The 56,561-nt window shown below is 69.7% G+C and carries 52 protein-coding genes and 1 riboswitch (1 of these 53 cut by a window edge); of the genes, 20 read left to right on the top strand and 32 right to left on the bottom strand.

Features of this window, described 5'->3' with window-relative positions; translation table 11 throughout:
- On the bottom strand, window positions 1-291 hold the 5' portion of the coding sequence (locus tag O1R50_RS06580) for a molybdopterin oxidoreductase family protein (protein WP_270109107.1). 1,758 nt of this gene lie to the left of the window's left edge; 291 of the gene's 2,049 nt are visible here — the first part of the coding sequence; it begins with the start codon at window positions 289-291; its stop codon lies beyond the left edge, outside the window.
- Window positions 292-426: 135 nt separating this feature from the next.
- On the bottom strand, window positions 427-1,842 hold the full coding sequence (locus tag O1R50_RS06575) for an MFS transporter (protein ID WP_270109106.1): 1,416 nt from the start codon (window positions 1,840-1,842) through the stop codon (window positions 427-429).
- Window positions 1,843-2,033: 191 nt separating this feature from the next.
- On the opposite strand from O1R50_RS06575, the gene O1R50_RS06570 reads away from it, so the two are divergent.
- On the top strand, window positions 2,034-2,951 hold the full coding sequence (locus O1R50_RS06570; RefSeq protein WP_270109104.1) for an ABC transporter ATP-binding protein: 918 nt from the start codon (window positions 2,034-2,036) through the stop codon (window positions 2,949-2,951).
- On the top strand, window positions 2,948-4,051 hold the full coding sequence (locus tag O1R50_RS06565) for an ABC transporter permease (protein WP_270109103.1): 1,104 nt from the start codon (window positions 2,948-2,950) through the stop codon (window positions 4,049-4,051). Before O1R50_RS06570 ends, O1R50_RS06565 begins: the two co-directional genes overlap by 4 nt.
- Here O1R50_RS06565 and rsmI read toward each other — a convergent pair.
- Complete coding sequence (gene rsmI / locus O1R50_RS06560) at window positions 4,032-4,889, bottom strand: 16S rRNA (cytidine(1402)-2'-O)-methyltransferase (RefSeq protein ID WP_270109102.1); 858 nt, start codon at window positions 4,887-4,889, stop codon at window positions 4,032-4,034. The two genes, O1R50_RS06565 and rsmI, sit on opposite strands and share 20 nt — an antisense overlap.
- A 299-nt stretch (window positions 4,890-5,188) precedes the next feature.
- Here rsmI and O1R50_RS06555 point away from each other — a divergent pair, with 299 nt between their 5' ends.
- Window positions 5,189-5,848 (top strand): restriction endonuclease, encoded by a 660-nt coding sequence (locus O1R50_RS06555; RefSeq protein ID WP_270109101.1) that lies wholly within the window; start codon window positions 5,189-5,191, stop codon window positions 5,846-5,848.
- Window positions 5,849-5,982: 134 nt separating this feature from the next.
- On the opposite strand, the gene O1R50_RS06550 is transcribed toward O1R50_RS06555, so the two are convergent.
- The 3 genes from O1R50_RS06550 to O1R50_RS06540 all read right to left on the bottom strand — a co-directional run bounded on the left by O1R50_RS06550 (window position 5,983) and on the right by O1R50_RS06540 (window position 9,783).
- On the bottom strand, window positions 5,983-7,407 hold the full coding sequence (locus tag O1R50_RS06550) for a S1C family serine protease (protein ID WP_270109100.1): 1,425 nt from the start codon (window positions 7,405-7,407) through the stop codon (window positions 5,983-5,985).
- A 163-nt stretch (window positions 7,408-7,570) separates the two neighbouring features.
- Window positions 7,571-9,067, bottom strand: a complete 1,497-nt coding sequence (locus O1R50_RS06545) for a sensor histidine kinase (protein WP_270109098.1) — start codon at window positions 9,065-9,067, stop codon at window positions 7,571-7,573.
- Complete coding sequence (locus O1R50_RS06540; protein ID WP_270109096.1) at window positions 9,064-9,783, bottom strand: response regulator transcription factor; 720 nt, start codon at window positions 9,781-9,783, stop codon at window positions 9,064-9,066. The genes O1R50_RS06545 and O1R50_RS06540 overlap by 4 nt, the downstream gene beginning before the upstream one ends.
- A gap of 284 nt (window positions 9,784-10,067) precedes the next feature.
- Between O1R50_RS06540 and O1R50_RS06535 the strand changes: the two genes are divergently transcribed.
- From O1R50_RS06535 to O1R50_RS06515, 5 genes are all read left to right on the top strand, one after another.
- Window positions 10,068-10,421, top strand: coding sequence for an STAS domain-containing protein (locus O1R50_RS06535; protein WP_270109095.1), 354 nt, complete (start codon window positions 10,068-10,070; stop codon window positions 10,419-10,421).
- Between the two features lie 305 nt (window positions 10,422-10,726).
- Complete coding sequence (locus O1R50_RS06530; RefSeq protein WP_270109094.1) at window positions 10,727-14,458, top strand: multifunctional oxoglutarate decarboxylase/oxoglutarate dehydrogenase thiamine pyrophosphate-binding subunit/dihydrolipoyllysine-residue succinyltransferase subunit; 3,732 nt, start codon at window positions 10,727-10,729, stop codon at window positions 14,456-14,458.
- Window positions 14,459-14,687: 229 nt separating this feature from the next.
- Entirely contained in the window at window positions 14,688-16,025 is a 1,338-nt protein-coding gene (locus O1R50_RS06525) for an extracellular solute-binding protein (RefSeq protein WP_270109092.1), read from the top strand.
- A gap of 20 nt (window positions 16,026-16,045) precedes the next feature.
- Window positions 16,046-16,990, top strand: coding sequence for a carbohydrate ABC transporter permease (locus tag O1R50_RS06520; protein WP_270109091.1), 945 nt, complete (start codon window positions 16,046-16,048; stop codon window positions 16,988-16,990).
- Window position 16,991: 1 nt separating this feature from the next.
- Window positions 16,992-17,882, top strand: a complete 891-nt coding sequence (locus tag O1R50_RS06515; RefSeq protein WP_270109089.1) for a carbohydrate ABC transporter permease — start codon at window positions 16,992-16,994, stop codon at window positions 17,880-17,882.
- Between the two features lie 116 nt (window positions 17,883-17,998).
- On the opposite strand, the gene O1R50_RS06510 is transcribed toward O1R50_RS06515, so the two are convergent.
- Together O1R50_RS06510 and O1R50_RS06505 are read right to left on the bottom strand one after the other, a co-directional pair.
- Window positions 17,999-18,493, bottom strand: coding sequence for a hypothetical protein (locus tag O1R50_RS06510; protein WP_270109088.1), 495 nt, complete (start codon window positions 18,491-18,493; stop codon window positions 17,999-18,001).
- A 133-nt stretch (window positions 18,494-18,626) separates the two neighbouring features.
- Entirely contained in the window at window positions 18,627-19,589 is a 963-nt protein-coding gene (locus tag O1R50_RS06505; protein WP_270109087.1) for a zinc-binding dehydrogenase, read from the bottom strand.
- 188 nt (window positions 19,590-19,777) lie between these two features.
- Between O1R50_RS06505 and sodN the strand changes: the two genes are divergently transcribed.
- Window positions 19,778-20,188, top strand: a complete 411-nt coding sequence (gene sodN, locus O1R50_RS06500; protein WP_270109086.1) for a superoxide dismutase, Ni — start codon at window positions 19,778-19,780, stop codon at window positions 20,186-20,188.
- Window positions 20,189-20,254: 66 nt separating this feature from the next.
- Here the strand turns inward: sodN and O1R50_RS06495 are convergent, their stop codons facing one another.
- On the bottom strand, window positions 20,255-21,961 hold the full coding sequence (locus tag O1R50_RS06495; RefSeq protein ID WP_270109085.1) for a D-glucuronyl C5-epimerase family protein: 1,707 nt from the start codon (window positions 21,959-21,961) through the stop codon (window positions 20,255-20,257).
- 224 nt (window positions 21,962-22,185) lie between these two features.
- Between O1R50_RS06495 and O1R50_RS06490 the strand changes: the two genes are divergently transcribed.
- The gene (locus tag O1R50_RS06490; RefSeq protein WP_270109084.1) at window positions 22,186-22,641 is read left to right on the top strand and encodes an ATP-binding protein; all 456 of its coding nucleotides are present in this window, start codon (window positions 22,186-22,188) and stop codon (window positions 22,639-22,641) included.
- A gap of 181 nt (window positions 22,642-22,822) precedes the next feature.
- On the opposite strand, the gene O1R50_RS06485 is transcribed toward O1R50_RS06490, so the two are convergent.
- Window positions 22,823-23,086 (bottom strand): WhiB family transcriptional regulator, encoded by a 264-nt coding sequence (locus tag O1R50_RS06485; RefSeq protein WP_208496337.1) that lies wholly within the window; start codon window positions 23,084-23,086, stop codon window positions 22,823-22,825.
- Window positions 23,087-23,898: 812 nt separating this feature from the next.
- The gene (locus tag O1R50_RS06480) at window positions 23,899-24,852 is read right to left on the bottom strand and encodes a diacylglycerol/lipid kinase family protein (protein WP_270109083.1); all 954 of its coding nucleotides are present in this window, start codon (window positions 24,850-24,852) and stop codon (window positions 23,899-23,901) included.
- A gap of 32 nt (window positions 24,853-24,884) precedes the next feature.
- On the opposite strand from O1R50_RS06480, the gene O1R50_RS06475 reads away from it, so the two are divergent.
- The gene (locus tag O1R50_RS06475) at window positions 24,885-25,334 is read left to right on the top strand and encodes a hypothetical protein (RefSeq protein ID WP_270109081.1); all 450 of its coding nucleotides are present in this window, start codon (window positions 24,885-24,887) and stop codon (window positions 25,332-25,334) included.
- A 120-nt stretch (window positions 25,335-25,454) separates the two neighbouring features.
- Here O1R50_RS06475 and O1R50_RS06470 read toward each other — a convergent pair whose 3' ends face one another.
- From O1R50_RS06470 to proS, 15 genes are all read right to left on the bottom strand, one after another.
- On the bottom strand, window positions 25,455-26,198 hold the full coding sequence (locus O1R50_RS06470) for a sirohydrochlorin chelatase (protein WP_270109080.1): 744 nt from the start codon (window positions 26,196-26,198) through the stop codon (window positions 25,455-25,457).
- Window positions 26,191-26,901, bottom strand: a complete 711-nt coding sequence (locus O1R50_RS06465; RefSeq protein ID WP_270109079.1) for a phosphoadenylyl-sulfate reductase — start codon at window positions 26,899-26,901, stop codon at window positions 26,191-26,193. Before O1R50_RS06465 ends, O1R50_RS06470 begins: the two co-directional genes overlap by 8 nt.
- Before the next feature lie 24 nt (window positions 26,902-26,925).
- Window positions 26,926-27,129, bottom strand: a complete 204-nt coding sequence (locus O1R50_RS06460) for a hypothetical protein (RefSeq protein WP_270109078.1) — start codon at window positions 27,127-27,129, stop codon at window positions 26,926-26,928.
- Window positions 27,126-28,802, bottom strand: a complete 1,677-nt coding sequence (locus O1R50_RS06455; protein WP_408612618.1) for a nitrite/sulfite reductase — start codon at window positions 28,800-28,802, stop codon at window positions 27,126-27,128. The genes O1R50_RS06460 and O1R50_RS06455 overlap by 4 nt, the downstream gene beginning before the upstream one ends.
- Before the next feature lie 219 nt (window positions 28,803-29,021).
- Window positions 29,022-30,500, bottom strand: coding sequence for a sensor histidine kinase (locus tag O1R50_RS06450; protein WP_270109075.1), 1,479 nt, complete (start codon window positions 30,498-30,500; stop codon window positions 29,022-29,024).
- A 172-nt stretch (window positions 30,501-30,672) separates the two neighbouring features.
- Window positions 30,673-30,975 carry a DUF2469 domain-containing protein gene (locus O1R50_RS06445; protein WP_091040324.1) on the bottom strand — a complete coding sequence of 101 codons (303 nt, stop codon included), beginning with the start codon at window positions 30,973-30,975 and terminating at the stop codon, window positions 30,673-30,675.
- A gap of 145 nt (window positions 30,976-31,120) precedes the next feature.
- Window positions 31,121-31,774, bottom strand: coding sequence for a ribonuclease HII (locus O1R50_RS06440; RefSeq protein WP_270109073.1), 654 nt, complete (start codon window positions 31,772-31,774; stop codon window positions 31,121-31,123).
- 4 nt (window positions 31,775-31,778) lie between these two features.
- Complete coding sequence (lepB, locus tag O1R50_RS06435) at window positions 31,779-32,474, bottom strand: signal peptidase I (RefSeq protein WP_270109072.1); 696 nt, start codon at window positions 32,472-32,474, stop codon at window positions 31,779-31,781.
- A complete protein-coding gene (lepB, locus tag O1R50_RS06430) occupies window positions 32,471-33,688 on the bottom strand; it encodes a signal peptidase I (RefSeq protein ID WP_270109071.1) in 1,218 nt (405 codons plus the stop codon). Before lepB (O1R50_RS06430) ends, lepB (O1R50_RS06435) begins: the two co-directional genes overlap by 4 nt.
- Window positions 33,689-33,769: 81 nt before the next feature.
- Complete coding sequence (rplS, locus tag O1R50_RS06425; protein ID WP_030155016.1) at window positions 33,770-34,117, bottom strand: 50S ribosomal protein L19; 348 nt, start codon at window positions 34,115-34,117, stop codon at window positions 33,770-33,772.
- Between the two features lie 85 nt (window positions 34,118-34,202).
- The gene (gene trmD / locus O1R50_RS06420) at window positions 34,203-34,973 is read right to left on the bottom strand and encodes a tRNA (guanosine(37)-N1)-methyltransferase TrmD (protein WP_270109070.1); all 771 of its coding nucleotides are present in this window, start codon (window positions 34,971-34,973) and stop codon (window positions 34,203-34,205) included.
- Window positions 34,973-35,491, bottom strand: coding sequence for a ribosome maturation factor RimM (gene rimM / locus O1R50_RS06415; RefSeq protein ID WP_408612617.1), 519 nt, complete (start codon window positions 35,489-35,491; stop codon window positions 34,973-34,975). The genes trmD and rimM overlap by 1 nt, the downstream gene beginning before the upstream one ends.
- A gap of 64 nt (window positions 35,492-35,555) precedes the next feature.
- Window positions 35,556-35,789 carry an RNA-binding protein gene (locus tag O1R50_RS06410; protein WP_344473217.1) on the bottom strand — a complete coding sequence of 78 codons (234 nt, stop codon included), beginning with the start codon at window positions 35,787-35,789 and terminating at the stop codon, window positions 35,556-35,558.
- Window positions 35,789-36,274, bottom strand: coding sequence for a 30S ribosomal protein S16 (rpsP, locus tag O1R50_RS06405; RefSeq protein WP_270109069.1), 486 nt, complete (start codon window positions 36,272-36,274; stop codon window positions 35,789-35,791). The genes O1R50_RS06410 and rpsP overlap by 1 nt, the downstream gene beginning before the upstream one ends.
- A gap of 161 nt (window positions 36,275-36,435) precedes the next feature.
- Window positions 36,436-37,842, bottom strand: coding sequence for a proline--tRNA ligase (proS, locus tag O1R50_RS06400; RefSeq protein ID WP_270109068.1), 1,407 nt, complete (start codon window positions 37,840-37,842; stop codon window positions 36,436-36,438).
- 154 nt (window positions 37,843-37,996) lie between these two features.
- On the opposite strand from proS, the gene O1R50_RS06395 reads away from it, so the two are divergent.
- The 3 genes from O1R50_RS06395 to O1R50_RS06385 all read left to right on the top strand — a co-directional run bounded on the left by O1R50_RS06395 (window position 37,997) and on the right by O1R50_RS06385 (window position 42,347).
- Entirely contained in the window at window positions 37,997-40,399 is a 2,403-nt protein-coding gene (locus tag O1R50_RS06395) for an HAD-IC family P-type ATPase (protein WP_270109067.1), read from the top strand.
- Window positions 40,400-40,500: 101 nt separating this feature from the next.
- Window positions 40,501-41,460 (top strand): ATP-binding cassette domain-containing protein, encoded by a 960-nt coding sequence (locus O1R50_RS06390; RefSeq protein WP_270109066.1) that lies wholly within the window; start codon window positions 40,501-40,503, stop codon window positions 41,458-41,460.
- A 29-nt stretch (window positions 41,461-41,489) separates the two neighbouring features.
- Complete coding sequence (locus tag O1R50_RS06385; protein WP_270109065.1) at window positions 41,490-42,347, top strand: ABC transporter permease; 858 nt, start codon at window positions 41,490-41,492, stop codon at window positions 42,345-42,347.
- 34 nt (window positions 42,348-42,381) lie between these two features.
- Here the strand turns inward: O1R50_RS06385 and O1R50_RS06380 are convergent, their stop codons facing one another.
- On the bottom strand, window positions 42,382-45,390 hold the full coding sequence (locus O1R50_RS06380) for an ATP-binding protein (RefSeq protein WP_270109064.1): 3,009 nt from the start codon (window positions 45,388-45,390) through the stop codon (window positions 42,382-42,384).
- A gap of 326 nt (window positions 45,391-45,716) precedes the next feature.
- Between O1R50_RS06380 and O1R50_RS06375 the strand changes: the two genes are divergently transcribed.
- Window positions 45,717-46,229 (top strand): hypothetical protein, encoded by a 513-nt coding sequence (locus O1R50_RS06375; RefSeq protein WP_270109063.1) that lies wholly within the window; start codon window positions 45,717-45,719, stop codon window positions 46,227-46,229.
- A gap of 76 nt (window positions 46,230-46,305) precedes the next feature.
- On the opposite strand, the gene dapC is transcribed toward O1R50_RS06375, so the two are convergent.
- Both dapC and fdxA read right to left on the bottom strand, forming a co-directional pair.
- On the bottom strand, window positions 46,306-47,421 hold the full coding sequence (gene dapC / locus O1R50_RS06370) for a succinyldiaminopimelate transaminase (RefSeq protein ID WP_270109061.1): 1,116 nt from the start codon (window positions 47,419-47,421) through the stop codon (window positions 46,306-46,308).
- Window positions 47,422-47,426: 5 nt separating this feature from the next.
- Complete coding sequence (gene fdxA, locus O1R50_RS06365) at window positions 47,427-47,747, bottom strand: ferredoxin (protein WP_270109060.1); 321 nt, start codon at window positions 47,745-47,747, stop codon at window positions 47,427-47,429.
- Window positions 47,748-47,844: 97 nt separating this feature from the next.
- On the opposite strand from fdxA, the gene O1R50_RS06360 reads away from it, so the two are divergent.
- On the top strand, window positions 47,845-48,762 hold the full coding sequence (locus O1R50_RS06360) for a GNAT family N-acetyltransferase (protein ID WP_270109059.1): 918 nt from the start codon (window positions 47,845-47,847) through the stop codon (window positions 48,760-48,762).
- Here O1R50_RS06360 and O1R50_RS06355 read toward each other — a convergent pair.
- Both O1R50_RS06355 and O1R50_RS06350 read right to left on the bottom strand, forming a co-directional pair.
- Window positions 48,759-49,232, bottom strand: a complete 474-nt coding sequence (locus tag O1R50_RS06355; RefSeq protein ID WP_270109057.1) for a hypothetical protein — start codon at window positions 49,230-49,232, stop codon at window positions 48,759-48,761. The two genes, O1R50_RS06360 and O1R50_RS06355, sit on opposite strands and share 4 nt — an antisense overlap.
- On the bottom strand, window positions 49,229-49,681 hold the full coding sequence (locus tag O1R50_RS06350; protein WP_270109056.1) for a hypothetical protein: 453 nt from the start codon (window positions 49,679-49,681) through the stop codon (window positions 49,229-49,231). Before O1R50_RS06350 ends, O1R50_RS06355 begins: the two co-directional genes overlap by 4 nt.
- Before the next feature lie 217 nt (window positions 49,682-49,898).
- Here O1R50_RS06350 and O1R50_RS06345 point away from each other — a divergent pair, with 217 nt between their 5' ends.
- Window positions 49,899-51,623, top strand: coding sequence for a SulP family inorganic anion transporter (locus O1R50_RS06345; protein ID WP_270109054.1), 1,725 nt, complete (start codon window positions 49,899-49,901; stop codon window positions 51,621-51,623).
- On the opposite strand, the gene O1R50_RS06340 is transcribed toward O1R50_RS06345, so the two are convergent.
- A complete protein-coding gene (locus O1R50_RS06340) occupies window positions 51,570-53,111 on the bottom strand; it encodes a heparinase II/III domain-containing protein (RefSeq protein WP_270109053.1) in 1,542 nt (513 codons plus the stop codon). The genes O1R50_RS06345 and O1R50_RS06340 overlap by 54 nt on opposite strands.
- Window positions 53,112-53,328: 217 nt before the next feature.
- Here O1R50_RS06340 and O1R50_RS06335 point away from each other — a divergent pair, with 217 nt between their 5' ends.
- From O1R50_RS06335 to O1R50_RS06325, 3 genes are all read left to right on the top strand, one after another.
- Window positions 53,329-53,973: a MerR family transcriptional regulator gene (locus O1R50_RS06335; protein ID WP_270109051.1), complete on the top strand. Its 645-nt coding sequence runs from the start codon at window positions 53,329-53,331 to the stop codon at window positions 53,971-53,973.
- 61 nt (window positions 53,974-54,034) lie between these two features.
- Window positions 54,035-54,862 (top strand): spermidine synthase, encoded by an 828-nt coding sequence (locus tag O1R50_RS06330; RefSeq protein ID WP_270109050.1) that lies wholly within the window; start codon window positions 54,035-54,037, stop codon window positions 54,860-54,862.
- Between the two features lie 424 nt (window positions 54,863-55,286).
- Window positions 55,287-55,451, top strand: a riboswitch (cyclic di-AMP (ydaO/yuaA leader).
- 109 nt (window positions 55,452-55,560) lie between these two features.
- Window positions 55,561-56,457, top strand: coding sequence for a C40 family peptidase (locus O1R50_RS06325; protein WP_270109049.1), 897 nt, complete (start codon window positions 55,561-55,563; stop codon window positions 56,455-56,457).
- The last annotated feature ends 104 nt before the right edge of the window (window positions 56,458-56,561 follow it).

Raw genomic sequence — 56,561 nt, 5'->3', positions numbered from 1 at the left:
GACGGCGTCCTTCCCGTGCTCGGCCTGGATCGTCCGGATGCGGTCGGCGACGTGGTCGAGGGCGGTCTCCCAGGAGACGGGCTCGCCGTGCAGGAGGGGGGTGGTGAGCCGTTCGGGGTGGTCGAGGAGCTCGGGCGAGGTCCAGCCCTTCTTGCACATGCCGCCGCCGCGGGGGGAGGCGGTGACCTTGCCGTCGGTGTCCTCCTCGAGCCGCATGCCGCACTGGAGCGCGCAGTACGGGCAGTGGGTGTCGGCGGTGCGGAGGACGGGGAGGGCGGCGCGAACGGTCATGCGGCGAGTGTGACCGGGAGTCGTTTCGACGTCACGTGAGCAATGTTTCCGGAATGCTAAGTGGCCCGCAATCGTCGCTGAGTGACGATTGCGGGCCAGGGGCTCGACGGCGACTCTGCCGCGGTTGGATTCGGGTCAGACCTTGGCGTGGGCGAGGCTCGGGGCCTTCTCCACGAAGACGGTGCGCTGGTAGCACCACCAGTTCAGGACCAGGAAGACGGCGTAGCCGCCGACGAAGACCCACATGGCGGTGACGACCGAGCCGGTCTGCTCGTTGGCGATGCGGAAGCCCTGGTTGATGAGGAACCCGCCGAAGGCGCCGATGGCGGAGATCCAGCCGAGCGCGGCGGCGGTGAGCTTCTTGGCCTTCACGATATCGGTCTCGCTGGCCTCGCCTCCGGCCGCGGCGGCGGCCTCGGCCTGGAAGATCGCCGGGATCGACCGGTAGGTCGAGCCGTTGGCGATGCCGCTCATGAGGAACAGCACCATGAAGGAGGTGAAGAACAGCGCGAACGAACCGATGTTGACGCCCCAGATCGCGCCCATCGCCCCGACGCCCATGAGGATGAACCCGGTGCTCGTGATGGGGGCGCCGCCCAGCTTGTCGGCGAGCCAGCCGCCGAAGGGGCGCACGACCGAGCCGACGAGCGGGCCGAGCGCGGCGATCCACAGCGACTGGAACTCGGGGAATTCGATCTTGATGACCAGCGGGAACGCGAAGGAGTAGCCGATGAAGGAACCGAACGTGCCGATGTAGAGGACGCTCATGATCCAGGTGTGGCGGCGCGTCAGCGCGGGCAGCTGCTCCTTGATGGGGGTGCGGGCGACCGACAGGTTGTCCATGAATCGCCAGGCCATGACCGCGGCGAAGACGCCGAGGACCAGCCACAGCAGCGGCACGTTGTGCAGCCAGATCTGCTGGCCCGCGGGGTTGACGCCCTGGGAGGCGCCGAAGACGCCGAGGGCGATCACGAACGGGCCGATGAACTGGACGGCCGGGACGCCGATGTTGCCGCCCGCGGCGTTGATGCCGAGGGCGGAGCCGCGGTGGCGCTCCGGGTAGAAGTAGGAGATGTTCGCCATCGAGGAGGCGAAGTTGCCGCCGCCGAAACCGGCGGTGACGCCCGCGGCGATGAACAGCCAGTACGGGGTGCCCGGCGTCATCAGGCAGTAGGCCAGCAGCGCGGTCGGGATGATGAGCAGGGCCGCGGAGATGATGGTCCAGTTGCGTCCGCCGAAGACGGCCACGGCGGCCGTGTAGGGGATGCGCAGGAACGAGCCGACGAGGTTCGGCACGGCCGTGAGCCAGAACAGCTGGCTGACGGTGAAGTCGTAGCCGGCGGCGGCCAGGTACGGGGTGATGATGCTGAACATCACCCAGACCGAGAAGCCCAGGTGCTCGGCGAGGACGGACCAGACCAGGTTGCGCCTGGCGATCTTGCGCCCCGTCGACTGCCAGAAGGCCTCGTCGTCGGGACGCCAGTCGCTGATCCAGCCCTTGCGGGCACCGGTCGGCTTCTCAGCCGTCGTTTGCGTCAGAGTCGTTGTCATGCGCACTACATTCACGGAGCGTCATTGCCTGGACGTGCGACGACTGTTCCTCGGTGATGAAGTTCGGCTCACGGTTCTGTTACGGAGGGTGTGAAAGGTCGGGGTGCGCCCGGGGGCGTAGGTGCGCGGTTCGCATACTCCCGTAAGGCGAGAACCCGGTCACAAAGGCCGATGGCATAGCGTTAACGACCATGGACGCCGCCATCGAGGTCGCCGACCTCCGCAAGACCTACCGCGGCCGCAGGACCGGAGCGATCCGGGCGGTCGACGGCGTGAGCTTCCGCGTCGAGCGCGGCGAGTTCTTCGGCATCCTCGGCCCCAACGGGGCCGGGAAGACCACGACCCTCGAGATCGTCGAGGGCCTGCGCAAGCCCGATTCGGGGACCGTGCGCCTGCTCGGCCGCTCGCCGTGGCCGCACTCCCCCGAGCTGACCGGCCGCCTCGGTGTGCAGCTCCAGGCCTCCGCGTTCTTCGAGTTCCTGACCGCGCGCGAGCAGATCGAGACGTTCGCGGAGCTGTACGGGGCCTCGAAGGCCCGCGCGGCCGAGATGCTCGACCTGGTGGGCCTCGCCGAGCACGCGAACGTGCGCTGCGAGAAGCTCTCGGGCGGCCAGCAGCAGCGCCTCTCCATCGCCTGCGCGCTCGTGGGCGACCCCGAGCTGGTGTTCCTCGACGAGCCGACCGCGGCCCTCGACCCGCAGGCGCGCCGCAACCTGTGGGACCTCATGCGCTCCATCAACGCCGAAGGCCGCACCGTGGTGCTCACGACGCACTACATGGAGGAGGCCGAGGCGCTCTGCGACCGGGTCGCGATCATGGACGCGGGCAGGATCCGGGCAGTCGACTCCCCCGCCGGTTTCGTGAAGGGCCTCGACGCACCCACCAAGGTCACGGTCGCCGCCGGGCAGCTCAGCGGCGAGCGCGTCCAGGAGCTCGCGGCGGGAGAGCCCGTGGCAGCGGACGAGGCCGCGGTCGTCTTCGAGACCCGCGACCCGCGCAAGCTCTTGACCGCGCTGGCCTCCGACGGGGCCCTTGAGGGCCTGTCGGTGCGCACGGCGAACCTCGAAGACGTCTTCTTGCACGTGACCGGACGGGAGTGGCGCGGATGAGCCTCGATACGGCCGAAGTGCGCACCGAGCGCACCGAACGCTCGGGGGGCCGGGCGTACCTGAGCCTGTTCAAGGCGCTCGGGCGCGGCTGGATCCGCGACCGCAGCCAGATCTTCTTCACGATCCTGCTCCCGCTGATGTTCATGGTGCTGCTGGCGAGCGTGTTCGGTTCCGGCGACACCGCGGCCTCCCGGATCGTCGCGGTCGGCGACGTGGCCGTGCTCGACGGCGCCGACCCGGACGCGTTCACGGTCACCGAGGCCGGCGATCTCGACGAAGCGCTGGCGATGCTGCGCGACGGCGACGCCGACGCGGCGGTGGTCCAGGACGGCGCGACCGTGCGGATCTACCCGTCGGCGACGAACTCGACCTCCGGCGCGATCGCCGAGGGCAGGCTCGCCTCGCTCATCGACGACGTGAACGTCGAGGTCCTCTCGGCGGCGGCCCCGGGCGAGCCGGTGCTGGAGACCGAGGTCGAGGAGGCCGACGGCGGGTCGCTGCGGCCGATCCAGTACCTCGCGCCGGGCATCCTGGCCTGGGGCGTCGCGATCTCGGGCGTGTTCGGCGCGGCCGGCACGATCGTGGACTGGAAGCGCGACAAGCTGCTGCGGCGCCTGCGGCTCACGCCTGCGTCGGTGCGCACGTTCCTGGGCGCGAAGATCTCGGTGAACCTCGTGGTCGCGGTCGGGCAGACCGCGATCTTCCTCGCGGTGGCGGCCCTGGGCTTCGGGCTGCGGCTCTCGGCGTGGACGTGGTTCGCGGTGCCGCTGGTGCTGCTCGGGACGCTCGCGTTCCTGGCGATCGGCGTGGTCATCGGCGGTATCGCGCAGACGAGCCCGGCCGCGGCGGGGCTGAGCAACCTGGTGACGATGCCGATGGCGTTCGTGTCGGGCGCGTTCTACCCGCTGGCGCTCTCGCCCGAGTGGGTCCAGGCGATCTCGTACCTCTCGCCGATGCGGTACCTGAACGAGGCGCTGCAGTCGGTCGTGGTCTACGGCGAGCCCCCGTCGGCGGTCCTGCCGCAGATCGGCTTCCTCGCAGCGTTCGCGGCGATCGTCGCCCTGGTCTCGTGGAAGACCTTCAAATTCGACGAACTGTGAGGCACGCGTCGTAGACGTCCCTTCGGCTCACGCCGAAGCGGGTCGCGACCTGCTTCATGGCGAGTTTGCGGTCGGTGCCCGCGGCTTCGAGAGCGGCGACCGCTTCGGCCATCGCCTCCGGCGTGGCCTCGCTCGCGTCCGGCCCGGTCCAGCCCGAGATGACGAGGGTGATCTCGCCGCGCGGCGGATCGGCTTCGGCGCCTTCGGCGAGTTCGGCGAGGCCTCCGCGGCGGATCTCCTCGTGGGTCTTGGTGAGTTCGCGGCAGAGCGCTGCGGGGCGGTCGTCGCCGAAGGCGGACGCCATGGCACGCAAGGTCTCCTGGACGCGGCGCGGGGACTCGAAGAAGACCATGGTGCGCTTCTCTTCTGAAAGTTCGGTGAACAGCCGCCGCCGCTCGCCGTCCTTGCGCGGCGCGAAACCCTCGAAGCAGAAGCGGTCGCAGGGCATCCCCGAGAGCGCCAGCGCGGTCGTCACCGCGCTCGCGCCTGGCGCGCAGGTCACCGCGATGCCGGCGTCGATCGCGGCCTTGACCAGGCGGAATCCGGGGTCCGAGACGGAGGGCATGCCGCCGTCGGTGATGACGGCGACCCGCTTTCCGTCGTACAATTGTTCGATAAGGGCCGTCGTTCGGCCCGCCTCGTTCGCCTCGAAATACGACGTGATCGATGCGGTGGGAATGACATCCAGTTCGCTGAGGAGCCGCCGAAGCCGCCGGGTATCCTCTGCGGCGATGACGTCGGCGCGGGCCAGCTCGGCCCGGAGCCGAGACGAGGCGTCCTCTGGATTTCCCAGGGGCGCACCGAGAAGCACCAAAACGCCCGTTGAAGATGTCGACATCCGGCCAGTATCCCCCACCGCCTGCGGCGGGGCACCGGCTCGGTGAGCGCGTGGCGACGGGCCGCACATGCAGGATGCCGCGCCAAGCTGTCGGGTACCGGACATAGACCTTACGCGTGAGCGAACGGTAACGGATACTCATAGTCATGGCGAAGCTTGCGAGCCATACGTAGCAGTCTTGGCGACGCTTGCGAGCCATATTGCACGGCCACATCACAGGCGACATAACGCCGGTCCGCCTCGCGGCGACGCCGGCGAGCCGTTCATTCGTCGAGCCCTCTAACCCAGTGGAGGCCGCCATGTCCGTGATCCTCAGAGCCGGAGCGGGAATCGCCGCTCTCATCGCCGGTTATTTCGTTCTCGGATTCATAGCGGACCACTGGGCCTGGTTCGCGTCCATCGCGATCCTGTTGGGCGGCACCGCACTCGCGGGCTGGATCCTGTTCCGCAGCCGCGGGCACGAGCACCGCGACCGCGCGGTCGCCGCCGAGCGCCACACCCTCATGCGCAGCGTCGACAAGATGAACATCCCGGCCTTCGACGCCATGGCGGGCCAGCTCCTCGTCGGCCTGGACGCCAAGCGCGTCAAGAAGTTCGGCCACCGCAAGAACGACCTCGGCTGCAACTTCGTCGTCACCTTCAACAACGGCCAGCGCATCATCGTGCGCGCCAAGAAGGACGACAAGACGATGCGGCGGCGCAACGGCAACCGCCACGTCCAGATCCTCGGGGGCGAGATCAAGGCCCGCTGGGACTGCGACGCGGGCGTCCTCATCACGAACGCGAACCTGCACTGGATGCACCACGCGGCCCGGAACGAGGCCGTCGCCGCGCAGCTGGGCGTCCTCATCGTCGACCGCGACCGCCTCGCGGAGTGGATCGACACCGGCGTGGCCCCGCCGCAGCTGCGCCCGGTCCCCGCCGCGCTCGAGTCCAGCGGGAGCACCGCGACGCAGTGAGCACGGCCCCTTGAGCGTCGTGGCGCTGTGATCGCGACACGGCGCCATGGCACCTGGAGACGCGTGCTCAGCGGCCCCTGAGCACGTTCACGGCCCCGAGCCTCAGGCTCGGGGCCGCGTTCGCGGCGGTGCGCTTATGAGGCTTCCAGGGTGGCCGTGGTCTCGGCCTCCTGCTGGTCGCGCGTGTAGGTGATGGTGATCTCGGTGCCCGCCGACGTGCCCTGGACGGCGGCGACCACTTCGGACGCGCTGGCGACGGGGTTCCCGTCGATCGCGGTGATCACGTCGCCCTCCTGCAGCCCGGCCTTCGCGGCCGGGGAGTCGGGCTCGACGCTGAGGACCATGGCCCCGTTGCCGTCGGTGTCGGCCACCGAGACGCCGAGGTAGCCCTGCTCGACCGAGCCGTTCTTGATCAGCTGCTCGACCGTGTCCTTCACGGTGGTCGAGGGGATCGAGAAGCCGAGGCCGATCGAGCCGGAGTCGGTGGTGGCGATGGCGGTGTTGATGCCGATGAGCTCGCCGTCGCCGTTGACGAGGGCGCCGCCGGAATTGCCGGAGTTGATGGCCGCGTCGGTCTGGATGAGGCCGCTCAGGGTCGAGCTCGGCTGCTGTCCCATACCGCCGTCCTGCTCGCCGGAGACGGTCATCGACCGGTCGAGCGCCGAGACGATGCCGGTGGTCACGGTGCCTTCGAGGCCGAGCGGCGAGCCGATCGCGACCGCCACGTCGCCGACCTGCACGGCGCTGGAGTCGGCGAAGGTGACGGGTGTCAGGTCGTCCACGCCGGAGACCTGGATGACGGCGAGGTCCTGAGTGGAGTCGGTGGCGACGATGGAGGCGTCGGCGGTGGTGCCGTCCGAGAAGCGGACCTCCACGCTCTGCGCACCGTCCACGACGTGGTTGTTGGTGACGATGTAGCCGTCCTTGGAGTAGACGACGCCCGAGCCTTCGGCGGCGTCGGTCACGATGGTGACGACCGAGGGCCTGACCTTGGCCACGATCTCCGTGTAGGTCATGCCCGTGCCGGCGTCCATGGAGACGGACTGCACGTGGGTGGTGGCGCCGTCGCCGCTGCCGATGACCCATCCGGCGATGCCGCCGGCGCCGCCCGCGATCAAAGCGAGCGCGATCGCTCCGGCCACGAGCTTCCCGCGGCCGCGGGGCCGCTGCGGCGGGCCCATGGGCGCGCCGGGGTGCTGGTACATCGGAGGGACGGGCGCTCCGGGGTGCCAGCCGGGCGCGGTCATGTGCGGGGCCCCGGCCGGTGCCGGAGCGGGCGCGCCGTGGAGGACCTGGGTGTGCTCCGTCGGCCGCGGCGCGGCGTCGGCCGGGTGCTGCCCGTAAGCCGATTGCGGGGCCGCGGGGGCCGGGTTCCCGGCCGTGGCGCCGGTGCCGTCCGCGGCGGGCGCGGTGTTCGGCGGCAGGCTCGCGGCCTGCTGCTCGGCGGCCGGGGCGGCAGGCGCTGCCGCCGGCTCGGATGCGGCGTCGGGGGTGCGAGGCCCGTCGGGGCCCTGCGGTTCGGTCCCCTCGGGGCCCTTCGTGCTCTCAGTGCTGCTCATGTAAGGCAGCATGCCGGGCCCAGCTCTCGGCCCGCTGGTAAAACGCCTTAAAACCCTTTAATGATCCGCGGCCCGCCCGGTTGCGGGCGCGCTGGTCAGAGGGGTCGGGGCCGCTGCGGCGGACGGGCGGGACATCGACGTGCTTTAAAGCTTTCCAAGCTTCCTACTGGGCGGCCTGGGGCTCGGCCGTGAGGATCACAGTGAACGCCGTGCCCTCGCCGGGCTCCGAGGCGACCTGGACGGTCCCGCCGTGGGCCTTCACGATCGCGGCCACGATCGCCAGCCCGAGCCCCGAGCCGGGGTGGCTGACCGAGTCGGAGCGGAAGAACCGCTCGAAGACGCGCTCGGCGGTCTCGGAGGTCATGCCGGGGCCGTCGTCGGCGACGGTGAGCCGCACGGTCGCGTCCTCAGCGGCCACTTCGACGTGGATGTTCGTGCCCGCCGGGGTGTGCCGCACCGCGTTCGACAGGAGGTTGTCGAGCACCTGCCGCATCCTGGCGCGGTCCGCTGCGACCACAGTGGAGGTGCCGGGGACGCAGGAGAAGCGGAACTCGTGGTCCTCGGCCATCACGGCGTGCGCGGCGACGGCCTCGTGGCCGAGCACGGCCAGGTCCACGGGCTCGGTCTCGACCGGCCGCTCCTGCCCGAGCCGGGCGAGGTGCAGCAGGTCGCCCACGAGCAGGCCCATGCGCTTGGCGGCCTCCTCGATCTGGCCGATGTACTGCTGCCGGTCGGCTTCGGGCATCTGCGGGTTGGTGCGCACCAGCTCCGCGTACCCGCGCACGCTCGTCAAGGGCGTGCGCAGCTCGTGGGAGGCGTCCGCGATGAACTCGCGCATCCGCTCCTCGGAGTCGTGCGCGCGCTGCTCGGACCATTCGCGGGCGCGGATCGCACCCTCCACTTTGGTGAGCATCGAGTTGATGGCCCGCCCCACCCGCCCGACCTCGGTGCTCGGGTCGTGGTCGGGCACCCGCCGCGAGTAGTTCCCGGCGGCGATCATCGCCGCGGTGTTCTCGATCTGCCGCAGCGGCGAGAGGCTCGCCCGCACCAGGCCCACGCCGATCGCGGCCAGCCCGGCGAGCACGCCCGCGCCGATGAGCAGGTCGACCCACACCAGCCCGGCCACGGTCTTGTCGAAGTGCGAGAGCTTGTACGACAGCACGTAGTACGTGTCCGGGTCGAGGTTGTGCTCCTCGGGCTCGTAGTCGTCGTGCTTGCTGCCCACTTCGGAGCCCAGCAGGCCCAGCACCCGCCACCGGGTGACGCCGTCGGGGCTCAGCGCCGTGAACGCCTCGCCGCCGGCCTCGCTGAGCTGGTCGTAGTCGAACACGGGGTAGTCGTCGCGGTCGTCCGGCTGGTCGAGCCGGTTCCCGGTCGCGGACACCATGCTGAAGAGGTACTGCTGGGGCCGCAGGCCCGGCGTGTCCTCGTCGTCCTCCTGCGCGGGGGGCCACGTCTCTGGGCTCCAGCTGGTCAGCTGGGTCTTGAGCTCGTCGTCGACGGTGCCGAGGAAGTAGGAGTGCAGCGCGAGGATCGTGGAGACGCTGATGAGGATGAGGGAGCCCGCCACGAGGACGAGCACGGCCGCGGTGAGCCGGACCCTCAGCGGCGTCCGGTCCCACTTGTCACGGACGCCCTCGAGTACGCGAGGTGCGCTCAACGATGCTGCTCCCGCAGGACGTAGCCGATGCCCCGGAGGGTCTGGATGAGTTTGGGCTCGCCGGTGTCGATCTTGCGGCGCAGGTAGGAGACGTAGGACTCGACGATGCCGTCGTCGCCGCGGAAGTCGTAGCGCCACACGTGGTCGAGGATCTGGGCCTTGGAGAGCACCCGCCCGGCGTTGATCATGAAGTACCGCAGCAGCTTGAACTCGGTGGGCGAGAGCTGCACGGCCTTCCCGGAGCGCCAGACCTCGTGGGTCTCCTCGTCAAGTTCGAGGTCGGCGTACTGGAGGCGCGAGGGCCGGGGCAGTTCGCCGGAGGAGCGGCGCAGGACCGCGCGGATGCGGGCGACGACCTCTTCGAGCGCGAAGGGCTTGGTGATGTAGTCGTCGCCGCCCACGGAGAGGCCGGTGACGGTGTCGGCGGTGTCGTCGCGGGCGGTGAGGAAGAGGACGGGGGTGTGATCCGAGCCGGAGCGCATCCGGCGCACCACCTCGAAGCCGTCGAAGTCGGGGAGGTTGACGTCGAGGACGACCAGGTCGGGGCGGTGCCGCGCGATGGAGCGGAGGGCTTCGTCACCGGTGCCGACGGCGTGTACGGCGAAGCCCGCATAGCGCAGTGACGTGGCCAGGAGCTCGCAGATGTTCTCCTCGTCCTCGACGACGAGCAGGGTGGCCTCGGTCTCGGCGTTCGGCTGGCTGGTCGGCAGCGGCATGGGCCTCTCACAGGGTCGGCGCGGTCAGCGGTCCGCAGGTCACGGGTGGTTGTGAAGCATACGCCGGGACCTGAGGCGTGCCAAGCGGTCCGCGGCCGGCCGCACCGCCGCCGGTGACGCTGCGCGCCCGAGTGAAACACGTTCGAGTGACCTTTATCCGAAGTGTGTGCGGCTATGCGGAAAACCGGCGCGCGCGAACTGTTCTCCGTCGTACCGGTCGGATAGACTTTGTGTCGCAGCCGAGCACGTGACGTGCTCGGGACCCTACCGAATCAGGTGAGTTCATGACGCTGTCAATCGAGACCGCCACGACCGACGCCGGGGTCGTCACCGTCGAGCTGGCGGGCGAAGTCGACTACGCGACCGCTCCGCAGATCCGCGAGACGATCACCAACGCCCTCGAGGCCGGCGGGGCCACCGCCATCCGGGTCGACGTCGCCAAGGTGACGGTCCTCGACTCCACCGGTATCGGCACGATCGTGGTGGCCTACCGCATCGCCCGCGAGATGGGCGTCGTGCTGGCCGTCGTCAACCCCAACCGCTTCATCACCCGCCTGTTCACCGTCGTCGGCGCCGAGGAGCTCCTCGAGGAGCCCACCGAGACGTTCTCGGGCAAGGAGCGCAGCGCGGCCGGCTAGACCCGTCCGGGAGATCCCAGTGCTTCAGTCGCGCCCCCGCCCGGCCGGGGCGCGACTGCGCTCTCCAACCGCGTTCCGAGACCGGTTTCCCCGCACATCGGGGGCCTCGCGAAAGTGCGGACCGCCGTTGTGGCGAACGAGACTTCCACGTGTATCCACCTGCTGCGCAGCACATTCGCAACGGTCTGAGTGACCGGCCCCGCAACAGCGTTACCGGTACTACACTTTCTCCTCCCCCCGGTTACCCTTGATTCCGGGGACTGCCGTCTCCGTCCACGCAGCGTCAAAGAAGAGGCGATTCAGTCGTGTCGAGTGCGACTCCGGGCAATCCGTTGACCGATTTCGGTGCCAATGAATGGCTGGTCAACGAGATGTATGAGCGTTACCGCGAAAACCCCGACAGTGTCAGCGCCGGTTGGCGCGAGTTCTTCGGCGGCGATCCGACGGGCGCATCGTTCGCCGTAGACGGCGAGCGCAAGGCCGCGGCCGAGGCCGCTCCTGTCGCTGCGCCGGTGAAGCCCGCGCCGGTACCGGCTGCCGAGACGAAGCCGGAGCCGAAGACGGCGCCGGTCGAGTCCGTCACCGACGCGCCCCCGACCGAAGTCCCCGCTGCGGCCCCCGAGTCAAAGGCCGAAGAGGCCGAACCCGCGAAGAAGGCGACCCCGACTGTGATCGAACCCGGCACCACCAAGCCGCTCAAAGGCGTCGCGGCCAAGGTGGCCCAGAACATGGACGCGTCCCTGGAGATCCCCACGGCCACTTCGGTGCGCGCGGTCCCGGCGAAGCTCCTGTTCGACAACCGGATCGTCATCAACAACCACCTCAAGCGCGGCCAGGGCGGGAAGGTCTCCTTCACCCACCTGATCGGCTACGCGCTCGTGCAGGCCGTCAAGGCCCACCCGGGCATGAACGCGTCCTACAAGATCGTGGACGGCAAGCCGCAGCTCGTCACGCCCGAGCACATCAACCTCGGCCTCGCGATCGACCTCGCCAAGCCCGACGGGACCCGCACCCTCGTGGTGCCGTCGATCAAGAACACCGAGTCGATGGACTTCCGCGAGTTCTGGCAGGCGTACGAGGACCTGGTCCGCAAGGCCCGCAACAACAAGCTCACGATGGAGGACCACGCCGGGGCGACGCTGACGCTCACCAACCCCGGCGGGATCGGCACCGTCCACTCCGTGCCGCGCCTGATGAAGGGCCAGGGCCTCATCGTCGGCGTCGGCGCCATGGAGGTGCCCGCCGAGTTCGCCGGAGCCTCCGACGAGACCCTCTCCGACCTGGGCGTCTCCCGGATCATGACGGTCACCTCGACCTACGACCACCGGATCATCCAGGGCGCCGAGTCCGGCCAGTTCCTGGCGACGCTGCACCAGCTGCTGCTCGGCGACGGCTTCTTCGACGAGGTCTTCCGCTCGCTGCTCATCCCCTACGAGCCGGTGCGCTGGGTCCGCGACGTGTCGAAGACCCACGAGGGCCAGATCGACAAGAACGCCCGCGTCATCGAGCTCATCCACGCGTACCGGGTCCGCGGCCACCTCATGGCCGACACGAACCCGCTGCACTACGAGATCCGCCGCCACCCCGACCTCGACATCCTGTCGCACGGCCTCACCCTGTGGGACCTCGACCGGACCTTCCCGGTCGGCGGCTTCGCGGGCCAGCAGCGCATGAAGCTGCGCGACATCCTCGGCGTGCTCCGCGACTCCTACTGCCGCCGCGTCGGCATCGAGTACATGCACATCCAGGACCCCGAGGAGCGCGCGTGGATCCAGCGCCGCATCGAGGTCCCGTTCGAGAAGCCGAAGGTCGAGGAGCAGAAGCACATCCTCGGGCGCCTCAACGCCGCCGAGGCGTTCGAGACGTTCCTGCAGACGAAGTTCGTGGGCCAGAAGCGCTTCAGCCTCGAAGGCGGCGAGTCGCTCATCCCGCTGCTCGACCGCGTCCTCAACGAGGCGGCCTCGGCCGACATCGACGAGGTCGTCATCGGCATGCCGCACCGCGGCCGCCTCAACGTGCTCGCCAACATCGTCGGCAAGAAGCTCTCCAAGATCTTCACCGAGTTCGAGGGGCACATCGACCCCAAGAGCATCGGCGGCTCCGGTGACGTCAAGTACCACCTGGGCCTCACCGGCAAGTTCACCTCCCCCGACGGGCGCTCCGAGACCGTCGTGTCGGTCGCGGCGAACCCGTCGCACCTGGAGGCCGTGAACCCGGTGCTCGAAGGCGTCGTCCGCGCCAAGCAGGACCGCCTCAACCTGGGCGAGGACGGCTTCACCGTCATGGCCGTGGCGATCCACGGCGACGCGGCCTTCGCGGGCCAGGGCGTCGTGGCCGAGACGCTGAACCTCTCGCAGCTGCGGGGCTACCGCACCGGCGGCACCGTGCACGTGGTCGTGAACAACCAGGTCGGCTTCACCACCGCCCCGTCGCACTCGCGCTCCAGTCTGTACTGCACCGACGTCGCCCGCATGATCCAGGCGCCGATCTTCCACGTCAACGGGGACGACCCCGAGGCCGTGTGCGAGGTCGCGAAGCTCGCCTTCGCGTACCGGCAGCACTTCAACAAGGACGTCGTCATCGACATGGTCTGCTACCGCCGCCGCGGCCACAACGAGGGCGACGACCCGAAGATGACCAACCCGCAGATGTACCAGGTCATCGACGGCAAGCAGTCCGTGCGCAAGCTCTACACCCGCGCGCTCATCGGCCGCGGCGACATCACGATGGAGGACGCCGAGGAGGCGCTCGCGGACTACCAGGCCCAGCTCGAACGGGTCTTCCGCGAGACCAAGGAGGCCCTGGCCGGGCAGACCGGCCCGCTGCCGTGGCGCCACCAGCCCGAGCCGGTCGCCGACATCGACACGTCGGTCGACGCCGAGACCATCGCGATGATCGGCAAGGCCCACACCACGCTGCCGGAGGGCTTCGGCCCGCACAAGGCGGTGCGCAAGGTCCTCGAGAAGCGCAGCGAGATGTCCGTTTCGGGCACCGTCGACTGGGCCTACGCCGAGACCCTCGCGTTCGGCTCGCTCCTCATGCAGGGCAAGCCGATCCGCCTCGCCGGCCAGGACTCGCGCCGCGGCACCTTCGTGCAGCGCCACGCGGTCGTCGTCGACCAGGCCACCGGCGCCGAGTACACGCCGCTGGCGCACCTCGGCGAGCAGGCCGCGAAGTTCTTCGTCTACGACTCGCTGCTCTCCGAGTTCGCCGCGCTCGGCTTCGAGTACGGCTACTCGGTCGAGAACCCCGAGATGCTGGTCCTGTGGGAGGCGCAGTTCGGCGACTTCGTCGACGGCGCCCAGACCATCACGGACGAGTTCATCTCGTCCGGCGAGGCCAAGTGGGGCCAGCACTCCGGCGTGACCCTGCTGCTGCCGCACGGCCACGAGGGCGCGGGCCCCGACCACACCTCGGGCCGCATCGAGCGCTTCCTGCAGCTCTGCGCCGACGAGAACATGCGCGTGGTCAACTCCACGAGCCCGTCGAACTACTTCCACCTGCTGCGCCGCCAGTCGCTCGACCCGGTCAAGAAGCCCCTCGTGGTCTTCACGCCGAAGTCGCTGCTGCGCCACAAGGCCGCCGTCAGCCCGCTCGAGGAGTTCACGACCGGCCGCTTCCAGCCGGTCCTGCGCGACACGGCGGTCGCGGACGGCCGGATCCGGGCCGAAGACGTCAAGCGGGTGCTCCTGTGCTCCGGCAAGGTCTACTACGACCTGGCCGCCGCCCGCGAGAGCCGCGGCGTCACCGACACCGCGATCCTCCGCGTCGAGCAGCTCTACCCGCTGCCGGCCGAGGAGCTGAAGAGCGCCCTCGAGGCGTTCCCGAACGCGACCGACACCGCGTGGGTCCAGGAGGAGCCGGCGAACCAGGGCGCCTGGTCGCACATCGCGCTCAACCTGCTCGAGCAGCTCGGCGGGGTCCACCTGCGCCGCATCTCGCGCCCGGCCGCCGCCGCGCCGTCCACCGGCTCGCCGAAGGTCCACGAGGTCGAGCAGCAGGCGCTGGTCGACGTCGCGATCCCGCAGCCGCAGTAGCGGCACGAACGACAGGGAGAAGCGGGAGCGGCCGATCGGCCGCTCCCGCTTTTTCGAGCCCGTAACTTTACCGGTAACGTTTCGGCATCAAGGTACTTTACGGACATTGCAATATCGTTTTCTTCGCATGTCCACCCTTGACCAGGCTGGTGAGAACGATAACAATTGCTCCACGGCCCACCCCCCGACCGGCCCCCACGACAAAGAATCACATTGGAGTGATGCATTGATGCCGAATCATCCCTCGCCACCTGGATCCGCTTCTCCAGCAGTTTCCAGACGGGCACTCCTCACCGGCACGGCGGCGGCCGCCGGCATCGGCCTGACCGGCTGCGGCTCGGTCGCCGGAGGGCTGAGCGACAAGACCCGCGTGAAGCAGTGGAACCTCCTGGCAGGCGCCGACGGCGCGGTCATGACCGAGATGCACGACAACTTCTCGGCCGAGCACCCCGACATCGACCTCGAGGCCACCACCTTCGGCTGGGGCACCCCGTTCTACACCCGCCTGGTCATGGGCGCCTCCGGCGGCAACGCCTCGGACATCGCCACCATCCACCTCTCGCGGCTCAAGAGCGTCTCGCCCGCGACCCTCCTGGACCCGATCACCCTCGACGAACTCAAGGCCCACGGCCTCGACCCGGCCGACTTCCCCGAGAAGATCTGGGAGAAATGCTTCGTCGACGACGAGCTGTACGCCCTCCCGATCGACACGCACGCCCTGGTCAACTACTACAACAAGGAACTCTGCGCGCAGATCGGCGTCCTCGACGCCGAAGGGAGGCTCATCGAGACCTCCGGCGTCGAGGCGTACTTCGACATCCTCCGCGCCGCCAAGGAGATCACCGGTCAATACGGCACCTCCCTCGACACGCTCGGCGGCTGGCGCCAGTTCTGGGCCTGGTACCGGCAGGCCGACGGCGAGATGACCTTCACCGACGACGACTACGAGATGGACGACGACAAGGCGCTCGCGGCCATCGAGGTCATGTACAAGATGTCGGAAGAAGGGCTGTGCCCGCAGTTCGCCGACGGCGGCCAGTGCGCGGCGAACTTCGAGAACGCCGCCTCGGCGTTCGTGCAGGTAGGCAACTGGGAGATCAACCGCTTCAAGCTCTTCGGCGGGGACAACCCCGAGTGGTTCTCCATGACCGAGATGCCCGACTTCTTCGGCAACCGCCGCACCCAGGGCGACTGCCACTCGTACGTCCTCCCCCGCCACAACAGCTGGGACCCCGAAGTCCGCGACGCCACCATCGAGTACGCGGCCTGGATGCTCCAGCACAGCTTCCGCTGGGGCGAGGGCGGCGGCCACACCCCCGCCTACCTGCCTGTCACCGACGGCACCGACTACCAGGCGCTGCAACCCAACGCCGAGTACTCGGGCGTCGTCGAGAACGTCCAGTTCGACCCCGACGCGTGGTTCTCCGGGTCCGCCGCCCGCCTCTTCGACGAGACCGGCGGCATCTTCAACCAGGTCTACGGTCTGCAGATGACCCCCGAGGACGCCCTCGCGGAGATCAAGTCGCGGATCGAGACCCTGCTGGCCCTCCCCAACCCGGTCGACTGAAACGCGCTTTAGGACTCCCCATGACTGTGAACACCGAGGCGCCCGCAGCGGCGCCGGCCGCGATGACGCGGCCCCCGACCCCCAACGGGGCGAAGAAGAAGCAGTGGGCAGGACTCTGGTTCGTGCTCCCCTTCGCCGCCTTCTACGCCCTCTTCCTCGTCTGGCCGACCTTTCTCGGCCTGTACTACTCCTTCACCGACAAGAGCCTCACCGGCCGCCCCGCGAGCTGGGTCGGCCTGGAGAACTGGGCCGAGGCCTTCGGCGACGAACGCGCCTGGGCCGCGCTCGGGAACACCGCCGAGTTCACCCTGTACTCCACGCCGCCGCTGGTGATCCTCGCGATCGCCCTCGCGCTGCTGGTGAACCGCGCCCGCAAGCTCGGCTGGTTCCTCCGCATGGCGTTCTTCGCGCCGTTCGTCGTGCCCGTCTCCGTGGTCACCATGATCTGGATCTGGATCTACCAGCCCGACGGCGGCCTGCTCAACCACTACCTGCAGCTCCTCGGCATCCAGGACGCCGCGGCGCCCACGCTCTGGCTGCAGGACAAGAACACCGCCATGTGGTCGGTCGTCATCACCACCGTGTGGTGGACGATGGGCTTCAACTTCCTGCTCTACCTCGCCGCACTCCAGACGATCGACCCGAACGTCTACGAGGCCTCCAGCATCGACGGCGCGTCCTGGTGGCGGCAGCTGTGGCACATCACCCTGCCCCTGCTCAAGCGCACCACCGCCCTGGTGATCGTCCTGCAGCTCATCGCCTCGCTGCGGATCTTCGACCAGATGTACCTCATGACCGGCGGCGGGCCCGACCGCGCCACCGAGGTCGCCATCCACTACATCTACATCTCCGGCTTCGAGGGCTACCGCATCGGCTACGCGTCAGCGCTGTCATACGTGCTGTTCATCCTCATCCTGATCATCTCCATCTTCCAGTTCCGGCTGTTCTCCCGGAAGGAGGACTGACATGACCGCAGTGCAAGAGACCCAGACCGCCGCCCCGTCGGCGCGGCCGGTGGTCCGCCGCCGCCGCTTGAGGAAGCCCTCGGTGGGCGCCGTCATCGTGTACGCCGCCTCCGCGGCGCTGGCCGTGCTGTGGCTGCTGCCGCTGCTGTGGGCGCTGTCCACTTCCTTCAAGGTGGAGACCGAGGCGAGCCTCGGCCAGGACATCCACTGGATCCCGCAGGACTGGTCGCTCGAGGGCTACCGGACGCTGTTCGAACGCGGCGACCACCTCACGTGGATGATCAACTCGACGATCGTCTCCACGATCGTCACCGTCCTGACGCTCGTCCTGTGCGTCTCGGCGGCCTACGGGTTCTCGCGGTTCGAGTTCCCGGGGAAGAGGATCATCTTCGGCGCGATCATCGCCGGCCTGATGGTGCCGGGCCAGGCGCTCATCATCCCGCTGTTCGACCTGGTCAACGACCTGCACCTGGCGGGGACCTACTGGGGCCTGGCGCTCCCGCAGGTCGTCGCGCCGGTCATGGTGTTCATCCTCAAGCGCTTCTTCGACGCGATCCCGAAGGACTACGAGGAGGCCGCGAAGCTCGACGGCGCCGGGCACCTGCGGGTGCTGTGGAACGTGATCCTCCCGCTGTCGGGCCCGATCATGGCGGCCGTCGGCATCTTCACGTTCATCGGTTCGTGGAACAACTTCCTGTGGCCGCTGCTGGTCGCGACCGACCCGTCGATGATGACCCTGCCCGTGGGCCTCGGCGTCGTCTCGGGCGGCTACGGCCTGTTCTACGCCCAGAACATGGCCGCGGCGATCCTCGGCGCGCTGCCGCTGCTGATCATCTTCCTGATCTTCCAGAAGCAGATCGTCAAGGGCGTCGCGGGCGTCGGCCTGAAATAACGCCCCATGCACGGCGAGCGGGGTCCGGCTTCCGCCGGACCCCGCTTTGCGTCCCCTGGGCGCCGATCCGCAGCACATCCCCTCAAACGCTGTGCCTGCTACGCAAGCGTGCTCGCTCAGAAGACGCCGTCACTGACAAGACAGGAGGCCGGTGCGTAGCCGACCGTGTCGCCGTGGCGGACGTGGATCCATTCGGTCTCCCATTCGAGGCCCTGGCAGCCCAAGGACTTCTCGCCCGTGGTGGACGTGCAGGACCCCTCGATCTCGGTGCCGTTGAGCAGCCGCGCCAGACGACGCGAACTCCAGTCGGTCTCGGTGAAGATCGAGACCCCGAACGTGGCGTCGACACGGTATTCGCAGAGGAAGAGCTGCTCGGCGGTCCAGCCCTCCGAGAGGATCGCTCGCTGCGCGCTGATCGGATGCGCCTCGGTACCCGAGGTCTCCACGCCTCCGGTCTCGGAAGCGGCGCTCTCCCCGCTCCTCGCCAATGCGATGGCGACGACCATGATGGCGGCCGCGATCGCGATTCTGATGAGCAGCGTCTTCGTGACGACCCACGTACTCCCGGCGGCGGACTTGATTCCGCCCTTGACCCGACCCATTACCGACATGGCCGCTCTCCCCCTAGTGCAACCGCGAACCCATTCGACGGTGACATTCATTACAGGGTGAACGCAGGCGGGCCCGCCCGTGGTGCGAACCCGCCAGAAAGGGCCTCCAGTGTCGTACTTACAGCACTGCGCTTCAGTCGTTGGTGATGACGACCTTGCCGAAGGCCTCGCCCGAGTCGAGCCGCCGCAGCGCCCGCTCGGCGTCGGCCAGCGCGTACGTGGAGTCGATGACGGGCTTGATCTCCCGTTCGGCGCAGAACCGGATGACTTCGAGCAGTTCGTCGCGGGTGCCCATGGTCGAGCCGAGGATCTCGAGCTGCTTGAAGAAAACGTGCCGCATGTCGACCTCTGCGATGGGTCCGCCGGTCACGCCGCAGCTGACGAGGCGTCCGCCGGGTTTGAGGGACTTGATGGAGTGGGCCATGACTGGTGCGCCGACGGAGTCGATGACGATGTCGGCGCGTTCGGGCAGGCGGTCTCCGGACTCGACCGGGATCGCGCCGATCTCGGCGGCCTTCTCGCGGCGTTCGGGACTGCGGCCGGTGGCGTAGACGCGGGCGCCGAGGGCTCGGGCGAGCAGGATCGCGGCGGTGGCGACGCCGCCGCCGGTGCCCTGCACGAGCACGACGCCCTCGGCGGGGAGACGGCCGCGGGTGGTGAGCATCCGCCAGGCTGTGAGGAAGGTGGTGGGCAGGCACGCGGCCTCGGCGGCGGTCCACCCTTTTGGAGCGGGCACGAGGTTGCGGTGCGGCACGGCGACGGTTTCGGCCAGGGTTCCCGGGTGCATTTCGGAGAGCAGGGTCCGCTTGGGGTCCAAAGTCTCGTCGGCGAGTGAGGCGTCCCCGATGACGGGGTAGATCACGACGTGGTCGCCGTTCTCGGTGCGCCCCACCGCGTCCGTGCCGAGGATCATCGGGCACTGGTCGGCTCGGAGGCCGACGCCGGCGAGCGACCAGAGGTCGTGGTGGTTGAGCGAGGCGGCGGCGAGGGGGACGCGTGTCCAGCCCTCGGGAACGGTCGGAGGTTCGATCTCACCCACCGAGAGGGCGGCGAAGGGGTCGGCGGGGTTCACTGCGCTGGCGTAGGCGGCGAGCATCTGGATTGACCTCCATCTTTGCGGCGCTTGCGGGTCTGAAGCTGGTGGCGACGGCGTTTGCACTGTCCAGCATGGTGTTCGTGCGGGACTGTGCTGGGTCTCTAACTCTAGGGGCCGGGCCGAAATCGGCGCTCGGAGAGGTAGGGTCGGCGATGGAATCACACCCACTGGAAGAAGCTGGAGGGGCAATGTTCAAGCCTCTGTTCAAGCGGCTCATGCCGCAGATCTCGGCTTCGGCTCACTGCGACCTGCCGTGCGGGGTCTACGACCCGGCGCAGGCTCGCATTGAAGCGGAGTCCGTCAAGGCCATCTGCGAGAAGTACCAGGCCAACGAGGACCCTGAGTTCCGCATGCGCGCCCTGATCATCAAGGAGCAGCGTTCGAATCTGGTCAAGGAGCACCTGTGGGTGCTGTGGACGGACTACTTCAAGCCGCCGCACTTCGAGAAGTACCCGCAGCTGCACACGCTCGTGAACGAGGCGACGAAGCTGGCCGGGGCCTCGGGCTCCAAGGGCTCCGCCGACCCGAAGGTCGCCGAGGAGCTGCTCGCGAAGATCGACGAGATCGCCAAGATCTTCTGGGAGACCAAGCAGGCCTAGCGCCCGCGCGGTCTCCATGTGAAGCGCCCGCCACCGCTGAACGCGGTGGCGGGCGCTTCGCCGTGTTCAGTTCCCGTCGGCGGTGACGCTGCCGGTCCACACCCAGTAGCCGGTGAGCGATCCGGCGGAGATGCGGTACATGGGCCTGCCGTTGACGACCGAGCGGCGGTCGAAGGGGGCGTTGGAGCGGTTGGCGAACTTCACGACGCGGCTGCTGCTGAAGCGTCCGTCGGTGCCGACCTTGTAGCAGGTGACCTCGGTGTTCGCTGGGAAGGTCAGGGTCCGGGCGGGGTGGCAGACGGTCGGCACGTACTCGCCGACGAGGTAGGACTTCGGGAAGCTCTCGCCGATCCACCAGCCCGCGTAGCCGCCGGCGTTGATGCGGTAGTAGACCCCGCGGCCCTTGATCCGCCGGCGCCGGTTCGCGGGGGCCTGCGTGGCGCGGCCGAAGGTGACGGTCTTGCGGGCGAGCTCCTTGTCGTTCTTCGACGCCACGTAGTCGCCGTCGGAGTCGGTGTCGAACTTGTAGAGGGTGTGGGTGCCCGCGGCGAAGGCGATGTTGGAGCCGGTGGCCAGGGAGACCCAGGGGTAGTCGTCCGTGAGCTGGTCGGTCATGCGGGCGAACCGGGGGCTGCCGGTCTGCCAGTGCAGCTGTCGGAGCAGGTTGATGTGGTGCTGGTGGTACGTCTGGGCCGGGATGCGGTGCGTCTGGCAGTAGAACGAGATCCAGCGGAGGTTGCGCAGCAGCGGGAAGTAGCGTTCGATCGTGGTGCACGCGCCGTCCCAGAGCGCCATGGCCAGTTCGCTGCCGGTCGCGTCGATGTAGTCCCAGAGGCCGAACATCGCGAAGATCATGCCGTTGTAGGTGTAGTCCCCCGTGCCCGGCGTGTTGCCCGGGTACTCCTGGATCCACAGGTATCCGGCGCTGTTGCGGTTGACCACCCAGGGCGTGCCGTCGTCGGCGAGGAGCAGCGAGGCGAAGGCGCCGTCGGCGGCGGCGCGGTACAGCGTGCGCTCCTCTTCGGTGACCCCTTCGAGGTCCGAGAGCTGGATGAAGAGGCTGATCGCCTCGCCTTGCGCCATCCCGGAGTACCAGGGTGCCTGGTACTCGACGCCGCTGTGGGTGGTGTGGGTGAAGTCGAAGGGGTAGGGGAAGTACCAGGCGCCGCGGGTCTCCACCCGGGTTTCGAGCAGCCGTCCGGCCTGGGCTTTCGCTCGTTTCAGGAACAGCGCCTTGCGGGTGGGGTCGGTCTCGTTCCGGTAGCTGGTGATGCAGCCGAGGGCGAACTGGATCTGGGTGACGGGCTGGTCGTAGCCGGGCACGTCCCAGTCGGGCCGGTACTGGATCACGCCGTCGGCGTCGAGGTACGTGTGCTGGGTGTTCGGGGTGATGTTCTCCCACTTCGTGGGGCGGTCCCGCCACGGCTTCATGGTCTCGGGCAGGTCCATGACGGCGGGGTGGCCGTTCTGGTTGAAGGTGAACGGCAGGGAGGTCGGAGCGCCCTCCTCGAGCGCCCCGAACGACTCGATCTCCGGTTCGCCGAGCGGCTCGGGCACGGCCTGGCTCGGCGGCTCGACCCGTCCGCCGTCGAGCTGGTCGGGCAGCGGCGGGAGCGGGGACTGGGGCAGGTTCTGGGCCACCGGGGTGAGCTGCAGCAGGTCGGCCCGGTCGGCGCCGAGGGCGATGGCGCTTCCGGCGGCGGCGACCGCGGCGCCGCCGGCGAGGTGCATGAACAGCCGGCGATTCAGGGCAGGCTGGTTCGTAGCAGGCATGGGCAAGTCCTTCCGGGGAGAAGTCGAGGGGAGAGAATCTGGGGATGACTTTAGAATGAACGAGCCCAATTTGGAGCGTCGGGGTGCGCCTTCGTGAGCGGCCGGATACCAGCGGCCCCGGACGCGTGATTCCTGCAGGGTGGTACCCGTTTCTCAGGTCGTCCGATTATCCTGTACAGCGAGAGGGCGGAAGTCCTTCGGCCCCTCAGTCACAGGAAGCGGCGATGCCGGTGAGCGAAGAGCGCGAGGACGTGCTGCTGCTCGACGTGCCCTCTACGGGCGACTACCTGTCGGTCCTGCCGACCGCGACCGCTGCGGTCGCGACCAGGCTCGGGTTCTCGCTCGACGAGATCGAGGACCTCCGGGCGGCGGTCAACGCCGCCGTGGCGCTCCTTATCCCCACCGAGCCCGGGCGCCCGCGCCCGTTCCGCCGCAAGACGAGCGACCAGCCCCTCCACTGCCGCCTGGCGGTCGGCGAAGAGGTCCTCCAGATCACGCTGCGCCGCCCCAAGGGCGAGCCCCTGCCCGACTCCGGCTCCTACCAGTGGCAGGTCCTCAGGGCCCTCACCGACGAGGTCGACGCCCACTGGACCGCCGGCGAGACCACCACCATCACCATCTCCCAGCGCCGCCCCGCCTCAGAGGCCGACGCCGACACCCAGCGCCACCAGATCTACTAGAGCCCCAGCTCAACCGGCGATGTCACACCCTTCGCGTACGTTGGCTTGATCGGGGGCCATGCGGTTCGAGGAATCCTCGCGTCCGGGCAAGCTTGAAGGCCCGGCGAAACCGCCGGGCCTGCCAAGCTTCTGTTGTCGCAAATTCGAGGGATGGACTAAATCAAGGGATCGCGAGGAACCGCTAACCGACGACCTGGGTCGCCAACGTACGCAGCGCGCCCGAGCGGCGCTTCAGCTCGCGGCGCTCGATCTCGCTCATGCCACCCCACACGCCCGCGTCCTGACCGGTCTCGAGCGCCCACCGCAGGCACTCCTCGGTCACGGGGCAGCGCCGGCAGACGTTCTTGGCCTGCTCGATCTGCGTCAGTGCCGGTCCCGTGTCCCCGATCGGGAAGAACAGCTCGGGGTCCTCGTCACGGCAGATGGCCTCGTGGCGCCAATCCATCAAAACATCTCCTTGCTAAGCATCAAGCATCTTGCTTTCACGGTGTTATGAACAGCTCTTGCGGTTCGGGCGTTTCGCGGGCCGTTGCGGGCCGCGGCGGCGTTCAGGCCGCGCTTCGCGTGAGTGTCGCGCCGCGTCCGTCACGGAGAACTGGTGTGACGGTCGCACCTTCGCGGGCGACACAGGTGAGCGCTCGGTACGGAACCCGTTTCCCTGCAAAGGGAATCGTTGTCACCGCGAGTTCGGAGCACTCTCGCATCAGCGTCATTGCTGAACGCCAGGGCATCGGGGAGCACACCCGCCTACGGCGTCGGTCGCCCAAGTGGCGACTGATAGGTCCGCACCTCGACCCGACCCGTCATGTGAATACTTTCACAAGCTCGGGATTTGTCAAGGGTTCGACTCCGGAAATCAGCCCGAAGTGAGTGAACTCACCGCGCTGTACCTCGAAGAAGACTCGCGGAACATATTCCACGCTACCGCCGGAATCCCTACCGCGGATCCTCATGGCGGCCTCCGCCACACTCGCCCGAACTGAAAAGGTCGGGGTCGGTGACAGCGAGTCGAACCGGTTTGACACACTGGTACTCAAAGTTGGCTTGCTTACCACTCACGGAAGTCTCGCCAGCGCTTAACTCATATGGCTCACAAGCGTCGCCAAGACGTAAGTACCCACCGAATGCCCGGTCTATACGCACCGAAATAACGATATTCGGTTGTAAGTCTCGTGCCGTCCCGGTAGGGATGGCGAAATCAACCTTGCCTGCTCACGGGCGACTTGTCAACACCCACCTTGAGGTTTTCCCAAGTTGTTAGCAGGCCACCCGCAGTGCCTCCGGAACCGAGCTGAGTTCGAGATCGGTCCGCTCTCCGAGGTAGTCCCCGTCGAGCTGGAAGGCTTGCGGCAGCGAAGCGCGCAGTCGGATCCTGGAGAGATCGTGATGCGTCACCGCGTGTTTGCCGTCGGGCCCGTCCCGACCGACCAGCAGTGAAGCGGCGGTCCTCGCGGCGTCCGACAGGCCAAGTTTACGCAGAACCAGGACATCAAGTCCAGCATTAAAGGATGCCCGCGCGTTGAGATTCACCGGAAGGGTACCGAGATAGGTCCACGGTGCGCAGTTCTGCACCACGACCATCCCTTCAGAGAGGTCCTCCTCACCCGAGGAGAGTTCCACCTCGATCGTGTCCCCTTCCACACCATGCTCATTCAGCTCCGCCATCACGGCGCGGGCGTAGTGCGCGCCGAGGTTCCGCTTCTTCCGGTACGACTCGACCTTCTTGATGATGGACGCGTCCCAGCCGAGCCCCGCGCAGAACGTGAAGAGCCGGTCGACGTCATCGCCGGTGGCCCGCCCCAGACTCACCGTGCGCACCCGCCGCTCCTCGATCGCGGACACGATCGCCAGCGACGCCCTGCGCCGGTCCCAAGGCAGCCCGAGGGCGCGCGCGAAGACGTTCGTGGACCCGGCGGGAATGGGCGCGAAGATCGGGGCCTCGTCGGCGGGGCGCCCGTCGGCGACCAGGCCGTTGACGACCTCGTTCACGGTGCCGTCGCCGCCGAGACTGAGCACCACGTCGTATCCCTTGTCGGCTCCGCGCTTGGCGAGGATCTCGGCGTGGTCCCGCCGGCGGGTCACTTCGACTTCGAGATCGAGCACTTCGTCGAGCTTCTTCCGCACCCAACGCGTGCGTCGGCGCGAGCCGGTGGAGGCCTTCGGGTTCACGATGAGCAGACCACGCTGTGGCGCTGCTTTCAGGTCGCGCATAGGCGCAGCGTAGCCCGGGATACGGTTGGCGTGTGAACGAAACCGATGCCGACATGGGCGCGGTCACCGAAAGCCCCGACTCCGGTGACCGTCCTTGGACCTTGACCGCCGCGGCGATCCTGTTCTGGCTCCTCGCAACGGGACTCGCGGCCGCAGGAGTGTGGGGCGTGGCACAGATCGCGACGGGCCAGGTGACGACCGTCAGCGGCGCCGTCGGCGTCGCGCTGGTCGCGTTCCTCGGAGCGCTCTACTACTGGTTCATCGGACGCAGACTGCTGCGGATGGAGGACATCGTCTCGCAGGCGGTATTCCAAGGGCTCCTTTGGCTCCCGGTCGGGTACTACCTCCGCGAGGCGGCGCATCCGGTGATCGGCGTCGCGGCCTGGGGGCTCGCGGCGGCGATCGTGGGACTGGTCCTCAGCGGCCCCTCCCGGCGAGCGGTCGGCTTCGGCGAGCGGCGGCGCTTCGGCGGAGCCGAATAGGCTAGCTCAGGGGCGGAGCCGAACAGGTCAGCCCAGGGACGGAACCGAACAGGCCGACTCAGTGCCGGAGAGGCGAACGGGGCGACTCAGGGGCGGAACCGAATTGCCGACGCTGCGGCGCTAGACGGCGGCCGCGTGCTTCGCGATCAGGTCGATCAGTTCGGGTGCCGTGCCGAGCGGTTCGCCCACGTGGACGGCTCCCGCTTCACGGGCCGATTCGATCGCCTTGTCGCACAACAGCCCCGGCGCGATGAAGTAGCAGACGGCGGCGACGCGCCGAGCCCCTTGGGCCCGCAGCGCCGCTACGGTCTCGCCCGCGGTCGGTCCCGGGCCGGAGGCGAATCCCGGTCCGGCCGGGACACCGAGCAGTCGTCCGGCTTCGGCGGCGACGTCGGCGACATGTGCGCGGCCCTCGTCGACGCGAGTCCCGGCGGCGCACACCACCAGGCCGTCAGTGCCTTCCGGCAGTCCGCGGACCAGAGGCTTCGCGAGTGACAGGTCTCCAACCGGACGGCCCACACCCACCGTGAATCCGGGACGCTCCGCTTGCGCGCGCTTCGCGACCTCGGGAAGGTCGGTGCGCGAGTGGTAGGCGTCGGTCAGCAGCAGCGGCAGCGCGACTGCCTCAGCGAATCCCTTGTCCGCCAAGCCGGTCAGGACCTCGACCGGGTGCGGTTCGTTGAACTCCAAGAAGCCCACGTGCGCCCGGGCCGCCCGCGCGATGGCGCGGACGGCCTCCGGGGAGCGCGGGTCGGGGCTGCCGTGGGCGACCAGGACGACCGGTCGCGGCAGACCCGAAAGGGGCGCACCGGACGCCGACGCAGCGGGAGCCGCATCGGTGTCCAGCACGGGCCCGTCAGACATGCAGCCCGCATTCGGTCTTGTCGAATGCGGCCCAGCGGCCGGCGCGCGGGTCCTCCCCCGGCGCGGTGCGCCGGGTGCAGGGCCAGCAGCCGATGGAACGGAAACCGTCCTTGAGCAACGGGTTGACCGGGATGTTGTAGCGCTCGATGTACGCCTCCTGGTCGGCCTCGGTCCACTTCGCGATCGGCGAGACCTTGACCTTGCGGCGGGACAGGTCGAAGTCGACGACGCGCGTGTTGGCGCGGGTCGGGCCCTCGTCCCGGCGCAGGCCGGTGGCCCAGCCGTCGTAGTCGGCAAGGGCCGCGTTGAGCGGCAGCACCTTGCGCAGCGAGCAGCACTCGTCAGGAGAGCGCGCGAACAGTCGCGGCCCGAACTCGGCGTCCTGGGCCAGCACCGACTGGTCGGGCTGGATCGAGCGGACGTTGACGTTCATCGTGGACGCCACGAAGTCGCGGACTTCGAGGGTCTCGGGGAAGTGCAGACCGGTGTCGAGGAAGACGACGTCGATACCGGGGGCGACCTCGCTGGCGAGGTGGACCACGGCGGCGTCGGCCATCGAGGAGGTCACGCAGAAGCGCTCGCCGAACTCGCCGACCGCCCACTCGAGGATCTGGTGGGCCGTGGCGTCTTCAAGGCGCTTCCCCGCGTCCGTCGCGAGGTCACGGAGTTCGAAGGGGTCTCTCTCTTTCCCTGTGCTGCTCATGCTGCTACTCCGATCGGGGGTATTTCATTCGGGCGTGGAGCCCGTGGGCGGCGCCGCGTAAACCGGTGCGGCGGCCATCCCGTGGTATTTGACGACGAAGACGCGGGTGCAGTCCGCGCAATGCCATCCGCCCTTGATGTCGACGTCGCTGTCGGCATCGGGCTCGTACGGCCTGAGGTCTTCCTCGCCGCAGTAGGGGCAGTAGTAGGGAACGACGCGGGCGGTCACTGCAATTCCGCATCGTCGGCCCGGTGGACCCACTGGGCGAACGTCTCGCCTTCCGACCTGGCGACGAGGTAGCGCCGGGTGAGGCGTTCCACATAGTCGCCGAGGTCGGCCGAGGCGACCTTGAGGCCGCGGGACTTGCGGCCCAGGCTCGCCGCGGAGGCGTGGCCGCCGCCGAGGTGGACCTGGAAGCCCTCGACCTGCTCGCCGTCCTCGTTCGTGACGAGCTGCCCTTTGAGGCCGATATCCGCGGTCTGGGTGCGGGCGCAGGCGTTCGGGCAGCCGTTGACGTGGATGGAGATCGGGACGTCGAGTTCGGGGACGCGCTTCTCGAGCTCCTCGACGAGGTCGCGGGCGCGGTCCTTGGTGTCGACGATGGCGAGCTTGCAGAACTGGATCCCGGTGCACGCCATGGTGGCCCGGCGCCAGTTCGAGGGCTCGGCCTCGAGCCCGATCGCGCGCAGGTCCGCGACCGCGTCGCGCACCTTGTCCTCGGGGATGTCGAGGAGCAGGAGCTTCTGGAGCGGGGTGGCGCGCACGCGGTCGGAGCCGTACTTCTCGGCGATGTCCGCCAGCTGGTCGAGGATGGTCCCGGAGACGCGGCCGACGACCGGCGCGACGCCGATGTAGTAGTTGCCGTCGTTCTGCTTGTGGACGCCGATGTGGTCGAGCAGCTTCTCCGGCACGGGCGGCTGCTCGAGGTCGGGGAGCTTGCGGCCCAGGTACGCGTCGGACTCGAGGACCTCGCGGAACTTCTCCGGGCCCCAGTCCTTGACGAGGAACTTCAGGCGCGCGCGGGTGCGCAGGCGGCGGTAGCCCCAGTCGCGGAAGATGCGGACCACGTTGACCCACACGTCGACGATGTCGTCCTGGGAGACCCAGACGCCGAGGCGCGGGGCGAACATCGGGTTGGTCGAGAGGCCGCCGCCGACATAGAGGTCGAAGCCGGGGCCGAGCTCGGGGTGGTGCGCGCCGATGAGCGAGATGTCGTTGGTCTCGTACGGGCTGTCCGGCAGCCAGCCGATGGTCGACTTGAACTTGCGCGGCAGGTTGGAGAGGCTGCGGTCGCCGATGAAGCGGTCGTAGATCTCCTGGATCTGCGGGGTGGCGTCGATGACCTCTTCGGTCGAGACGCCCGCGACCGGGGAGCCGAGGATGACGCGCGGGCAGTCGCCGCAGGCCTCCTGGGTGTCGAGGCCGACGGCCTCGAGGCGGCGCCAGATCTCCGGCACGTCCTCGACGCGGATCCAGTGGTACTGGACGTTCTCACGGTCGGTGACGTCGGCGGTGTCGCGCCCGAACTCCTTGGAGATCCCGGCGATGGTGCGCAGCTGCGCCAGGTTGAGCTGGCCGCCGTCCATGCGCACACGCATCATGAAGTACTTGTCGTCCAACTCCTCCTCTTCGAGGATGCCGGTCTTGCCGCCGGCGATGCCGGGCTTGCGCTGCGTGTACAGGCCCCACCAGCGGAAGCGCCCGCGCAGGTCGGCGGGGTCGATGGAGTCGAAGCCGCGGTGGGCGTAGACGCCCTCGATGCGCTGCCGCACGTTGAGCGGGTTGTCGTCCTTCTTGGACTGCTCGTTCTTGTTGAGCGGCTCCCGGTGGCCCATGGCCCACTGGCCTTGGCCCTTCGGGCGGGACGGTTTGCGCGTTGGCGTTGGCACAGTTCTCCTCATGCGGACACAGGTGTGGCGTGGTTCGACGGCGAAAAGCCGGAAGGATTTAGCGGCGCATCAGACAGGCGGCGCTGAACACACGGCAAAGATCGACGTGGCGGCGTGCCACCAGTCGAAGCCCATGTGCGCGAGACATGCCTGCAAGCATGCCACACATCTCAGCGGATGGCATCTGTCGTCCCGGTGCGTGGACGGCCCGGTCACACGCACAAGCAGCGGCTATTGCAGTGCGAAGTCGACGACGGCTTCGGTGCCGCCTTCGGCGCGCGGACGCATGTCGATCGTGCCGCGGAGTTCGCCGGTGACGAGGGTGTGCACGATCTGGAGGCCCAGGCGGGTCGAGTCGGCGATGCGGAAGCCCGCGGGGAGGCCCTTGCCGTGGTCGGAGACGGTGACGCGGAGGTGGTCGCCGGCGCGTTCGACCCCGATGACGACCTCGCCGTCCTGGCCGGGCGGGTAGGCGTGCTCGACCGCGTTCTGGATGAGCTCGTTGACGACCATGACGAGCGGGGTCGCGTACTCGCTGGGCAGGACCCCGAAGGTGCCCTCGCGGCGGAGCGTCACCTTCGACTCGGCGACGGAGACCTCGACGGCCATGGAGGCGACGCGGTCGACGATCTGGTCGAAGCCGACCGACTCGTCGCCCGACTGCGAGAGAGTCTCGTGGACCAGGGCGATGGACGAGACGCGGCGCACCGACTCCTCGAGGGACTGGCGGGCCTGGGGGGATCCGACGCGGCGGGCCTGAAGGCGCAGCAGCGCGGCCACGGTCTGGAGGTTGTTCTTGACGCGGTGGTGGATCTCGCGGATCGTGGCGTCCTTGGTGACCAGTTCGCGGTCGAGGCGGCGGACCTCGGTGATGTCGCGGACCAGCACGAGCGCGCCGGCGGCCTTGCCGCCCGGGCGCAGCGGCAGCGCGCGCATGAGCACCGTGGCGCCCTTGGACTCGATCTCCTTGCGGCGCGGGGTGCCTCCGGCGAGCGCGTCGGCGATGCGGCGGGCCGCGTCCGCGCCGACGTCGGAGTTCGACGGGAGGCTGCGGGTCAGTTCGGCGAGGTCGCGGTCGCGGAGGTGCCCGGTGACGCCCATGCGACGGTACGCGGACAGCGCGTTCGGCGAGGCATAGCGGACGAGGCCGTCGGAGCCGATGCGGACCAGGCCGTCGCCGATGCGCGGCGCGGTGGTCGGCTCGCCCGGCAGCAGCGGCGGCGGGAAACCGCCGTCGGTGAGCATCTGCACCAGGTAGTCGGCGGTCTTGAGGTAGTTCAGCTCCAGGTGGGAGGGGCTGCGCGTGTCGGAGAGGTTGGTGTCGCGGGCGGCCACGGCGATGACCTCGCGGCGGTCGCGGCGGCGCACGGGGATGGCCTCGTGGCGGGCGGCGACGTCGCCGCGCCAGACCGGGTCGCCCTCGCGGAAGATCCGGCCCTCGGTGAAGGCGACGTTGAGGTGCTGCGCGTCCTCGCCTTCGAGGATGCGGCCGACCTGGTCCTCCTCGTAGGCGGTCGGGCCGGTGGTGGGCCGGACCTGGGCGAGGCAGACGTACCGGCCGGGGTGCTCCTTGACGGCGCCCCAGAGCAGGAAGTCGGCGAAGGAGAGGTCGGCGAGGAGCTGCCATTCGGCCACGAGCCGCTGCAGGTGCGCCGCGGAGTTGGAGGTCAGGTCGGTGTGCGCGCTGATGACGTCGCGGAGAGTGGACACCCGACCAATGTTAGCGGCGGAATTCCCTCGGCCCAGGGGCCGTTTCAGGGCGAATCCGACAAGGGTCGTGAGGAGCCGGTACGAAAGCGGAGCGGTACTTGCGACGAGCGAGCCGCGGCTCAGATCTGCTCTGAGGCGGCCCGCCTCGACCTCAACGGAGCTCTCCCCCTGGTTACGGCAAGGTCATGTCGGGCTTGTCCAGCTCCTCGACGTTCACATCTTTGAAGGTCAAGACCCGCACGTGCTTGACGAATCGAGCGGGGCGGTACATGTCCCAGACCCACGCGTCGCTCATCTCTACCTCGAAGTAGGTCTCGGCGTCGGCTCCCCGCACGTGGACTTCGACAGCGTTGGCCAGGTAGAACCGCCGCTCGGTCTCGACGACGTAGGTGAACTGCCGCACGATGTCCCGGTACTCCCGGTACAGCTGCAGCTCCATGTCGGTCTCGTACTTCTCGAGGTCCTCGGCGCTCAACGCTCCTCCTTCTCAACGACGGTTCCCACGATAGTGCGCGGTTGCCCCGGCCCGCTCGCGGCTCTCTCGGCGAACGCTTGCGGGGCCGTAAAACAATGCGGTCCCCGGTGTCCCGGTTTCCCCCGCGCGGGCCTGCCGAACCCGCTCAGACCCAAGCGGGCGGGACGGCGGACGCGGCGACGTTCGCGTAGGACTTGCGGTGTATCCCGCACGGGCCCAGGCGACGCAGCGCGGCTTCGTGCATCGGCGTGCTGTATCCCTTGTGGATGGCGAAACCGTACTCGGGGTAGTCGAGGTCGAGTTCGGTCATGATCCGGTCCCGAGTGACCTTGGCGACCACGCCGGCCGCCGCGACGCACGCCGCCGTGCGGTCGCCCTTGACCACGCCGAGGCTGCCGGGCAGGCCCGGCACCGGGAAGCCGTCGGTGAGGACGTACCCGGGCCGCTCGGGCAGCCGCGCCACCGCGACGCGCATGCCCTCCAAGTTGCACACGGCGATGCCGCGCGCGTCGATCTCGTCGGGGCCGTACGCGACCACGCTGATCGCGGCCTGCGAGCGCCGCAAGCGCTCGAAGACCCGTTCGCGCGCGGCCTCGGTGAGCAGCTTCGAGTCGTTCAGCTCGTCGAACCGCGCGCTCGGCGGCAGCCGCACCGCGGCGACGACCAGCGGCCCCGCGCAGGCGCCGCGCCCCGCCTCGTCCGCCCCGGCGACCGGGCCGAGCCCGCGCCGGTAGAGCGCGGCCTCCAGCGCGTACAGGTCGCTGTCGCGCCTGAGTCGGGAAGGGTCGGGACGGAGCATCGGATCAGGACGGCGCGGGGACGTCGTCGAAGGTCTCGGGGATCTCGAACCAGGTGAAGTCGCTGACCGGCCAGAACAGCACGAAGGCCTTGCCGATGACCGCGTCGACCGGGATCGTCGAGGACTCGATGTCCCCGCCGGTGCGGACGTACCGTTCGCGGGAGTCGCCCGAAGCCGAACGGTGGTCGCCCATCACCCACAGGCGGCCCTCCGGCACGACCACGTCGAACGGGTCCTGCGAGGACGGGTCCTGCTCCCCCGTCATCGGGTTCGTGTACAGATAGGACTCTTCTTCGAGCGGTTCGCCGTTGACCGTGATGTTGCCTTCGTCGTCGGCGACGATGTGGTCGCCGCCCACGGCGATCACCCGCTTGATGAACTCGTCCTCTTCCATGACCGAACGCCACGACTCGGGTGCCGTAAAGACAATTATCTCACCGCGCTCGGGTTCTGAGAAGTCGTAGACGAGCTTGTTCACGAGTACCCGGTCGTTGATCAGGAGCGTGTTCTCCATCGAGCCGGAAGGGATGTAGTAGGTCTGGACGACCCAGGTCCGCACCACGATCGCCACGAGAATGGCGACGCCGAGCAGGATCGGCAGTTCTTTCCAGAACGATCCCTTCTTTTTGGGCTGCTGTTCTTTGGAGGTCTCCTCGGCGCTGTCACCGTCAGCACCGGGTGCTTGCCCTTCATCGATCACGGTCCGAGTCTACGCGCTCGCGCTCCGGCCCCAGGTGCCAGCATCACCGTGCCGGGCAAGGAAGGCGGCTGCTGCCAGGCGGTATTCCAGGCCGCCGGGAGGCCGTCGCCGACCAGGCCGGAGGCGGACTGCTCGCCTTCGGCGTCGGCGGCGCCGGTGGTCCCGTCGAGGGCCTCGAAGGCCTCGGGGATCTCGAGCTCGCGGGCGCGGTCGGTGGGCCAGACGAGGGCGATGGCGCGGCCGATGATGTTCTCCACCGGCACGGTGCCCGAGCAGCGGGAGTCGGAGGAGTCGCCGCGGTGGTCGCCCATGACCCACACCTCGCCCTCCGGCACCGTGAGCTCCTCGAAGCGCCGCGCGCCGCACACGCCGGGTTCGATCTCGAGCGGCGAGTTCTCGTAGACGTACGCCTCCTCGTGGAGGGACACGCCGTTGACGACCACGTTGCCGTCGGCGTCGCAGCAGGAGACGGTGTCGCCGCCGACCGCGATCACCCGTTTGATGAAGTCCTTCTCGTCGGGCTTGGCGAGGCCGATGAGGTCGAGGACGCCGGTCGTGAAGGTCGAGAACGCGCCGTCGCCGCCCGTCGCGGGCCGGTACTCGGGGTCCCAGGAGTCGGTGCCGCGGAAGACCACGACCTCGCCGCGCTGCGGGGTGCGCAGCGTGTTGGTGAGTTTGAGGACGAGGACCTTGTCGCCCTCCTGGAGGGTCTGCTCCATCGACCCGGAGGGGATGTAGAACGGCTGCACGGCGAACGTGCGCAGCAGCACGGCCGCCGAGAAGGCGATCACGAGCAGCAGCGGCAGCTCGACCCACAGCGACAGGTACTGGCGCTTGTGCGGCTGCGAGAGGCGGCTCTCGGTTCCCTTGCCGCCCTTGTGTTTCGGGCGCTCGGCGGGGACCTGGTCGTGGGCGCCGGAGGCGCGCTCGACGGCCGCGCTCGCCCGGTCGCGTTCGGCGGCCACGCGGTCGTGGGCGGCCGAGGGGCTCTCGGGACGGCGGAAGGTGCGGGTCGCGTCGGGGTCGCTGCGGAGGCGGTGCGTCGCGTCGGTCCCTCCAGCACCGGTGCCGCCCGCGACGGGACCGCGGGGCGGCGTGCCGGGCCGGCGCGCGGCGGCTGGGGGCGGCGGGGCGTCCGGGCCGCCGGGGCCGGGGAGGCGGTCCCAGTCGATCCGGCGGGGCCCCTTCTCCCCGCCGGGGGTGCCAGGACTCATGTCACCGAGGGTATCCGAAAACAGGGGGCAGCGAGAAACCCCGGGCGGGTGCCCGGGGTTTCCGAAAAGCTCTTGCGCGCTTTAGAGTTCGCGCTTCTCCTTGATCTTGGCGGCCTTGCCCTTGCGGTCGCGCAGGTAGTACAGCTTCGCGCGGCGGACCTTGCCTCGCATGGCGATCTCGATGGAGTCGACCATGGGGCCGTGCACCGGGAAGGTGCGCTCGACGCCGATGCCGTAGCTCAGCTTGCGGACCGTGAAGGTCTCGCCGATGCCCGCGCCGTGGCGGCGAATGACGACGCCCTGGAACACCTGGACACGGGACCGGGCGCCTTCCTGGACTCGGACGTTCACCTTGACGGTGTCGCCGGGACGGAAGTCCGGCACGTCGGCGCGCATGGAGGCGGCGTTCAGCTCATCCAGAATGTTCATTGGTTTGGGTCCTCTGTTTGGTAATGCTCAGAAGTTCTACCGGGAGAGGTACCGCTTGAACGAACGGCACGTCACGGGAACTCACCTACTCTGCCACACCCTGCACGGGCAGGCTGAACCCGGCCCCTTCGAGGAGGAGCCGGTCACGTTTGTCGAGGCTACCCGGGTCGAGCCGCGCCAGCAAATCCGGGCGGGCCCGCGCGGTGCGCAGGAGTGCCTGCTCACGCCGCCAGCGGTCGACCTTGCCGTGGTCCCCCGAGAGGAGGACGGGCGGGATCTCGTGGCCGCGCCATTCGGCCGGGCGCGTGTAGGCGGGGGCCTCCAGGACGCCGGCGTTGTGCGATTCGTCGTCGAGCGACGCGGCGTTGCCGAGCACGCCGGGCACGAGCCTGGTCACGGCCTCGATGATGGCGAGCACCGCGACCTCGCCGCCGAAGAGCACGTAGTCGCCGATGGAGACCTCGGTGACCTCCATGCGCTCGGCCGCGTAGTCGACGACGCGCTGGTCGATGCCTTCGTAACGGCCGCAGGCGAACATGAGCCAGGGCTCGGCGGCCAGATCATGCGCCATGGCCTGCGTGAAGGGCCGCCCGGCGGGGCTGGTCACCAGCAGGTGCGGCTTCGCTTCCCCGGGTATGAGCTCGTCGAAGCACTCGCCCCACGGCTGCGGCTTCATGACCATCCCGGCCCCGCCGCCGGCGGGCGCGCCGTCCACCGAGTGGTGCACGTCGTGGGTCCAGCGGCGCAGGTCGTGGACGTTGAGGTCGAGCATCCCGCGTTCGCGGGCGCGTCCGATGAGCGAGAGGTCGAGCGGCGCGAGGTATTCGGGGAAGACGGTGACGACGTCGATCTTCATCAAAGGTCCAGCAGGCCCGGCGGCAGGTCCACGTTGATGGCCTCGGCTTCGAGGTCGACCTCGACCACCATGTCGGCGACGAACGGGATCAGCGCCGGGGTCTGGCCCTTGCGCTTCACGACGAGCGTCTCGTAGGCGGCCCCGTGGTCGATGCGGCTCACGGTGCCGACCTCGCCGGCCTCCTTGTCGACCACGGTGAGGCCGATGAGCAGGGTGTCGTGGACTTCGTCCTCTTCGGCGACCAGCTCTTCGTCCTCGACCTCGACGCTGAGCAGCACGCCGCGCAGCAGTTCGGAGGCGTTGCGGTCCGAGTGGCCCTCGAATCCGATCATCGGGCGGCCCTGGTGCCAGCGCACCGTGACGGCCTTGAGCGGCGCGCCCTTGAGCTGGCCGCCCTTGGTCCGGTATTCGACGCCCGGCTGGAACCGGGTCTCGGGATCGTCGGTGCGGACCTCGACGACGACTTCGCCGCGCAGCCCGTGCGGGCGCACGATCCGGCCGACCACCACTTCAGACAAGACTCAAACCTCTTTTGAACGCCGGAACGGCCCCGAGGGAACCCCGGGGCCGTTCCGATAAGACTCAGTAGGAATCGACGACCTCGACACGAATGCCTTTGCCGCCGATCGAGCCGATGACCTGGCGCAGCGCGTTGACGGTGCGACCCCCGCGGCCGATCACGGTCCCGAGGTCCTCCGGGTTGACCCGGACCTCGAGCCGCTTGCCGCGGCGGGAATCGACCAGACGGACACGGACGTCGTCAGGATTGTCGACGATGCCTTTGACAAGGTGTTCAAGCGCCGGTCGCAGCACGATTACTCCCCTTTGGTCTCAGAGGCCTCGTCGGCAGCGGCCTCGACCTCTTCAGTCTTAGCCGATTCGTCGGCCTTGGCGGCGGACTTCTTCGACTTCGGCGCGGCCTTGGCGGCCTCCTCCGAGACGTACGCCTTCGAGGGGTCGATACCCGACTCCTTGAGGGCGGCCACGTAGAGGCTCTCCTTCTCCGGCTTGGGCTCGGCGACCTTCAGCGGGGCCGGCGCGGGCAGGCCCTTGAACTGCTGCCAGTCGCCGGTCTTGCGGAGGATGGCCTTGACGGTGTCGGACGGCTGGGCGCCCACCGAGAGCCAGTGCTGGATGCGGTCGGACTTGACCTCGATCCGGGACGGGTTCTCCTTCGGGTGGTAGATCCCGACGTTCTCGATCACCTTGCCGTCGCGCTTGACGCGCGAGTCGGCGATGACGATACGGTACTGGGGAGTACGGATCTTCCCCATTCGCGTGAGGCGAATCTTAACTGCCACGTTTTGTTACTCCTGTAGTAAGGATCACGTTAGCGCACACGACGTCCAGGGGAATTACTCCGGATTTCGTATGCACTGAAACTTGGCCTTGCGTCACGGTAGTTGAGAGGGCTTCCGTCCCAAAGCTCATGTACAGCGACCGAGTCTAGCGCATCGGGTGATCAGTACGACCGGGCCAGGTACGCGATGAGACCGGACTCATCCAGGGAGTCCGGCACGGAGCCGTCCTCGCGCTGAAGCACCCGCACCGTGACCGAGGACTGGGCGGCCTTCGTCTCGCCTTCGACGCCGCAGGCGTCCCACGGGACGCGGGCGTACCCGGTCTGAGCGGCCTCGACGGCCTCCTCGACGGTGGCGACGTCGGCCGTGTGCGACTCGCGGAAGGCGAGGGCCTCGTCCCACAGCTGCTGCTGGGCCTCCTCGAGCGCGGCGGCGACGGCCTCGGCGAGCATCCCGATCGGGACGGTCCGCTTCGTGCCCTCGACGCGGCTCGCGATGGTGGCCTCGCCGTTCTTGAGGTCGCGGGGGCCGAGCTCGATGCGCACGGGGTAGCCCTTGAGCTCGGCGTCCACGGCGCGGCGGCCGAAGGCCACGTCGCCGCGGTTGTCGAGCTTGACGCGCAGCCCGGCGTCCTTGAGCTCGTCGTAGACCTTCTTCGCGGCGGCCTGGACCTCGTCGGTGTCCTTGACGACCATGACGCTGACCTGGACGGGCGCGAGGTTCGGCGGCACACGGAGGCCCGCGTCGTCGCCGTGGCCCATGATGAGGCCGCCGACCATGCGGGTCGAGACGCCCCACGAGGTGGTCCAGCCGTGGTGCTGCTGGCCGTCGCGGCCTTGGAACTGGATGTCGAAGGCCTTCGCGAAGTTCTGGCCCAGCTCATGCGAGGTGCCCATCTGGAGGGCCTTGCCGTCGCGCATCAGGGATTCGACCGCGAAGGTGTTGAGGGCCCCGGCGAAGCGCTCGGCCTCGGTCTTGATGCCGCGCAGCACGGGCAGGGCGAGGACGTTCTCGATGAAGTCGGCGTAGACCTCGTGGAGGATGCGCAGCGTGAAGGCGTGCGCGTCCTCATAGGTCTCGTGGACGGTGTGCCCCTCCTGCCACAGGAACTCCGAGGAGCGCAGGAACAGGCGGGTGCGCATCTCGTAGCGCATGACGTTGCACCACTGGTTGAGCAGCAGCGGCAGGTCGCGGTACGAGTTGATCCACTTCGCCATGTACTCGCCGATGACGGTCTCGGAGGTGGGGCGGATGGCGAGCTTCTCTTCGAGCTCCTTGCCGCCGCCGTGCGTGACCATCCACAGCTCGGGGGCGAAGCCCTCGACGTGGTCGGCTTCGCGGGTGAAGTACGACTCGGGGATCAGCAGGGGGAACGAGGCGTTCTCCGTGCCGGTCTCCTTGATGCGCTCGTCGAGTTCGGCGGTCATGCGCTCCCACAGGGCGAAACCGGTCGGTCGGATCACCTGCGAGCCCTTCGCCGGGCCGTTCTCGGCCAGCTGGGCCTTGGCGATGACGTCCTGGTACCAGCGAGGGAAGTCCTCGCCCTGCGGTGTGAGTACATTGGCCATAATCAGCGATTCTAGGTGTCGTCCCCGGTCGGGCCGCAATCGGATAAGGGCCTCTGCGGGCCGCGTCTCCTCGGTCGTATGGAGGAGGGGCGAAACGTGCGTCTCGGTCCTTCGGCGGTGATACGGCAGGGCGGCTGTCGCATAAGCTGTCGACGTGACAACACCCATGCTGGCAGGTGACCGCGGCCTGACGGCCGCCGAGGTGGCCGAACGCGTCGAGGCCGGAGCCGTCAACGAGGCGAAGCGCCACACCAGTCGACCGCTCTCGGCCATCCTCCGCGCGAACTTCTTCACACCGCTCAACGCCGTCATCGGCGTGCTCGCCGTGATCGCGATCGGCTTCACGGCGATGGAGGAGGGGCTGTTCGAGGGCCTGAAGCAGGGCCTGTTCGCCGGCGTCATCATCGCCAACATCGCGATCGGCACCATCCAGGAGCTGCGCGCCAAGCGCACCCTCGACAAGCTCTCGCTGATGAACCAGTCGAACGCGAAGGTCCTGCGCGACGGCGAGGTCCAGGAGATCGCGCCGAACCGGATCGTCCGCGACGACCTCGTCTACATCGAACCGGGCGACCGGATCGTCGTCGACGGCCCCGTCGTCGAATCCCGCAACCTCGAGATCGACGAGTCGCTGCTCACCGGTGAGGCCGACCCGGTCGCGAAAGCCCCCGCCGACGAGGTCCGCTCCGGCTCGTTCGCCGTCGCCGGCACCGGCCTGTACCGGGCCGAGCAGATCGGCGCGGACTCCTACGCCGCCAAGCTCGTCGAGGAGGCCAGCAAGTTCACGTTGGCCCGCTCGGAGCTGCGCGACGGCATCAACCGCTTCATCAAGCTCATCAACTGGCTCATCGTGCCGATCGCGCTGCTGCTCATCATCAGCCAGCTCGCCGACGCCGCCAACTGGCGGCAGATCATCGTGCGCACGGTCGCCGGGATCGTGCCGATGATCCCCGAGGGCCTCGTGCTCCTCACCTCGGTCGCGTTCGCCGTCGGCGTCATCCGCCTCGGCGCCCGCCGCTGCCTCGTCCAGGAGCTCCCCGCCATCGAAGGCCTCGCCCGCACCGATGTGCTGTGCCTCGACAAGACCGGGACGCTCACCGAAGGCGGCATGGACGTCGACGAGATCCGGCCCATCGACGGCACCGACGGCGACGGCGTCCGCGACGCGCTCGCCGCCCTGTCCGCCGCCGACGACAGCCCCAACCCGACCATGCAGGCCGTCGCCGAATACCTGCGCGAGCAGTCGACCCCGGACCCGAAATGGCGGGTCATCGACGTCATGCCGTTCTCCTCGGCCCGCAAGTGGAGCGGCACCCGCTTCACCGACAACGGCACCTGGCTCCTCGGCGCGCCCGACATCCTCCTCGACTCGAACGACCCCGTCGCCCTCGAAGCGGACGTGCTCGCCGCCCAGGGCCTGCGCGTCCTCGCCCTCGTCACCGCCGAGACCGCCTCCACCACCGGCGGCCTCAGCGGCGTCAAGGCCCAGGCCCTCGTGATCCTGCGCCAGCGCCTGCGCTCCACGGCGGCGGCGACCCTCGCCTACTTCAGGGCGCAGGGCGTCACCGTCAAGATCATCTCCGGGGACTCCCCCGCCGCGGTCGGCGCGGTCGCGGCGCAGCTCGGCGTCGAGGGCGCGGCCGACACGGTCGACGCGCGGCGGCTCCCGGAGGACCCCGAGGAGCTCGCGGACCTGCTCGAGCGGGCCACGATCTTCGGGCGCGTGAAGCCGCACCAGAAGCAGGCGTTCGTGAAAGCGCTCCAGTCGCGGGGCCACACGGTCGCGATGACCGGCGACGGCGTCAACGACGTGCTGGCGCTCAAGGACGCCGACCTCGGCATCGCGATGGGCTCGGGTTCGGCGGCGGCGCGCTCGGTCGCGCAGGTGGTGCTGCTCGACGACGAGTTCGCGACCCTGCCGCACGTGGTGGACGAGGGCCGCCGGGTGCTCGGCAACATCGGCCGCGTCTCGAACCTGTTCCTGACGAAGACCGTGTACGCGATCTCGCTGGCGCTGTTCGTCGCGGTCGGCGCGATCTCGGCGTGGGCGGCGGGCAGCGACCCGCTGCCGTACCCGTTCCTGCCGATCCACCAGTCGCTCATCAACCTGTTCACCATCGGGCTCCCCGCCTTCTTCCTGGCGCTCGCGCCGACGTTCGAGAAGGCGAAGCCGAACTTCGTGAAGCGGGTGCTCAAGTTCGCGATCCCGGCCGGGATCTGCTGCGCGGTGCCCACGTTCGTGGCGTACCTGATGTCCCTCGCGCACGACGGCACCGATTCGCAGCTGCCGCAGACCACGGCCGCGATCACCCTGTTCTGCCTCGCCCTGGCGGCGCTCGCGATCGTGGCGCGGCCGTACGTGTGGTGGAAGGCGCTGCTGGTGGGCGGCTGCGCGGCGGCGTTCGTGACCGTGATCGCGGTCCCGCCGTTCGCCGAGTTCTACGAGCTGGAGCTGCCGGGCGTGTGGAACACCACCGTGGCGGCGATCGCGGTCGCCTCGGGCGTGGCGGCGCTGCTGTTCTGGCTGGTCGTCAGGCCCAAGCACCTCAAGGACTAGGAATGCGCCGGCCCCCGCTACATCGGATGTAGCGGGGGCCGTGGCGTGCGCGTAGCGCCTTCTGGATGAGAGCAACGATAAGCATCATCCAGGAGGCGGACATGTCGCAGCGCGACCTCGCGATCCGAGCCGAAGGGCTCGTCAAGCACTTCAAGGACGTCAAAGCCGTCGACGGCGTGGACCTCGAGGTCCCGGCCGGCACGGTGTACGGCGTGCTCGGCCCGAACGGGGCGGGCAAGACCACCACGGTCCGGATGCTGGCCACCCTGCTGCGTCCGGACGCGGGCAGCGCCACCGTGTTCGGCCGCGACCTCATCGCTGACGCCGCCTCGGTGCGGTCCCAGGTGAGCCTCACCGGCCAGTACGCGTCGCTCGACGAGGACCTCACGGGCTTCGAGAACCTGGTGCTCCTCTCGCGGCTGTACGGCTACGGGAAGCCGGCGGCGCGCGACCGCGCCGCGGATCTGCTGGAGGCGTTCGGGCTGACGGCCGCGGGCGGCAAGCAGGTGAAGGCCTACTCGGGCGGCATGCGGCGGCGGCTCGACATCGCCGCGTCGATCATCGTGACGCCGAAGCTCCTGTTCCTGGACGAGCCGACGACGGGCCTGGACCCGCGCAGCCGCAACCAGGTGTGGGACGTGGTCCGGACGATCGTCGGCGAGGGCACCACGGTGCTGCTCACCACCCAGTACCTGGAGGAGGCCGACCAGCTGGCGAGCCGCATCGCGGTCATCGACACCGGCAGGGTCATCGCCGAGGGCACGCCGGGCCAGCTCAAGTCCTCGGTGGGCGCGGGCTCGATCCGGGTGCGGCTGCACCACGCCGACCAGCGCGAGCACGCGCGGCAGGTCCTCGCCGAGGCGCTGGCCGGGGAGGTCGCGCTCGACGACGACCCGGTGGCGCTGACCGCCCGGCTGGCCCCGGGCCAGGACACCGCCGTGCAGGGCTCGCACGCCCTCGGCGAGCTGGCCCGCGCCGGGATCCTCGTGGACGACTTCTCGCTCGGCCAGCCGAGCCTTGACGAGGTCTTCCTCTCGCTCACCAGCAAAGTCGACGCCTAGCACCTACGGACTTTCAGAAAGGAAACGCAATGACCGTCACGCAGACCACTACGAAGTCCGATGTCGACGCCCCGGCGCCGGTTGCGAGGGAGCACCTGCGCCGCCTGCTGGCCACTGGAGAGCGACCGGCGCCGCCGAGCGCGTTCGCTTCGGCGCGGGCCTTCGCCTGGCGCTCGATGCTGAAGATCAAGCACGTGCCGGAGCAGGCGTTCGACATCCTGCTCTTCCCGATCATGATGCTGCTGATGTTCACCTACCTGTTCGGCGGCGCGATCGCGGGCGGCACCGGCGACTACCTGCAGTTCCTGCTCCCGGGCATCATGGTGATGAGCATCGTGATGACCACGATGTACACCGGTATGAGCGTGAACATCGACATCAACAAGGGCGTCTCGGACCGGTTCCGGACACTGCCGATCTGGCGGGCCGCGCCGATGGTCGGGTACCTCCTGGCGGACGTGTTCCGTTACGCCGCGGCGGGAGCGGTCATGTTCGGCACGGGCCTGGTGATGGGCTACCGGCCCGAGGGCGGCGCGGTGGGCGTGCTGCTGGGCGTGGGGCTGCTGCTGGTCTTCTGCTTCTCGTTCTCGTGGCTGTGGACCTGGCTGGGCCTGATCACGCGGTCGGAGAAGACCGTCATGTCGATCTCGATGTCGATCATGTTCCCGCTGACGTTCCTGTCGAACATCATGGTCGACCCCTCGACGATGCCGGGCTGGCTGCAGCCGGTCGTCGAGAACACGCCGATCAGCCAGCTGGTCGACGGCGTTCGGGGCCTGTTCGACGGCGACGTGTCGACCGCATCGGTGGCCACGACGCTGATCTGGTCGGCCGGTTTCATCGCGGTCTTCGGGTTCCTGACGATCAGGGCCTACAACCGCAAGTAGCGCTTCATTCCTTAACACCCGGCCCCTTCCGCGTTCACAGCTCCCATCGGGGCGCTTCGGTTTCGGGGCGGTAGACGCAGGCCGAGCCGGTGGCGACGGCGCCGTGCAGGTGCGCGGCCAGCGCCGGGTGGACGGCCTCGATCTTCTTGAGGGTGTTGCGGATGCGGTTGGTGACGCTCTTGCGGGCGCGTTCGGCGTTGTCGCCGAGGCGGCGGGAGCGGCCGCCGAGTCCGGTGGCGGCCTTGAGCTGCTCGATGAGGGCCTGGCGTTCGGCGTCGAGGCGGGCGGCGCGGGCGTCGTCGCCGAGCGCGGCCGCGGTGTCGATCTGCTCGTCGAGCATCTCGAGGTGGTCGCGGTAGCGGGCGCGGGCCTCGGCGTCGAGGAGGTCGTCGCCGCCGAGCCTGGCGTCGGCCGTGACCGCTTCCCCGCCTTCGGGGTCGAGCAGGTCGACCGCGGCGACTTCGACGCCGGGCTGCCTCAGGAGCCGGTGCAGATCGGCGAAGCCCTTGGCGTGCGGCAGGTGGACGCTGCGCCCTTCGTAGCGGAGGGTCCAGGTCGAGCTCTCGCGGCGGAACACCGCGGCGCCCGTCACCTCGGTCCCGGTTTCGGCCGTTGCCGTCCCGAGCTCGGCGTCGGCTTTGCGGGCGGCCTCCGCCCAGGGGTGGGCGCCGAGGCGCTCGGACTGCTCGACGGCGTTCGCGAAGTGGCCCCGGGCGGCGTCCTCGTCTCCGGCCGCGGCGGCGAGCAGGCCGAGCCAGTGGCTGAGGGGACCGTGGACGCTGGTGCCCCACAGGGCGACGAGCCACTCGCCTTCGAAGGGCGCGAGTCGTTCGCGAAGGCGCGCAATGGTCTCCGTATCGTCCTCGGCGATGGCGAGCTCGGCCTCGAACCGGATCCACAGGTATGCCCCGGGGCTGCGAGGGGAGGGCCCGTCGCCGAGCCGCGCGCGGACGGCGCGCGCCCCGGCGGGGTCGCCGCGGCGCAGCGCACTGATACCTGAGAGCAGGTCCGGATACCAAATGCCGAAGGCCTCGCCCCAGCCTTTGGAGACCGCCGTCGGCACCGCCCCGCGGGCGATGCTCAGCTCCCAATGCAGGTGCTCGAGCATGTGCAGGTACATCGGGTCGTCCCCGGCCACGGCGGTGGCTTCGGCGAGCCGCGCTTCGGCCTCCTCGAAACGGCCCTGGACCATGTCGATCACGGCGTGGTCGACGTCCATGCCGCTGCGCCAGCGATCGGAGTCGCTGGCCTCGGCGAGGGCGCAGAAGCGGTCCAGCTGCGCCAGGAACGCCGGGTCGCCGCGTTCGAGGAGCACGACCCAGCCGAGCGAGGCCGCGTACAGGCGCATCTCCATGTCGCCGGTGCGGGCGCTGATCTCGGCCAGTTCCTCGACGATGGCCTGGCGTTCGGCGGCCGTGCCGGGCCCCCAGTTCACGGCGTGGGTGGCCCAGAGCCCGAACGAGAGGTCGTCGTCGGAGTCGGCGGCGCGCGCGGCGAGCATGTAGGCGTAGAGGAGCCGCCTGGTGAGGTCGTCGTGCGGGAGGTCCGGGTCGGGGGCCTCGCCGGCGAGTTTCGTGTAGGCGAGGGTCTTGAGGCGCATGAGCTCGTCGACGCGCGCGTCCTGCGGGACCTCGACGGCCGCCCTGGTGAGCAGCATCGGATCGCCGGAATCCTCGGCTTCGAGGAGCGCCTGGTCGTAGAGGACGCGGCCCTCCTCGAGCAGGCGCTGGTCCGGGCGGCTCAGCCAGGTCACGGCCCCGGCGAGGTCGAGCCGCAGTTTGACGCGCTCGCGAACCATCCCGGGGGTGCACCGCGCGAGGGCCCGCCGCAGGTACTTCTCGGCGCCGGCGACGCTGAGGCACCTCTGGGAATCGCGGGCGGCCCTGGTGAGGAAGTCGACGGCGATCACCGGATCGAGGTCGTCTCCGGCGAGCCACGCGTGGTGCGCGATCTCGGTGGAGAGCATGAGCTTCTGCAGGGACTCGTCGGCGACGAGGGCGCGCACGACGCAGCCGTGGTGGTGGGCGGCCTCGTCACTCGACATCGTGTTGTAGAGCGTCTCGCGCACGAGGTCGTGGACGAACACGTACCGGTCGGCCTCGCGGCGCACGAGCCGGGTCTGGCAGGCGGCGTCGAGTGCGGCCTCGATGCGGTGCAGTTCGATCCCGGCGGCCTGGGCCATGACGCCCGCGTGGAATTCGCGGCCGCCGACCGAGGCGAGGGTGAGCATCCGGACGACGGGCTCGGGGAGCTGGTCGATGCGCCGCTGGAGGGCGTCGCGCATCCCGGCGGTGGTGGCGTCCACGCGCTGGCCGGAAGCCCACAGCTGCGCGGTCTGCTCGACGAAGAACGGGTTGCCGCCGGTGCGGCGGGTGATCTCGGCGACAGTGGCCGGGTCGGGCGCGTCGCCCACGGTGGTGCGGCAGAGTTCGGCGACGCCGGACTCGTCGAGCCCTTCGAGGCTGATCATGACGGCCTTGGCGACGAGCGGGAGCATCCGGGCGCGCAGGCGGTGGCCCGGGTCGATCTCGGAGTCGCGGTAGGTGCCGACGAACAGGATCCGCTCGAACCACGTGTGCTGCGAGGCGAACTTGAGCAGTTCGAGGCTGCCGGGGTCGGCGAAGTGGAGGTCGTCGAGGACGACGAGGACGGGGCCGCGCTGCGAGGCGCTGATGAGCAGTTGCGTCACCGCGTCGTAGAGCTCGAACTGGGCGGGGGTGGTGCCGTCGCCCCGGCCGAGCAGCGCGTCGACGGCGGGCGCTGGCTGGAGGGCCTGCCAGGTCTCGTCGCCGAGCTGGGCGCGGAGCGAGCGGAGGACCTGGACCCAGAGCCAGTGGTCGGGGACGGCCTCGGATTCCCAGGAGGTGGCGAAGGCGACGGTGAGCTCGCCGCGGAAGCGGGCGGCGATGTCGGTGACGAGGGTGGACTTGCCGATGCCCGCTTCGCCGGTGACGAGCGCGAGCCCGCCGTGGCTGGACACGGTGCGTTCGACGGCCGAGCGGAGTGCCGCCGCCGGATGGTCGCGGCCGATCAGGAAGGTCACCCGCCCAGTGTGGCCGAAGGGTGCGACAGGCGCCATGGGGTTCTGGTCCTAGGACCTCCGGCGGGGTCGCGCGGTGGATTGTCGACTATCAGACGATGTACCTCATGTTTCGGCGTCGGTCCAGGTCAGCGCCATGCTCGTTTTTCATATGCGGCAAAGGTGCGGTTTGGTTTCCTTGAAACCACTCGTCGCTCACGGACGGTCCTTAAAGTGCTACGGAAAGTAGACATCTTCCGGTGTCGAAGGGCGGTCGAGCCGCCCCCACCGGCGGTTCGCACCGACCGCGCCTGCGCCGGGAGCGCCGAGACCAACGGGAGCAAATCCTCATGGCACTGTCCATGTTCAAAGCAGAACGCACCAAGCAGACCGGAACCAAGCCGACCACCAAGACCTGGCAGACCGTCGTGATCGGGGCTGCCGTCCCGCTCGTGATGCTCGCGGGCGCACCGGCCGTGAGCGCGGCCGAGATCGAAACCGTCGAGACCGCGCAGTCGGAGCAGCTGCCGACGCTGCCGGTCGACCCGCCCGCGGGGCTGCCGGACCCGGCCGCACTGCTCGACCTCCAGGGGTGCCTCACGGAACTCCAGGGGCTCATCGCGCAGCTCCCGCCTCCGGCCGCGCCTGATGTACCGGCCGAGGCGGAGCAGCTGCCGGACCCGGACGGCGCACTTCCGACCGTGCCCGACGTCAGCGCCCTGACCGAGGTCTGCAAGCAGGTCGTCGAGGTCGTCAAGAGCCTGCTGCCGCCGGTGGACGTGCCGCCGGTCGAGCCGCCTCCTGGTGTCGAGCCGCCGCCGGTCGGCGACCCCCTGCCGGTTCCGGATCCGGGAACGCCGTAGGTGAGCACCGCCCGCTCCAAGACGAGCGAAGGGCCCGCGACATCCGGTCGCGGGCCCTTCGCCGTGTCTGCTGCGGCTACTTCAAACGCCGGGCGGCATCGGCGATCGCCTCGTCCGTCGCGGTCAGCGACAGGCGCACATGCCGGTTCCCCTTGGCGCCGTAGAACTCCCCCGCCGCGGCGAGGATGCCTCGCTCGGCGAGCCACTGCACGGTGTCCCAGCAGTCCTCGTCGCGCGTGGCCCACAAGTACAGGCCCGCGCTCGAGTGGTCGATGCGGAACCCGGCGGCCTCGACGGCGCCGCGGAGCACGCCGCGGCGGTCCTCGTAGCGGGCGCGCTGCTCGATCGCGTGCGACTCGTCGTGCAGCGCCGCGATCGTGGCCTGCTGGACCGCCCACGGGACCATGAATCCCGAGTGGCGGCGGATCTCCAGCAGGTCGGCGATCAAAGCGGGGTCCCCGGCGAGGAACGCCGAACGGTAGCCGGCCAGGTTCGACCGCTTCGAAAGCGAATGCGCCGCAAGGAGACCCGTGAGGTCCCCGTCGTTCACGCGCGGGTCGAGGATCGAGACGGGCGGTTGCTCCTCGTCCCAGCCGAGGGTCAGGTAGCACTCGTCGCTGGCGAGCACCACGCCGCTGCCCCGGGCCCAGCGGACCAGGTCGCGCAGGTGCTCGACGGAGGCGACCTCGCCGGTCGGGTTGGTCGGGTAGTTGATCCACGCCAGGCGCAGGCGCGAGCCCGCGGCGTCACGGGGATCGGCGACCGGCACCGCGTCAGCCTTGGCGAGGATCGCGCCGATCTCATAGGTCGGGTAGGCGATCTCCGGGTAGGCCACGGCTTCGCCGGGCCCGACGCCGAGCTGGAGCGGCAGGTTCGCGACCAGTTCCTTGGAGCCCACGGTCGGCAGGACCGCGACGTCCTCGGCCACGCCGGTGTGCCGGTGCAGCCACGACCGCATCGCATCGCCGAGCGCCGCCGGGCCGGCCACCGTCGGGTAACCGGGCCGGGCGGACGCGTCGATGAGCGCCTGCCGGATCGACTCCGGCACCTCGTCCACGGGGGCTCCGACGGTGAGGTCGACCAGCCCGCCGGGGTGGGCCGCCGCGCGCTCCTGGTAGGGAGCCATGCGGTCCCACGGGAAGCGCGGCAGCCGCCTGGCCGGAGAGGCGCTGTGAAGGCGGCGCAGCGCCATCGCGGCTACTCCGCTTTCGCGGGCAGCTCGGCCACGAACGGGACGTCGCTGTCGATCTTGCCGACCTTGGAGGCGCCGCCGGGGCTGCCGAGCTCGTCGAAGAAGTCGACTTCGGCCTTGGTGTACGGGGCCCACTCCTCGGGGACGTCGTCCTCGTAGAAGATCGCCTCGACCGGGCACACCGGCTCGCATGCACCGCAGTCGACGCACTCGTCGGGGTGGATGTAGAGCTTGCGGTTGCCTTCGTAGATGCAGTCGACAGGGCACTCTTCAATGCAGGCCTTGTCGAGGAGATCCACGCACGGCTCGGCGATTACGTAAGTCACGAGTCGTCCTTCCTACAGCGCGCAGTCGGGCGGACTGCGCTGAGATGAGCCTAAAGCTTATTGTCATGTATAGACCCGAAGGCTTGGGGTGCGCCAGATGCTGGGACCGGAACATGTCGGCCGTCGCGTCGCGGTTCGAATCAGGTTGAAGAACGGCGAACCGGGTCGCCGATTCACGGACATCACGGGCGAGCTTATCGAGATCGGCCCGGAGCTCTGGCGCGTGCTGCCCGCTTCGGGGGCGGTCGTCACCATCGAGGCCGCCGCGGTCGTCGCGGCCCGGCCGATACCTCCCAAACCCACACCGTTCTCCGAGATCCTCGAACTGGAACGGCTCCTCGCGGCCACTTGGCCCGCGCCGGAGTCCGCCGAACTGGGGGGATGGGTTCTACGGTACGCCGATGGGTTCTCGCGCCGCGCGAACTCGGTGCTGGCGCTCACCGCGCCCCCGGGCGGCCTGGAGGCCGCGCTCGAGGCGGTCGAGGCCTGGTACGACGAGCGGGGCGCGCGGCCGCTCGTGGCGCTGCCCGGAGGCGTGGCGAAGCGGCTGAGCGAGGAGCTGGCGGCGCGCGGCTGGGAGGCCGAGGCCGAGACCGCGGTGATGGTGAAACCGCTCGGAGCCATCGCGTACGAGGGCGAAGCGGTCATCGCGGACGCACCGGGCGAGGCACTGCTCGACCAGGTCGGGCAGGGCAGGCCCGCGATCGCCGCGCAGGTCTTCGGTTCGGGCCCCGGCCGGGGTTACGCCGAGATCTGGCGCGGCGGCGAGCTCGCCGCCCGGGGACGGGGCGCCATCGCGGGCGACCTCGTGGCGATCACGTCGATCGGGACGCTCCCGGCGTTCCGCCGCCAGGGGCTCGGCACCGAGATCCTGCGCGCGCTCGAGGCGTGGGGGTACGCCGATGGAGCGCGGCGGGCCGCGCTCCAGGTCGAGACGGACAACGAGGCCGCGATCGCGATGTACGGGCGGCTCGGGTACGCCGAGCGGTACCGGTACTGCTACCGGGGCCGTTAGGCGGCTTTGGGGTTCGCCTTGCGCTCGAAGGCGATCCGGGTGGCCTTGAGCTCGCGGCCGTACGTGTCGACGCCCAGGGCCATCACGATGAGGTACCCGACCCAGCCCGAAAGGGCCAGCAGCGCGAAGTAGATGAGGGTCTGCGAGAACACGCCGTCGAGCGACGGATAGTCCACCCCGGCGATGAGCGGGTTCACCAGGACCGTGAACAGCGTGGCGGCCACGAAGATCGGCAGCAGCTCGCCGGTGATCTCCTGCCGGCGGCGGCGCACGCCCCACCAGATGCCCGCGGCGATGGCGACGGCCGCCATCGCGCCGAACGTGAACACGCCGACGAGGTCGCCGACCGCGGTGCCCTCGCCCCACTTGGTGGAGGCGAACCGGCCGGCCAGGTTGGCGGCGATCAGGCCCAGGGCGAAGCCGTAGATCGAGGGCCAGTGCGGCATCAGGAGGCGGCTGAGGAGGGTCACGGTCGGGACTCCTTCGTAGCGGTAGGGGTGGCCTGCGCCGCGACCCGGGGGCCGTCGACGGATCGGCGCGGTGCTTTCGGCCTGGGTCGAAAATACTGCCACAGCGCGAGGGCGATCCCAGCGGTCCCCGCCAGGAGCAGCATGTAGCCGTTGAAGCCGCTGGTGATCACCAGCGAGCCCGCCTCGGTCGGCATCGACGCGGCGAGGACCACGGCGAACCAGGCGAGGGCGGTGAGCAGGACGGACCAGCGTCCGCCGGTCCAGTACACGGCCAGCGCCGCGAGGCGCCAGTTCGCGACGAACGCGATCGCCCCGGCGACCGGGACCGCGACGCCCGCGATGTAGTACGGCACGAGGAAGGATTCGATGACGGCCGCGAGCACGGCCGCGGCGGTGACCACCACCGCGCCGCCGACGCGGATCGCCGCTTCCAGACCCTTCGCACGCACGGTGGCGATCCTACGGCAGCACCGGCGGCGACCGCCGTCCACAGCCCCCACCCGCCACTGGAGGTGAAGATGCCGCCCGGCGTTGCTCGAGGGTCCGGCAAGTACCGGGCCCGGCGGCGGCCATGTCACCCGGACGTGTCCGCCGCGGCCGGCGGTGCGACTCGCCCGGGCCCCGCTGGAAGTCATTGCAGATCAACCAATCCGGGACAATCAGCTCATGACCACCATACGAGAGACAACTGCCACGAAACGCCGACGCTTCCGACAGCTGTTTCCCGAACGGTCCGACTACCGCCACCTCGGCCGCCACTGGCACACCGACCTCCTCGCGGGCCTCACCGTCGCGGTCGTCGCGCTGCCGCTGGCGCTCGGATTCGGGATCGCCTCGGGCCTCGGCGCGTTCGCCGGGCTCATCACCTCGATCATCGCCGGGGCCCTCGCCGCGCTCCTCGGCGGCTCGAACCTGCAGGTCTCCGGCCCCACGGGCACGATGGCGGTGGTCCTCGTGCCGCTCGCGGCGACCCACAGCCACGCGGGCGTGATGCTCGTGGGGGTCATGGCCGGGCTCATGCTCATCGCCCTCGCGCTCACAGGCGCTGGCCGCTACGCGCGGTACGTGCCCGTCCCGGTCGTCGAGGGCTTCACCGCCGGGGTCGCGTTCGTCATCGCGGTCCAGCAGCTGCCTCCCGCGCTGGGGCTGCCCGCGCAGAACGCGCATATCCTCAGCGGCGCATGGGAGTCGGTGCGCGCGTTCGCGGCCGACCCGAACTGGGCCCCGCCCGCCGTCGCGTTCGGCGTGGCCGCGGCGATCCTCCTCGGCTCGCGCCTGCACTCCCAGATCCCGACGCCGCTGCTCGCGGTCATCGCCGCCTCGGGTGCGACCTGGTGGGCGAACGCGGAAGTGTCGATCATCGGCTCGCTGCCGCGTACCATCCCCGCCCCCGAGGCGGCCTTCCTCGACGTCGCGGAGATGCCCGAGCTCGTGGCCGCGGCGGTCGCGATCTGCGCCCTGTGCGCGCTCGAGTCGCTGCTGTCGGCCACGGTGGCGGACAACATGACTGTGGACCAGCACCACAACCCCGACCGGGAGCTGTTCGGGCAGGGCGTGGCGAACCTGGTGACGCCGTTCTTCGGCGGCATGCCGTCCTCGGGCGCGCTGGCCCGCACCGCGGTGAACGTGCGGTCGGGGGCGGCCGGGCGGCTCGCGTCGCTGTCGCACGCGATCGTGCTGGCGCTCATGATGCTCGCACTCGCCCCGCTGGTGGCGCACATACCGCTCGCGGCGCTCGCGGGCGTCCTGATCGCGACCTCGATCCGGATGATCGAGGTCGGTTCGATGCTGGCGCTCGCGCGGTCGACGCGCGCGGACGCGGCGGTCATGTGGCTGACGCTCGCGGCGACCGTGGCGCTCAACCTGGTGTGGGCGGTGGCCGTGGGCATCGCGCTCGCCGGACTGCTGGCGCTGGGGCGGATCTCGCGGTCCGTCTCGGTCGAGGAGGAGCCGATCGATCCGGCCGACCACCACGACGAGGAGGCGGCGCTGCTCCACGAGCACATCGTGGCGTACCGGCTCGAGGGCCCGCTGTTCTTCGCCGCCGCGCACCGGTTCCTGCTGCAGCTCTTGGACGTGGCGGACGTGCGGGTGGTGGTGCTGCGGATGAGCCGGGTGTCCACGATGGATGCCTCGGGGGCGACGGTGCTCGCCGACGCCATCAAGCGCCTGGAGCACCGCGGCATCGCGGTCTACCTCTCCGGTCTCGAACCCGTGCACGCCAAACCCCTTGCGGCCCTGGGCATCCTCGAGCCGCTCTGGCAGCAGGGCCGCATCTTCGAGCACACCGGCGAGGCCATCGCGGCCGCCCGCCAGCGCCTCAAGGCCGACGGGCTCCTAGAGCAGCTCGAAGCGGAGGCTGCCGCGGAAGTCGAAGCGGAGCGCCCATAGCCGTTCCGGCTGGCCCGTGTGCGCCGTGGTCTCGACGTCCTCGATCCGGACCGTGTCGGGATCGACGCCGTGGAGGACGAGGGTGCCGCGTTCGCCGGTCCAGGTGGCGGTGTCGCCCTCGGTCTCGGGCCGGATGCGGCTGATGAAGGACTCGACGAGCTCGGGACCGGCGTCGAAGAGCTCGATCCCGGCCTCGGTCCAGGTGAACTTGCGCAGAAGCGCGCCGTCGCCGTACGCGTCGATGTAGGCGTCGACGCCGTCGTCGGTGTAGACGAGTTCGGCGCGGGAGTCCTCGCCGACCTGCTGCGAGGCGCCTTCGACAGTGGGGACGGAGTGCCACTTCGAGGAGGGGTGGACCTGCTCGTAGCGCTCGTCGCCGAAGTAGGCGGCGGTGTACTCGCCGGCGCCGGGATCGCACAGGAGCTGCTCGCCGTCGGCGGCGATGATGAACGACCCGAGGTCGAGGTGGTTGTGGGGCTCCTCGTTGTAGCCGCCCTTGACCGCGAGGGACCACATGCGGCGGCCGATGAGGCGACGCTCGACGTACCAGCCGACGTCGGCCAGGAGGGTGCGGCCGGGTGCGATCTCGCCGCCGAGTTCGCGCCCCCATTCGAGGGTGCGGGTGAGGTGCGCCCAGCGCGCGCAGTAGTCGTCGGCGAAGGTGGGCGTGTGCTCGATCGCGGGGAGCGGGACGCCGAGCCGGTCGGAGAGGCGGGAGAGGAGGCCGGGCGGGAGCGTCGGGTTGTGGGCGGCGTCGCCGAAGGTCGCGAAGGATCGGGGGTAGAGCTGGACGTTGGCGGGGAAGGAGGCGATGGCCTCGGTCCCGGCGAGGAGGTCCTCGCCGGTGGTGTCGCGCCAGGCCTCGGCGAAGTAGGTGAAGTAGCCGAAGCCGTAGACCCAGTAGTCGATGCCCTCGACGCAGCCGCCGTCGGGCCCGAAGGAGAACAGGTAGGCCTGGAGGGCGGGCAGGACGCGGCCGCGGATGACGTCGGTGTCGTAGCCGAGGGCGAGGGCGGCCATCCCGGCGGCGCCGGCGCACACGGCGGTCCAGTTCGAGAACCGCTCCTCCCACCAGAACGCCTGCTCGGAGTCGAAGAACGGGTCCAGGACGCGGCGGCGGATCTCGGCTTCGACGCGTTCGCGGTCCTTCACGTCCTCGCGCAGGCGCAGGATCTCGGCGAGGGCCTGCGCGGTCTCGCAGGCGAAGAGGTCGACGCAGGTGCGCGGGTCGCCGTCGTCCCAGTGGGCCGGGAGCGCCCAGGAGCGCTCGTCGCAGATGTCGGCGATGACGGTGGAGAGGACGGCGCCGTCGCCGACGAGCGCGAGGGCGCCGAGGTGCCTTCGCCGCGCGAAGTACTGGTTCTCGTACGGCAGGCGGCGGCCGGTCTCGGCGTAATCGTCCGCGAGATCGGGGTCGAAGGCGGGCACGGGAAGCGCGGCGATCTCGCGCAGCTCTTCGAGGAGTGCGGAACGGAGAAGGTCAGTCATGGCGCGGCCATTCCGGTTCGGGGAAGCGAGCGTAGCGAGCGGCGTGAGTATCGCGGGCGCGAGGCGCCCTCGTTGTCGGGTGGTGGGCGACGGGTGGGCGGATAGGGTGCGGGCCTGTCATCGACCGTCGCCTTTCCAGGTGGGGCGGATTGAAGGCGGGGGTTCCTGCCCGGCTCAACGGTAACGCGGGCGCGCATTCCGTCATAGACTCCCTCGTATGCGCATCGGGGAGCTGTCGGAGCGGACGGGAGTTCCGGCCGCCACCATCAAGTACTACCTGCGGGAGCACCTGCTCCAGGCCGGCGAGCACGGCGAGGGCAACACCGTCGAGTACGGTCCGGCCCACGTGCACCGGCTGACGCTCATCCGCGCCCTCTCGGAGACCGCCGGGCTCTCGGTCGCGCAGATCGGCGAGGTGCTGACCGTGCTTGGGCGCCATCCGGAGTCGGCGTTCCAGGCGCTCGGCGCGACGCTCGCGGCGACGCACCGGGACCCGAAGTTCTCGCTCGCGAGCGAGGGCACGACCGAGGCGGCCGAGCGCACGGTGGACCAGCTGCTGAACGCGTACGGCTGGGCCGAGGTCGCACCCCCGAACTACCGGGACGCCCTCGTCACGGCGCTCACCGCGTTCTACCGCTTGGGCAACCCGGACCCGCAGGAGGTGCTGAGCCACTACGCGGACGCGGCGGCGGCGCTGGCCTCGGCCGACATGGAGGCGATCGCGGAGGCGACCCGGATCGAGGGCGTGAACGTGGAGCAGGCCGTGGTGGCGACGGTGCTGGGCGAGACGATGTTCGCGGCGCTGCGGCGCATCGCGCACGTGGCGGCTTCGGCCCGGACCCAGGCCAGGCAGGGGCCGTAGCGGCTCTCCCTCGCAGGCTTGGCGACGGTCGCCGGGCGGGGCCCTCGGGCACAATGGGTCCGTGAACCCGCCCGAGGCCGAACGGCCGAACCTGCGCATCGACCGCGACGCCGACCGCCCGAACCTCCTGCACCTCGTCGCCGACGGCGTCGTCCAGGCCACCGTCGATCTCGACGACCCGTCCTATCTGGATGCCGAGTACATGCAGCGCATCGCCTACCTCGTCGACGCGATGGCCGAGCCCAAGCAGCCGCTGCGGGTGCTGCACCTGGGCGCGGGCGGACTCGCGATGGCCCGATACGTCGCGGCGACCCGGCCGGGCTCGTACCAGCAGGCCGTCGAGACGAACCAGGAGCTGGTGGCGCTCGTGCGCGCCGAGGCTCCGCTGCCGCGCGGCGTGAAGGTGAAGATCCGGCACACGGACGCGCGCGAGGCCGTCGAGGCCGCGCCGGAGGCGAGCTACGAGCTGATCGTCACCGACGTGTACGCGGGCGCCCGCGTCCCGGCGCACGTGACGAGCACCGAGTTCCTGCATGAGGCGCGGCGGGTGCTGCACGCGGGCGGGCACTACGCGGTGAACCTGTGCGACGGCGGGCAGATGAAGTTCCTGAAGCCCGCGCTCGCGGCGATGGGCGCGGTGTGGCCGCACGTGGCGGTCATGGCCGAGCCCGCCGTGCTGCGCGGTCGCCGGTTCGGGAACGTCGTCGCCGTGGCTTCCGACGTCGAGCTGCCGATCGCCGCCCTGCGCCGCCGCTGCGCGGGAGCGGCGTTCCCCTGCCGGGTGCTCGAAGGGACCGAGCTGAAGGAGTACATCGGCGGCGCTCCCCCGGCTACGGACGCGACCGCGATCCAATCCCCGCCGCCCCCGCGCTCCCTCCGCAGCTTCTGACTGCCCCCGTCCCGTCGCAGCTTCGGACAGCCCCCGGTCCCGGCTTCTGACCGCGGCCGCGATCACTGCCGCTGCCGACTCCCGCGCCCGGATTCCAGTCGTACCCGGCGGGCACCATCGAAGCCGGGCCGGCAGCCAACCCGGGCATTGCTCACCCGCCTCGGCCCCTTCCCTTCCCCCACCACCGCCCGGCCAACCGCGGGTCGGCCGTTCGGGCAATAAACTCGCTGGATAGCGCCCCTGTCTCCCTCCTCGTCCTCACTGTCCGTTACTGGACTGTGGAGCGACTCACAGAGGACTTGGCGATCCGGGTCACCGTGCGTTAGCGTCGGCGCCTATTCCGGTCGGGTCCTCAGGGCTCCCCCAGAGACCCACCCGTCCGGACCGCCGAGCCGCGCTCGCATGACGCCCGTTCCTCCCGGTTCCGGGCGAAACACCGATGCGCGGGCCGGGGACCCAGCCGTGCCGCGACCCCCCAGTCCGCCGTGGCACACGGGGTGAATCCCGCTGCAGCGCAGCCGCAGCGGGTAGGGCGCTCTTCCCTGCCCGAACCCGACAGCTAACCCGGTAGGCGGCCGAGGAAGAAAGGCCACCTCGTGGCTCACGCCTGCTCTGAAACCGCACAACGTTCGCGAACCAGCGCCATCATTCGCCGCGTCGCCGCCTACACGGGGGTCACACTCGCCACCGTCGGGCTCGTGACCGCCTTCGCCGGCAGCCACGCCGACGCGGCCGACATCGACTACACCGCCGCATCCGCGGCCGAGATCGAGGACCACCTCGCCGATCTCGAAACCCAGCGCGACACCGCCGCCGCCGACCTTGTGGGCCTCCAGGCCCGGCTCGACGCGGCCCAGGCCGTCGTCGACGAAGCCGCCGCGACGTACGGCACCTCGAACGCGCAGCTCACCGTCGTCACCGCCGCGGTCGAATCCGCCGAGGACGACCTCGACGCGAAGGTCGCCACCCTGGTGGCCTACGCGCAGGAGCAGTCCGACAAGTACGAGGAGGCGCAGGACGCCTCCGAGACCGCCGACGAGCTCACGGCCGACATCAAGGCCGCGCAGCAGGAGATCGCCGGACTCGACGCGCAGATCGACGAGGCCGAGCAGGCTCGCGACGAAGCCGCGGCCGCCGAGGCCGAAGCCGCTGCAGCCGCCGAAGCCGAAGCCGCCGCTGAGGCCGAGGCCGCCGCGTCGAGCGAGTCGTCCTCCAGCTCCGACTCCGGTTCCACCGCAAGCTACAGCGCCGACGCCGCGACCGCCGCGGTCGAGTTCGCGCGGGACCAGCTCGGCGAGTCCTACGTCTACGGCTCCGCCGGCCCCGACACCTGGGACTGCTCGGGCCTCGTCCAGGGCGCCTACGCGGTCTCCGGGATCTCGCTGACGCACTACACGAACGCGATCTGGGACGAGACCAGCGCCATCGACCGGTCCGACCTGAAGCCGGGCGACCTGGTCTTCTACAACGGGCTCGGCCACATGGCGATCTACATCGGCGACGGCCAGGTCATCCACGCCCCCAAGCCGGGTGACGTCGTGAAGATCTCGGACCTCGACATGGGCATGTCCATCGACGGCTACCGCCGGGTCTGATCGCGGCAAGGACGAACGAGCGCGGGGGGGCCCCCCGGGGGGGGGGGGGCGGGGGGCGGGGGGGGGGCCCCCCGCAGGTGGTTGGGGGGCCGGGGGGGCGCGAC

This window comes from Glycomyces luteolus (assembly GCF_027622875.1).
GTDB classification, from domain to species: Bacteria; Actinomycetota; Actinomycetes; order Mycobacteriales; family Micromonosporaceae; genus Glycomyces; species Glycomyces luteolus.
Note: the sequence above shows the minus strand (reverse complement) of the source record. Positions and strands in the feature narration are given on the sequence as shown.

Excerpts from the sequence above, each read along its gene's own strand:
- O1R50_RS06575 (WP_270109106.1), bottom strand. The coding sequence starts at position 1,842 with ATGACAACGACTCTGACGCAAACGACGGCTGAGAAGCCGACCGGTGCC.
- O1R50_RS06570 (WP_270109104.1), top strand. The coding sequence starts at position 2,034 with ATGGACGCCGCCATCGAGGTCGCCGACCTCCGCAAGACCTACCGCGGC.
- O1R50_RS06565 (WP_270109103.1), top strand. The coding sequence starts at position 2,948 with ATGAGCCTCGATACGGCCGAAGTGCGCACCGAGCGCACCGAACGCTCG.
- rsmI (WP_270109102.1), bottom strand. The coding sequence starts at position 4,889 with ATGTCGACATCTTCAACGGGCGTTTTGGTGCTTCTCGGTGCGCCCCTG.
- O1R50_RS06555 (WP_270109101.1), top strand. The coding sequence starts at position 5,189 with ATGTCCGTGATCCTCAGAGCCGGAGCGGGAATCGCCGCTCTCATCGCC.
- O1R50_RS06550 (WP_270109100.1), bottom strand. The coding sequence starts at position 7,407 with ATGAGCAGCACTGAGAGCACGAAGGGCCCCGAGGGGACCGAACCGCAG.
- O1R50_RS06540 (WP_270109096.1), bottom strand. The coding sequence starts at position 9,783 with ATGCCGCTGCCGACCAGCCAGCCGAACGCCGAGACCGAGGCCACCCTG.
- O1R50_RS06535 (WP_270109095.1), top strand. The coding sequence starts at position 10,068 with ATGACGCTGTCAATCGAGACCGCCACGACCGACGCCGGGGTCGTCACC.
- O1R50_RS06525 (WP_270109092.1), top strand. The coding sequence starts at position 14,688 with ATGCCGAATCATCCCTCGCCACCTGGATCCGCTTCTCCAGCAGTTTCC.
- O1R50_RS06520 (WP_270109091.1), top strand. The coding sequence starts at position 16,046 with ATGACTGTGAACACCGAGGCGCCCGCAGCGGCGCCGGCCGCGATGACG.
- O1R50_RS06515 (WP_270109089.1), top strand. The coding sequence starts at position 16,992 with ATGACCGCAGTGCAAGAGACCCAGACCGCCGCCCCGTCGGCGCGGCCG.
- O1R50_RS06510 (WP_270109088.1), bottom strand. The coding sequence starts at position 18,493 with ATGTCGGTAATGGGTCGGGTCAAGGGCGGAATCAAGTCCGCCGCCGGG.
- O1R50_RS06505 (WP_270109087.1), bottom strand. The coding sequence starts at position 19,589 with ATGCTCGCCGCCTACGCCAGCGCAGTGAACCCCGCCGACCCCTTCGCC.
- sodN (WP_270109086.1), top strand. The coding sequence starts at position 19,778 with ATGTTCAAGCCTCTGTTCAAGCGGCTCATGCCGCAGATCTCGGCTTCG.
- O1R50_RS06495 (WP_270109085.1), bottom strand. The coding sequence starts at position 21,961 with ATGCCTGCTACGAACCAGCCTGCCCTGAATCGCCGGCTGTTCATGCAC.
- O1R50_RS06490 (WP_270109084.1), top strand. The coding sequence starts at position 22,186 with ATGCCGGTGAGCGAAGAGCGCGAGGACGTGCTGCTGCTCGACGTGCCC.
- O1R50_RS06485 (WP_208496337.1), bottom strand. The coding sequence starts at position 23,086 with ATGGATTGGCGCCACGAGGCCATCTGCCGTGACGAGGACCCCGAGCTG.
- O1R50_RS06480 (WP_270109083.1), bottom strand. The coding sequence starts at position 24,852 with ATGCGCGACCTGAAAGCAGCGCCACAGCGTGGTCTGCTCATCGTGAAC.
- O1R50_RS06470 (WP_270109080.1), bottom strand. The coding sequence starts at position 26,198 with ATGTCTGACGGGCCCGTGCTGGACACCGATGCGGCTCCCGCTGCGTCG.
- O1R50_RS06465 (WP_270109079.1), bottom strand. The coding sequence starts at position 26,901 with ATGAGCAGCACAGGGAAAGAGAGAGACCCCTTCGAACTCCGTGACCTC.
- O1R50_RS06455 (WP_408612618.1), bottom strand. The coding sequence starts at position 28,802 with ATGAGGAGAACTGTGCCAACGCCAACGCGCAAACCGTCCCGCCCGAAG.
- O1R50_RS06440 (WP_270109073.1), bottom strand. The coding sequence starts at position 31,774 with ATGCTCCGTCCCGACCCTTCCCGACTCAGGCGCGACAGCGACCTGTAC.
- lepB (WP_270109071.1), bottom strand. The coding sequence starts at position 33,688 with ATGAGTCCTGGCACCCCCGGCGGGGAGAAGGGGCCCCGCCGGATCGAC.
- rplS (WP_030155016.1), bottom strand. The coding sequence starts at position 34,117 with ATGAACATTCTGGATGAGCTGAACGCCGCCTCCATGCGCGCCGACGTG.
- trmD (WP_270109070.1), bottom strand. The coding sequence starts at position 34,973 with ATGAAGATCGACGTCGTCACCGTCTTCCCCGAATACCTCGCGCCGCTC.
- proS (WP_270109068.1), bottom strand. The coding sequence starts at position 37,842 with ATGGCCAATGTACTCACACCGCAGGGCGAGGACTTCCCTCGCTGGTAC.
- O1R50_RS06390 (WP_270109066.1), top strand. The coding sequence starts at position 40,501 with ATGTCGCAGCGCGACCTCGCGATCCGAGCCGAAGGGCTCGTCAAGCAC.
- O1R50_RS06385 (WP_270109065.1), top strand. The coding sequence starts at position 41,490 with ATGACCGTCACGCAGACCACTACGAAGTCCGATGTCGACGCCCCGGCG.
- O1R50_RS06375 (WP_270109063.1), top strand. The coding sequence starts at position 45,717 with ATGGCACTGTCCATGTTCAAAGCAGAACGCACCAAGCAGACCGGAACC.
- dapC (WP_270109061.1), bottom strand. The coding sequence starts at position 47,421 with ATGGCGCTGCGCCGCCTTCACAGCGCCTCTCCGGCCAGGCGGCTGCCG.
- O1R50_RS06360 (WP_270109059.1), top strand. The coding sequence starts at position 47,845 with ATGCTGGGACCGGAACATGTCGGCCGTCGCGTCGCGGTTCGAATCAGG.
- O1R50_RS06345 (WP_270109054.1), top strand. The coding sequence starts at position 49,899 with ATGACCACCATACGAGAGACAACTGCCACGAAACGCCGACGCTTCCGA.
- O1R50_RS06340 (WP_270109053.1), bottom strand. The coding sequence starts at position 53,111 with ATGACTGACCTTCTCCGTTCCGCACTCCTCGAAGAGCTGCGCGAGATC.
- O1R50_RS06335 (WP_270109051.1), top strand. The coding sequence starts at position 53,329 with ATGCGCATCGGGGAGCTGTCGGAGCGGACGGGAGTTCCGGCCGCCACC.